This is a genomic window from Nonomuraea sp. NPDC049028 (assembly GCF_043197735.1).
In the GTDB taxonomy this organism is placed as follows: Bacteria; Actinomycetota; Actinomycetes; order Streptosporangiales; family Streptosporangiaceae; genus Nonomuraea.
This window is the reverse complement of the sequence record NZ_JBICTR010000008.1, coordinates 498,430-553,437: the sequence shown is the minus strand read 5'-3', so window position 1 is coordinate 553,437 and position 55,008 is coordinate 498,430. Positions and strand designations below refer to the sequence as shown.

The 55,008-nt window shown below is 69.2% G+C and carries 54 protein-coding genes, 1 tRNA gene and 2 pseudogenes (1 of these 57 only partly in view); 24 read left to right on the top strand and 33 right to left on the bottom strand.

Translation table 11 applies throughout. From position 1 onward, the window contains the following. Nucleotides 1–59: 59 nt before the first annotated feature. The gene (locus ACGFJ2_RS33180) at nt 60–1,019 is read left to right on the top strand and encodes a hypothetical protein (protein ID WP_358185413.1); all 960 of its coding nucleotides are present in this window, start codon (nt 60–62) and stop codon (nt 1,017–1,019) included. 5 nt (nt 1,020–1,024) lie between these two features. Here the strand turns inward: ACGFJ2_RS33180 and ACGFJ2_RS33175 are convergent, their stop codons facing one another. Further along, entirely contained in the window at nt 1,025–1,855 is an 831-nt protein-coding gene (locus ACGFJ2_RS33175) for an undecaprenyl-diphosphate phosphatase (RefSeq protein WP_357959147.1), read from the bottom strand. Nucleotides 1,856–1,896: 41 nt separating this feature from the next. Then, a complete protein-coding gene (locus ACGFJ2_RS33170; protein WP_357959143.1) occupies nt 1,897–2,778 on the bottom strand; it encodes a MurR/RpiR family transcriptional regulator in 882 nt (293 codons plus the stop codon). Nucleotides 2,779–2,892: 114 nt separating this feature from the next. Here ACGFJ2_RS33170 and ACGFJ2_RS33165 point away from each other — a divergent pair, with 114 nt between their 5' ends. From ACGFJ2_RS33165 to ACGFJ2_RS33140, 6 genes are read left to right on the top strand one after another with little or no spacing between them, the layout of a single operon-like run. Then, complete coding sequence (locus tag ACGFJ2_RS33165; RefSeq protein ID WP_358185417.1) at nt 2,893–4,026, top strand: C45 family peptidase; 1,134 nt, start codon at nt 2,893–2,895, stop codon at nt 4,024–4,026. Continuing rightward, a complete protein-coding gene (locus ACGFJ2_RS33160) occupies nt 4,023–5,630 on the top strand; it encodes an ABC transporter substrate-binding protein (protein WP_357959137.1) in 1,608 nt (535 codons plus the stop codon). Before ACGFJ2_RS33165 ends, ACGFJ2_RS33160 begins: the two co-directional genes overlap by 4 nt. A 2-nt stretch (nt 5,631–5,632) precedes the next feature. Then, nucleotides 5,633–6,547, top strand: coding sequence for an ABC transporter permease (locus tag ACGFJ2_RS33155; protein WP_357959134.1), 915 nt, complete (start codon nt 5,633–5,635; stop codon nt 6,545–6,547). Further along, entirely contained in the window at nt 6,544–7,383 is an 840-nt protein-coding gene (locus ACGFJ2_RS33150; RefSeq protein ID WP_357959131.1) for an ABC transporter permease, read from the top strand. Before ACGFJ2_RS33155 ends, ACGFJ2_RS33150 begins: the two co-directional genes overlap by 4 nt. Beyond that, nucleotides 7,383–8,324 (top strand): ABC transporter ATP-binding protein, encoded by a 942-nt coding sequence (locus ACGFJ2_RS33145; RefSeq protein WP_393474958.1) that lies wholly within the window; start codon nt 7,383–7,385, stop codon nt 8,322–8,324. The genes ACGFJ2_RS33150 and ACGFJ2_RS33145 overlap by 1 nt, the downstream gene beginning before the upstream one ends. Then, the gene (locus ACGFJ2_RS33140; RefSeq protein WP_393474955.1) at nt 8,324–9,085 is read left to right on the top strand and encodes an ABC transporter ATP-binding protein; all 762 of its coding nucleotides are present in this window, start codon (nt 8,324–8,326) and stop codon (nt 9,083–9,085) included. The genes ACGFJ2_RS33145 and ACGFJ2_RS33140 overlap by 1 nt, the downstream gene beginning before the upstream one ends. 42 nt (nt 9,086–9,127) lie before the next feature. Here the strand turns inward: ACGFJ2_RS33140 and ACGFJ2_RS33135 are convergent, their stop codons facing one another. Continuing rightward, nucleotides 9,128–9,940, bottom strand: a complete 813-nt coding sequence (locus ACGFJ2_RS33135; protein WP_393474952.1) for an NAD(P)H-binding protein — start codon at nt 9,938–9,940, stop codon at nt 9,128–9,130. A gap of 74 nt (nt 9,941–10,014) precedes the next feature. On the opposite strand from ACGFJ2_RS33135, the gene ACGFJ2_RS33130 reads away from it, so the two are divergent. The 3 genes from ACGFJ2_RS33130 to ACGFJ2_RS33120 are packed head-to-tail and all read left to right on the top strand — an operon-like array spanning nt 10,015 to nt 11,714. Beyond that, nucleotides 10,015–10,932, top strand: a complete 918-nt coding sequence (locus ACGFJ2_RS33130) for an AraC family transcriptional regulator (RefSeq protein ID WP_393474949.1) — start codon at nt 10,015–10,017, stop codon at nt 10,930–10,932. Between the two features lie 32 nt (nt 10,933–10,964). Beyond that, nucleotides 10,965–11,471, top strand: coding sequence for an HAD domain-containing protein (locus tag ACGFJ2_RS33125; protein WP_357959116.1), 507 nt, complete (start codon nt 10,965–10,967; stop codon nt 11,469–11,471). Nucleotides 11,472–11,531: 60 nt separating this feature from the next. After that, the gene (locus ACGFJ2_RS33120; protein WP_357959113.1) at nt 11,532–11,714 is read left to right on the top strand and encodes a PspC domain-containing protein; all 183 of its coding nucleotides are present in this window, start codon (nt 11,532–11,534) and stop codon (nt 11,712–11,714) included. Between the two features lie 71 nt (nt 11,715–11,785). Here the strand turns inward: ACGFJ2_RS33120 and ACGFJ2_RS33115 are convergent. The 5 genes and pseudogenes from ACGFJ2_RS33115 to ACGFJ2_RS33095 all read right to left on the bottom strand — a co-directional run. After that, nucleotides 11,786–11,907: pseudogene (locus ACGFJ2_RS33115) on the bottom strand (IS5/IS1182 family transposase); the annotation flags it as partial. Beyond that, nucleotides 11,894–12,148 carry a hypothetical protein gene (locus ACGFJ2_RS33110; protein ID WP_358185433.1) on the bottom strand — a complete coding sequence of 85 codons (255 nt, stop codon included), beginning with the start codon at nt 12,146–12,148 and terminating at the stop codon, nt 11,894–11,896. The pseudogene ACGFJ2_RS33115 and the gene ACGFJ2_RS33110, both read right to left, overlap by 14 nt. Nucleotides 12,149–12,204: 56 nt before the next feature. Continuing rightward, on the bottom strand, nt 12,205–12,906 hold the full coding sequence (locus tag ACGFJ2_RS33105; protein ID WP_357959107.1) for a M15 family metallopeptidase: 702 nt from the start codon (nt 12,904–12,906) through the stop codon (nt 12,205–12,207). Continuing rightward, on the bottom strand, nt 12,903–13,925 hold the full coding sequence (locus ACGFJ2_RS33100; protein WP_357959105.1) for a D-alanine--D-alanine ligase: 1,023 nt from the start codon (nt 13,923–13,925) through the stop codon (nt 12,903–12,905). The genes ACGFJ2_RS33105 and ACGFJ2_RS33100 overlap by 4 nt, the downstream gene beginning before the upstream one ends. Beyond that, a complete protein-coding gene (locus ACGFJ2_RS33095) occupies nt 13,925–14,290 on the bottom strand; it encodes a hypothetical protein (protein WP_357959102.1) in 366 nt (121 codons plus the stop codon). The genes ACGFJ2_RS33100 and ACGFJ2_RS33095 overlap by 1 nt, the downstream gene beginning before the upstream one ends. An 835-nt stretch (nt 14,291–15,125) precedes the next feature. On the opposite strand from ACGFJ2_RS33095, the gene lipB reads away from it, so the two are divergent. Further along, complete coding sequence (lipB, locus tag ACGFJ2_RS33090) at nt 15,126–15,761, top strand: lipoyl(octanoyl) transferase LipB (protein ID WP_357959099.1); 636 nt, start codon at nt 15,126–15,128, stop codon at nt 15,759–15,761. A gap of 5 nt (nt 15,762–15,766) precedes the next feature. Here the strand turns inward: lipB and ACGFJ2_RS33085 are convergent, their stop codons facing one another. Both ACGFJ2_RS33085 and ACGFJ2_RS33080 read right to left on the bottom strand, forming a co-directional pair. After that, complete coding sequence (locus tag ACGFJ2_RS33085) at nt 15,767–17,296, bottom strand: amino acid permease (RefSeq protein ID WP_357959096.1); 1,530 nt, start codon at nt 17,294–17,296, stop codon at nt 15,767–15,769. Nucleotides 17,297–17,416: 120 nt separating this feature from the next. Next, nucleotides 17,417–17,764: a DUF2809 domain-containing protein gene (locus ACGFJ2_RS33080; RefSeq protein ID WP_393474942.1), complete on the bottom strand. Its 348-nt coding sequence runs from the start codon at nt 17,762–17,764 to the stop codon at nt 17,417–17,419. 28 nt (nt 17,765–17,792) lie between these two features. Between ACGFJ2_RS33080 and ACGFJ2_RS33075 the strand changes: the two genes are divergently transcribed. From ACGFJ2_RS33075 to ACGFJ2_RS33050, 6 genes are all read left to right on the top strand, one after another. Continuing rightward, nucleotides 17,793–19,421, top strand: coding sequence for an ABC-F family ATP-binding cassette domain-containing protein (locus tag ACGFJ2_RS33075; protein ID WP_357959090.1), 1,629 nt, complete (start codon nt 17,793–17,795; stop codon nt 19,419–19,421). A 118-nt stretch (nt 19,422–19,539) separates the two neighbouring features. Further along, nucleotides 19,540–21,354 carry an ABC transporter substrate-binding protein gene (locus ACGFJ2_RS33070; RefSeq protein WP_393474939.1) on the top strand — a complete coding sequence of 605 codons (1,815 nt, stop codon included), beginning with the start codon at nt 19,540–19,542 and terminating at the stop codon, nt 21,352–21,354. Continuing rightward, on the top strand, nt 21,351–22,403 hold the full coding sequence (locus tag ACGFJ2_RS33065; protein ID WP_358185452.1) for an ABC transporter permease: 1,053 nt from the start codon (nt 21,351–21,353) through the stop codon (nt 22,401–22,403). Before ACGFJ2_RS33070 ends, ACGFJ2_RS33065 begins: the two co-directional genes overlap by 4 nt. Beyond that, on the top strand, nt 22,400–23,284 hold the full coding sequence (locus ACGFJ2_RS33060; protein ID WP_393474936.1) for an ABC transporter permease: 885 nt from the start codon (nt 22,400–22,402) through the stop codon (nt 23,282–23,284). The genes ACGFJ2_RS33065 and ACGFJ2_RS33060 overlap by 4 nt, the downstream gene beginning before the upstream one ends. Continuing rightward, nucleotides 23,281–24,255 carry an ABC transporter ATP-binding protein gene (locus ACGFJ2_RS33055; RefSeq protein WP_393474933.1) on the top strand — a complete coding sequence of 325 codons (975 nt, stop codon included), beginning with the start codon at nt 23,281–23,283 and terminating at the stop codon, nt 24,253–24,255. Before ACGFJ2_RS33060 ends, ACGFJ2_RS33055 begins: the two co-directional genes overlap by 4 nt. Further along, complete coding sequence (locus ACGFJ2_RS33050) at nt 24,252–25,256, top strand: ABC transporter ATP-binding protein (protein WP_357959075.1); 1,005 nt, start codon at nt 24,252–24,254, stop codon at nt 25,254–25,256. Before ACGFJ2_RS33055 ends, ACGFJ2_RS33050 begins: the two co-directional genes overlap by 4 nt. On the opposite strand, the gene ACGFJ2_RS33045 is transcribed toward ACGFJ2_RS33050, so the two are convergent. Together ACGFJ2_RS33045 and ACGFJ2_RS33040 are read right to left on the bottom strand one after the other, a co-directional pair. Continuing rightward, on the bottom strand, nt 25,246–26,070 hold the full coding sequence (locus tag ACGFJ2_RS33045; RefSeq protein ID WP_393474930.1) for an NAD(P)H-binding protein: 825 nt from the start codon (nt 26,068–26,070) through the stop codon (nt 25,246–25,248). The two genes, ACGFJ2_RS33050 and ACGFJ2_RS33045, sit on opposite strands and share 11 nt — an antisense overlap. Before the next feature lie 67 nt (nt 26,071–26,137). Next, nucleotides 26,138–27,313, bottom strand: coding sequence for an FAD-dependent monooxygenase (locus ACGFJ2_RS33040; RefSeq protein WP_358185467.1), 1,176 nt, complete (start codon nt 27,311–27,313; stop codon nt 26,138–26,140). 73 nt (nt 27,314–27,386) lie between these two features. Here ACGFJ2_RS33040 and ACGFJ2_RS33035 point away from each other — a divergent pair, with 73 nt between their 5' ends. After that, nucleotides 27,387–27,968 carry a helix-turn-helix domain-containing protein gene (locus ACGFJ2_RS33035; RefSeq protein ID WP_358185469.1) on the top strand — a complete coding sequence of 194 codons (582 nt, stop codon included), beginning with the start codon at nt 27,387–27,389 and terminating at the stop codon, nt 27,966–27,968. Nucleotides 27,969–27,981: 13 nt separating this feature from the next. Here ACGFJ2_RS33035 and ACGFJ2_RS33030 read toward each other — a convergent pair whose 3' ends face one another. Further along, on the bottom strand, nt 27,982–28,620 hold the full coding sequence (locus ACGFJ2_RS33030; RefSeq protein ID WP_357959063.1) for a maleylpyruvate isomerase N-terminal domain-containing protein: 639 nt from the start codon (nt 28,618–28,620) through the stop codon (nt 27,982–27,984). Nucleotides 28,621–28,685: 65 nt separating this feature from the next. After that, nucleotides 28,686–29,414 carry a nucleotidyltransferase domain-containing protein gene (locus tag ACGFJ2_RS33025; RefSeq protein ID WP_393474925.1) on the bottom strand — a complete coding sequence of 243 codons (729 nt, stop codon included), beginning with the start codon at nt 29,412–29,414 and terminating at the stop codon, nt 28,686–28,688. Between the two features lie 10 nt (nt 29,415–29,424). Here ACGFJ2_RS33025 and ACGFJ2_RS33020 point away from each other — a divergent pair, with 10 nt between their 5' ends. Beyond that, nucleotides 29,425–30,183, top strand: a complete 759-nt coding sequence (locus ACGFJ2_RS33020) for an SDR family oxidoreductase (RefSeq protein WP_393474922.1) — start codon at nt 29,425–29,427, stop codon at nt 30,181–30,183. Nucleotides 30,184–30,273: 90 nt separating this feature from the next. Here ACGFJ2_RS33020 and ACGFJ2_RS33015 read toward each other — a convergent pair whose 3' ends face one another. From ACGFJ2_RS33015 to ACGFJ2_RS32995, 5 genes and pseudogenes are all read right to left on the bottom strand, one after another. Beyond that, nucleotides 30,274–30,504: an SDR family oxidoreductase gene (locus ACGFJ2_RS33015; protein ID WP_393474919.1), complete on the bottom strand. Its 231-nt coding sequence runs from the start codon at nt 30,502–30,504 to the stop codon at nt 30,274–30,276. Next, a pseudogene (locus tag ACGFJ2_RS33010) lies at nt 30,452–30,661 on the bottom strand (SDR family NAD(P)-dependent oxidoreductase); the annotation flags it as partial. The gene ACGFJ2_RS33015 and the pseudogene ACGFJ2_RS33010, both read right to left, overlap by 53 nt. Before the next feature lie 61 nt (nt 30,662–30,722). Further along, nucleotides 30,723–31,661 carry a ribose-phosphate pyrophosphokinase gene (locus ACGFJ2_RS33005; RefSeq protein ID WP_357959050.1) on the bottom strand — a complete coding sequence of 313 codons (939 nt, stop codon included), beginning with the start codon at nt 31,659–31,661 and terminating at the stop codon, nt 30,723–30,725. 18 nt (nt 31,662–31,679) lie between these two features. After that, entirely contained in the window at nt 31,680–32,153 is a 474-nt protein-coding gene (locus tag ACGFJ2_RS33000) for a GNAT family N-acetyltransferase (protein ID WP_393474916.1), read from the bottom strand. Nucleotides 32,154–32,181: 28 nt separating this feature from the next. Beyond that, nucleotides 32,182–32,823, bottom strand: a complete 642-nt coding sequence (locus ACGFJ2_RS32995) for an HAD family hydrolase (protein ID WP_393474913.1) — start codon at nt 32,821–32,823, stop codon at nt 32,182–32,184. Nucleotides 32,824–32,902: 79 nt separating this feature from the next. Here ACGFJ2_RS32995 and ACGFJ2_RS32990 point away from each other — a divergent pair, with 79 nt between their 5' ends. Next, complete coding sequence (locus ACGFJ2_RS32990; protein ID WP_393474910.1) at nt 32,903–34,672, top strand: alkyl/aryl-sulfatase; 1,770 nt, start codon at nt 32,903–32,905, stop codon at nt 34,670–34,672. A 121-nt stretch (nt 34,673–34,793) separates the two neighbouring features. On the opposite strand, the gene ACGFJ2_RS32985 is transcribed toward ACGFJ2_RS32990, so the two are convergent. After that, complete coding sequence (locus ACGFJ2_RS32985; protein ID WP_393474907.1) at nt 34,794–36,200, bottom strand: purine-cytosine permease family protein; 1,407 nt, start codon at nt 36,198–36,200, stop codon at nt 34,794–34,796. 147 nt (nt 36,201–36,347) lie between these two features. Then, on the bottom strand, nt 36,348–37,337 hold the full coding sequence (locus tag ACGFJ2_RS32980; RefSeq protein ID WP_358185481.1) for an NAD-dependent epimerase/dehydratase family protein: 990 nt from the start codon (nt 37,335–37,337) through the stop codon (nt 36,348–36,350). Between the two features lie 253 nt (nt 37,338–37,590). Here ACGFJ2_RS32980 and ACGFJ2_RS32975 point away from each other — a divergent pair, with 253 nt between their 5' ends. Beyond that, complete coding sequence (locus tag ACGFJ2_RS32975; RefSeq protein ID WP_393474904.1) at nt 37,591–38,982, top strand: sensor histidine kinase; 1,392 nt, start codon at nt 37,591–37,593, stop codon at nt 38,980–38,982. On the opposite strand, the gene ACGFJ2_RS32970 is transcribed toward ACGFJ2_RS32975, so the two are convergent. Genes ACGFJ2_RS32970 through ACGFJ2_RS32950 form a run of 5 tightly spaced genes read right to left on the bottom strand, consistent with a single transcriptional unit; the run spans nt 38,939 to nt 44,114 of the window. Next, nucleotides 38,939–39,919, bottom strand: a complete 981-nt coding sequence (locus ACGFJ2_RS32970) for a D-glycerate dehydrogenase (protein ID WP_357959029.1) — start codon at nt 39,917–39,919, stop codon at nt 38,939–38,941. The two genes, ACGFJ2_RS32975 and ACGFJ2_RS32970, sit on opposite strands and share 44 nt — an antisense overlap. Then, nucleotides 39,916–41,355, bottom strand: coding sequence for an FGGY-family carbohydrate kinase (locus ACGFJ2_RS32965; protein WP_393474901.1), 1,440 nt, complete (start codon nt 41,353–41,355; stop codon nt 39,916–39,918). Before ACGFJ2_RS32965 ends, ACGFJ2_RS32970 begins: the two co-directional genes overlap by 4 nt. 7 nt (nt 41,356–41,362) lie before the next feature. Continuing rightward, a complete protein-coding gene (locus ACGFJ2_RS32960; RefSeq protein WP_357959023.1) occupies nt 41,363–42,199 on the bottom strand; it encodes a hypothetical protein in 837 nt (278 codons plus the stop codon). A 1-nt stretch (nt 42,200) separates the two neighbouring features. Then, on the bottom strand, nt 42,201–43,250 hold the full coding sequence (locus tag ACGFJ2_RS32955; RefSeq protein WP_393474898.1) for an alcohol dehydrogenase catalytic domain-containing protein: 1,050 nt from the start codon (nt 43,248–43,250) through the stop codon (nt 42,201–42,203). 48 nt (nt 43,251–43,298) lie between these two features. Further along, a complete protein-coding gene (locus ACGFJ2_RS32950) occupies nt 43,299–44,114 on the bottom strand; it encodes a DeoR/GlpR family DNA-binding transcription regulator (protein ID WP_357959017.1) in 816 nt (271 codons plus the stop codon). 256 nt (nt 44,115–44,370) lie between these two features. On the opposite strand from ACGFJ2_RS32950, the gene ACGFJ2_RS32945 reads away from it, so the two are divergent. Next, nucleotides 44,371–45,786 carry an MFS transporter gene (locus tag ACGFJ2_RS32945; protein WP_393474895.1) on the top strand — a complete coding sequence of 472 codons (1,416 nt, stop codon included), beginning with the start codon at nt 44,371–44,373 and terminating at the stop codon, nt 45,784–45,786. 175 nt (nt 45,787–45,961) lie between these two features. On the opposite strand, the gene ACGFJ2_RS32940 is transcribed toward ACGFJ2_RS32945, so the two are convergent. Next, nucleotides 45,962–47,746 carry a bifunctional metallophosphatase/5'-nucleotidase gene (locus ACGFJ2_RS32940; RefSeq protein ID WP_393474892.1) on the bottom strand — a complete coding sequence of 595 codons (1,785 nt, stop codon included), beginning with the start codon at nt 47,744–47,746 and terminating at the stop codon, nt 45,962–45,964. 108 nt (nt 47,747–47,854) lie between these two features. On the opposite strand from ACGFJ2_RS32940, the gene mshD reads away from it, so the two are divergent. Next, nucleotides 47,855–48,823: a mycothiol synthase gene (gene mshD, locus ACGFJ2_RS32935; RefSeq protein WP_358185499.1), complete on the top strand. Its 969-nt coding sequence runs from the start codon at nt 47,855–47,857 to the stop codon at nt 48,821–48,823. Here the strand turns inward: mshD and ACGFJ2_RS32930 are convergent. The 3 genes from ACGFJ2_RS32930 to dcd form a co-directional block, all read right to left on the bottom strand. Further along, nucleotides 48,756–49,760, bottom strand: coding sequence for an inorganic phosphate transporter (locus ACGFJ2_RS32930; RefSeq protein WP_357959007.1), 1,005 nt, complete (start codon nt 49,758–49,760; stop codon nt 48,756–48,758). The genes mshD and ACGFJ2_RS32930 overlap by 68 nt on opposite strands. A 5-nt stretch (nt 49,761–49,765) precedes the next feature. Then, a complete protein-coding gene (locus tag ACGFJ2_RS32925) occupies nt 49,766–50,383 on the bottom strand; it encodes a DUF47 domain-containing protein (RefSeq protein ID WP_225294450.1) in 618 nt (205 codons plus the stop codon). Nucleotides 50,384–51,120: 737 nt separating this feature from the next. Further along, nucleotides 51,121–51,696, bottom strand: a complete 576-nt coding sequence (gene dcd / locus ACGFJ2_RS32920) for a dCTP deaminase (protein ID WP_357959004.1) — start codon at nt 51,694–51,696, stop codon at nt 51,121–51,123. Nucleotides 51,697–51,795: 99 nt separating this feature from the next. Between dcd and ACGFJ2_RS32915 the strand changes: the two genes are divergently transcribed. Next, nucleotides 51,796–51,869, top strand: a tRNA-Gly gene (locus ACGFJ2_RS32915). 102 nt (nt 51,870–51,971) lie between these two features. Here ACGFJ2_RS32915 and ACGFJ2_RS32910 read toward each other — a convergent pair. The 3 genes in view from ACGFJ2_RS32910 to ACGFJ2_RS32900 are tightly spaced (at most 31 nt apart) and all read right to left on the bottom strand, a layout consistent with a single transcriptional unit that may run on beyond the window. Beyond that, entirely contained in the window at nt 51,972–53,303 is a 1,332-nt protein-coding gene (locus ACGFJ2_RS32910; protein ID WP_393474887.1) for a tyrosine-type recombinase/integrase, read from the bottom strand. Between the two features lie 31 nt (nt 53,304–53,334). After that, nucleotides 53,335–53,508, bottom strand: a complete 174-nt coding sequence (locus ACGFJ2_RS32905; protein ID WP_393474884.1) for a helix-turn-helix domain-containing protein — start codon at nt 53,506–53,508, stop codon at nt 53,335–53,337. 11 nt (nt 53,509–53,519) lie between these two features. Next, nucleotides 53,520–55,008 carry the 3' portion of a replication initiator gene (locus ACGFJ2_RS32900; protein ID WP_393475108.1) on the bottom strand. The gene runs 53 nt beyond the window's last position, so only the last 1,489 of its 1,542 coding nucleotides appear in the window; the start codon falls outside the window, past its right edge; it ends in the stop codon at nt 53,520–53,522.

Sequence of the window (55,008 nt, the reverse complement as noted above, 5' to 3'; positions counted from 1 at the left end):
ATGTAGAATTCGACGGCCATGAATTCAACAGTGATGAAGTCAACAGACAGTGAATCTCTATGAGGAAGATCATCGGCGTGCTCGTCGGGGTCTCCTTGCTCGGCATGCTCTTCTCCGGGTCGTTCCTCGGGACGTTCTTCGAGCCGGAGCCGCACGGCGTGCCGGTCGCGGTGGTCGGGCCGGACACGCTGGTGAACCAGCTGTCGGGCGCCATGGAAGACAAGCAGCCCGGCGGCTTCGACCTGCGGGAATACACCTCCGTCGACGTCGCCCACGAGGCCCTGCTCGGCCGGGAGGTGGACGCGATCCTGGTCCCGCGGGAGGGCAGGCTCGTGGTGGCCAGCGCGGGCGGGCGCGCGGGCGCCGCCGCGATCACCGGGGCCTTCCAAGCCGCAGAGCAGGCGCGGGGCCGGGCGTTGCGGGTGGAGGACGCGGTGCCGCTCGCCGCTGGTGACGTGGGCGGCACGTCCGGCATGTTCTACGTGCTCAGCCTGGTGCTGCCCGGCCTCGCGATGGCCCTGCTGCTCACGAAGGTCGCGCCAGGACACGGCGTGGCTCTGCGGGTCGGGGTGATGGTGGCGGGCGCCCTGGTGGCGGCCTCGGTCAATGCCTGGCTCGCGGACGTGGTGCTCGGCGCCCTGCCCGGCAGATACGGCTGGCTGGTCGTGGTGTCGGCGGGGATCGTGCTGACCATCGGGCTGGTCGTCTCGGGCCTGCTCAAGACCGTCGGCATCGGGGGGATGGTGCTGGCGGCGCTGCTGTTCATCCCGATCGGGCTGCCGGCCAGCGGCGGCCCGATCGGGGCGCGGTTCATTCCCGAGTGGTACGCCGCGATCGGCCGCTTCCTGCCGGTGGAACCGGGGAGCGAGGTGGTGCGCAACACCGTCTACTTCGACGGGGCCGCGCTGGGGACGCCACTAGGGGTGCTGGCGGCCTGGGCGCTGCTCGGGGTGGTCCTCCTGGCGCTGCCCCGCCGCCGTACGAGCTCCCACCAGGCGGCTCATCGCATACGCCGGTGAGTGGCTCAGCCCTGGGCGGGGATCCAGCCGATGGTGACCGCGAGGATGACGAACAGCCCGAGCAGGATGCGATAGATGACGAACCCGGTGAAGCGGTGCTGGCTGATGTACTTCAGGAACCAGGCCACCGCCGCATAGCCGACGACGAACGAGATGACCGTCGCCAGGATGGTCGGCCCCCAGTCGGGTGCCTGGCCCCCGCCGATCTGGGCGACCTCCAGCAGGCCCGACGACAGGACCGCGGGGATGGCCAGCAGGAAGGAGTATTTGGCGGCGTCCTCGCGCCGATAGTCGAGCAGCAGACCCGCCGTGATCGTGCCACCGGAGCGGGAGACGCCCGGGATCAGCGCCAGGGCCTGCGCGAAGCCGTAGACGATGGCGTGCGTGAAGCTCAGGTGCTTCTCCAGCGTGAGCCTGTTGCGGGCGGTGTAGTCGGCGAACCAGAGGATGATGCCGAAGACGATCAGCGTGGTGCCCACCAGGCGCAGGTCGCGGAAGACCGTCTCGATCTGGTCTTTGAACACCAGGCCCAGGATGCCGATGGGCAGGGATCCGACGATCACGTACCAGCCCATCCGGGCGGCGTAGTGGCTGCGCAGCTCGGGCGTCCACAGGGCGCGGGTCCAGGTGGAGATGATCTCCCAGATCTCTTTCCTGAAGTAGATCAGCACCGCCGTCTCGGTGCCGAGCTGGATCACCGCCGTGAACGCGGCGCCGGGATCCTGCCAGCCGAAGAACGCGGACACCACGCGAATATGGGCACTTGAGGAGATCGGCAGGAACTCCGTGAGGCCCTGAATCAGCCCCAGCACCACCGCTTCGAGCCAGCCGATCACGACTACACCTTCCCCATACCCGCGTAAGTGACGAGGCGAGGCTAGCGGATACGGGGGCCCAGCAGTTGCTCGCGGAGTGCGGTCAGCTGGTGGGAATGCTCGACGGAACGGCTCTCGTCGAGCGAATCGAGCGCCAGCAGCAGCGCGTCGGCCACGATGATGCCGGTCAGCGGCTCGGCGCTGATGCCGGTGGGCGTGTGGGGGGCGGCCAGTACGGCGTCGACCCGGTCGGCGAAAGTGCCGCCCAACTCGTCCGAGATGAGGATCACGCCGGCGCCCACCGCGTGGGCCCGGTCGATCAGCACCGTGAGCTCCCTGAGCTTGCGGCCGGGCTGGAAGATGACCACGGCCTCGCCGTGCTGGAGTGAGAGCAGGTCGTCGGCCAGCGCGAAGCCGGTGGCCGAGACCGCGCGGGCCCGGTGACCACGGCGCCCCAGCTTGAGCGCGAAGTAACGGGCAGACGGCTCGGAGGCGCCCGCGCCGTAGACAAGCACCGAGCTCGCGTGGGCCATCACCTCGATCGCGCGCTGGAACGCCTCCGCGTCATAGAGCCGGCGGCCGTGGTCGAGGCGCTCGCGGGCCTCGTCGAAGACCCGGTCCCAGATCGCCGACAGGTCGTGGCCGACATGGCTGATGCGCTGCCGCATGCGTACGTCGGGCGCCACGGCCGAGGTGAACTCACCGGCGAGCGCCCGCTTGAGCCCCGGCAGCCCGCCGAAGCCGAGCCGCTGCATGGTGCGGATCACGGTGGCGTTGCTCGTGCCGGAGGCCGTGCCCAGCTCCTGCGCGCTGGAGAAGAGGATCTGCTCGGGCGCGGCGGAGATCAAGAACTGGCACACGGCGCGCTCGGCGGGAGACAGCTCGTCCCAGAGCTGCTTCACCGTGCTCCTGAGCTGCTCGATCGGACTGTGTGAATTTTCCATTACGAACCTTGACTCCTGTGTAGCGCTCATTACTCTTTCCTGGAAACGACCGCTACGGACTCGTTGCCTCACTGAAATGAACGTTACAGGCAGCGGCCGGTCCAAGGAGCACCATTGAGCCTCACATCCCTGCCCGTCGTCGAGATCGCCGGGGGTCCGCGAGAACGCGGGCGCCAGTACGGCGAGCAGGCCCGCGAGCGGATCCACCGGGCGCTGGCCTACTACGCCGAGGCGTTCGCCCACTCCAGCGGCCTGGACTGGCCACAGGTGACGCAGCGGGCGGCGCGCTGGGTGGAGCCGAGCAAGGCGTTCGCCCCCGACCTGGTGGAGGAGATGGAGGGCATCGCGGAGGGCGCCGGCGTCGAGTTCCTCGACATCGTCGCGCTGAACGCGCGTGGGGAGATCATCTACGACACCACGTTCAACTCCATGGAGCCGGACGGGTGCACCTCCTTCGCCCTGATGGAGCAGGCGTCCGGCGACGGCCACGTCTACGCGGGCCAGAACTGGGACTGGCGGGCCGGCGTGGCCGACACGGTCATGGTGCTCAGGGTGGTCCAGCCGGGCAAGCCCACCGTGATCATGCACGTCGAGGCGGGCCAGGTCGGGCGGCAGGGGGCCAACTCGGCGGGCATCGCGCTCAACGCCAACGGGCTCGGCGGGCGCTTCGACGACGCGATCGGCGTGCCGCAGACGCTGATCAGGCGCCGGGTCCTCGACAGCGCCGACCTCAACTCGGCGCTGGAGGCGCTGACCAAGTCGCGGGCGCACATCGCCAGCAACGCGCTGGTCACCCACCGCGCCGGCTTCGCGATCGACCTGGAGACCACGCCCGGCGCCGTCGGCTGGATGTATCCCACCGACGGACTGCTCGTGCACGGCAACCACTACCAGGCGTTCATGCCGCCCCAGCTGGCCGCCACCTACCGCCCCGGCTCGGCCGACTCGCTGTTCCGGGTGCCGCGCGCGGAGGGCGGGCTGCGCGCCGTACGCCACGCGTCCGGCAGTGACGAGGCGCGCAAGCTGATCCGGCACGCCATGTCCGACCACCTCGGCTACCCCGAGTCGCTCTGCACCCACCCGGACGAGAGCCAGCCCCCTGTCAAGCAGTGGGCCACCCTGCTGTCGAGCTGTGTCGACCTCACCACGGGCGACTACTTGATCGCCGCCGGCACGCCCTGCGACCACGAGTACGAGCGCGTGCCCTGGAACCTCTACGACGGACCGCACGGAGAAGAGACGTTGTGAAGAAGACACTCGCTGTGGCCGGGCTGATCGGTCTCACCGCCGCGTGCGGTGGCCCGGCCGCCACCACCAAGGCGCCCGACCCGGCCAAGCTCACGCTGGTGAACCAGACGGCCAAGGCGACCGGCGCGCTCGACTCGGCCACCTGGCTGCTCGACGAGGAGCCGGGCACGCTGGACATGGACATCGACGGCAACACCGACAACCGCACGGTCCTGGCCAACGTCTGCGAGCGGCTCATGCAGACGCAGCCCGACATGACGGTCAAGCCGTGGCTGGCCGAGAAGATCGACCAGCCCGACCCCAAGACCATGGTCATGACCCTGCGCAAGGACGCCACCTTCCACGACGGCTCGCCGGTCACCGCCGACGACGTCGTGTGGAGCCTGAAGCGGCACTCGGGCGAGGGCATGGACGAGTCCGACGAGTTCGAGGACGTCGAGTCGATCAGCAAGTCCGGCGAGGGCCGGGTCACGATCGCGTTCAAGAAGCCGAACGCGCTGTTCGTCCAGGCCATGGCGGGCGGCGCGGGCATCGTGCTGAACCAGAAGGTCGTGGACAAGCTCGGCAAGGAGTACGGAACGCCGGGCCACGAGGACGCCTGCAGCGGGCCGTACCAGGTTAAGGACTGGAAGTCGGGCACCGAGCTGTCCATCGAGCGCTATGACGCCTATTGGAACAAGGACGTCAAGCCGCTCACCAAGACGGTAACCTTCAAATGGGCCGGCGACACCGCGCTGGTCAACAGCCTGACGACGGGCGCGGCCGACGGCGCGTACCTCTCCAGCACCGGCCCGGCGGTCGCGCTGCAGGGCAACCAGGCGGTCAACGTCGCCTACGGGCCCACCACGCGGGTGTTCGTGCTGCTGCCCACCGACCGCGGCGTGCTGAAGGACCCGAAGATCCGCCGGGCGTTGTCGCTGGCGGTCGACCGGGCGGGCATCGCCAAGTCCGGGTTCGCCGGGCTGGCCAGACCGTGGAAGGTGCCGGTGGGCGCGGGCGCCTGGTCGTACGAGAAGCAGGCCTTCCAGACGGCCTACGACCAGCTGTCCGGCGCGCCGGAGACGCCGTCACTCGACGAGGCCAAGAAGCTGGTCCAGGAGGCCGGTACGCCCAAGGAGCCGATCGTGGTGGCCACCAACGGGGACGAGACCCGTACGGTGATCGCCAACGCGGTGGTCGACGCGGCCAAGAAGATCGGGCTCACCGCGCAGATCAAGACCGTGCCGCCGTCGGAGTTCGGTAGCTTCTACACCGACAAGTCGCTGCGCGCCCAGGTCGACCTGGTGCCCGACGACTGGTACATCACCAAGTCCGACCCGATCGGCTTCTACGACAACGGCCTGACGGGCTCGGCCAACAACTGGGTCGGCTTCAGCTCGCCCGAATACGACGCTCTTGTCGCGAAGGCGCTGGCCGGCACCGACGACGCCCAGCGCGCCAAGGACGTCATCGAGCTGCAGCGGCGCTTCACCGCCGACATGGTGTGGATCTCGCTCGTCGAGGTGCCGTCCGCGGTCGTGCTCGGCGGCAAGGTGACCGGGCCGCCCGCCTCCCAGGTCTACATGGGCTACCCGTGGGCCGCCGACCTCGGGGCCAAGGGCTGAGCATGGTCCGCAAGCTGACCGGGGTGGTCGCGACGCTGCTGGTCACCTCGTTCGTCATCTTCGGGGCGTCGTACGCGGCGCCCGGCGACCCGGTGACGTTCCTGGCGGGCGGCAAGGAGAACCTGACGCCTGAATACCTGGCGGCCGTCCGCGCGCAGTACCACCTGGACGACCCGTTCCTCGTCCAGTTCGGGCGCTGGCTCGGCGACGCCGTGACGGGCGACCTGGGCCGGTCCACGCAGTACAACGACCAGGTGGGCGACCTGCTGGCGGCGCGGTTGCCGAGCACGCTCGGGCTGGTCGCCTACGCGGCCGTGCTGTTCGTGGTGTTCGGCATCGCGCTGGGCGTGCTGGCGGCGGTACGCGGCGGGCGGACCGACGCGGCGGTGGTGGCGGGCACGACGTTCGCCACCTCCGTGCCGCCGTTCGTGGTGGCCACCGTGCTGATCTCGCTGTTCGGCGTCCGGCTCGGCTGGTTCCCCGTCATGGGCGGCGGCTCGCTCTGGCACCTGACCCTGCCGGCCGTGACGCTGGCGCTCGGCGCGCTGGCGATCATCAGCCGGGTCACCAGGCAGGCCATGGTCGAGCAGCGCGAGCTCGACCACGTGACCGTCGCCCGCGCCTCCGGGCTGTCCGAGCGGCTGATCGTGGTCAGGCACGTCTTCCGCGGCGCGCTGGGCCCGATCGTGACCATGTGCGGGCTGGTGACCGCCGGGATGCTGGCCGGGACGGTGACTGTGGAGACCGCGTTCGGCCTCAGCGGCATCGGCTCGCTGCTGGTCAACGCGATCAACACGCACGACTTCCCCGTGACGCAGGCGGTGCTGCTGCTCATGGTCACCGCCTACATCGTGGTGACCACGCTGGTGGAGCTGGTCCAGCCGCTGATCGACCCCCGAGCAAGGAGGCGGACATGACCGCCGTTGCCACGCTGTCGCCGCGACCGGCCCGGCCGCTCGGCTACCTGCTCGCCGCCGCCTTCCTCGGCCTGGTCGTGGTCGGCGCGGTGTGCGCGCCGCTGGTCACGCCGTTCGAGCCGGACGCGGTCGACTTCGGCGCCTCGCTCGCGCCGGTCTCGCCCGAGCACCTGCTCGGCGCCGACCAGTCGGGCCGCGACCTGCTCACCCGCATCCTGTACGGCGCCCGCACCTCGCTGGTCGGCCCGCTGCTGCTACTCGCCATCGCCTCGGCCCTCGGCGTCGCCCTGGGCACGCTGGCCGCCTGGCACCGGGGCTGGGTCGACGCGGTGGTGTCCAGGGTGACCGACGTGATGTACGCCTTCCCCGGCCTGCTGTTCGTGGTGCTCATCGTGGCCGTCTTCGGCAACGGCATGACCACGGCGGTCATCGCGCTGGGCCTGGCCTACGCGCCGACGATCGCCAAGTACACCAGGAGCGTCGCGCTGGCCGAATGCGGCAAGCCGTACATCGACGCCTATCGGGTGCAGGGCATGGGCGGGCTGGCGATCTGCGTGCGCCACCTGGTGCCGAACATGGGGCGCTCGATCGTCGGCTACCTCGTGGTGCTGTTCGGCGAGGGGCTGATGAGCCTGGCCACGCTGAGCTTCCTGGGGTTCGGCGCGCAGCCGCCGTCGTCCGACTGGGGCCTCATGGTCAAGGAGGGGCAGCCGGCGATCGTGCAGGGCGCCTTCCTGCCCGTGCTGGTGCCCGGCGCGGCCATCGCCCTGGTGGTCGTGTCGTTCAACGTGATCGGCGTACGGCTCGCCGACCGCATGGGCGTGAGGGGAATCTGATGCTGCTCTCCGTGGAGGACCTCACGATCGAGGCGGGCGGCCGGCGGCCGATCCTGCGCGAGGTGTCGCTGAGCGTCGGCAAGGGCGAGGTCGTCGGTCTGGTCGGCGAGTCCGGCTCGGGCAAGTCCACGATCGCCCGCGCGGTGCTGCGCCTCCTGCCGCAGGGGGCGCGAGTGTCGGGCCGGGTGCTGGTCTCCGGCGACGACGTGCTCTCGATGAGCCCGGCGGCGCTCAGGGACCTGCGGGCCGCCCAGGTGTCGATGATCTACCAGGATCCGCGCTCGTCGCTCAACCCGGTACGCCGGATCGGCGACTTCCTCACCGAACGCATGGTGCTCACCCTGGGCCGGTCCAAGGCGGAGGCCCGTACGCGGGCGCTGGAGCTGCTGGCCGCCGTCGGCCTGCGCGACCCCGAGCGGTGCGTGCGGCAGTACCCGCACGAGCTGTCCGGCGGCATGCTCCAGCGCGTGGTCATCGCCGCCGCGCTGGCCGCCGACCCCGCCCTGCTCCTGGCCGACGAGGCGACCAGCGCGCTCGACGTCACCACCCAGGCCGAAACGCTCGCGCTGCTGCGCCGGATCCAGGCCGAACGGGAGCTCGGCATGCTGTTCATCACGCACGACCTGCACCTGGCCGCCGCCTACTGCGACCGGGTGCACGTGCTGTACGCCGGTGCGGTGGTGGAGTCGCGGTCGGCCAAGGAGTTGTTCGCGGACCCGCGGCACCCGTACACGGCCGGGCTGCTCGCCTGCACGCCCGAGCTCGGCGACCCGCGCCCGATCCGCCCCATTCCCGGCCGGCCGCCGTCGCTCGACGACGCGTTCACCGGCTGCCCGTTCGCGCCGCGCTGCCCGCACGCCACCGGCGACTGCGACGCCTGGCAGCCGCGGCCCCTGACCGTCGCGGGCGGCTCGGCCGCCTGCCGCCTCGTGGAGGCCTGATGCTGGCCGTAGAGAAGCTCAGCAAGTCCTTCCAGGGCACCGTGGCCGCCGACGAGGTCTCCTTCGAGCTGGCGCCGGGCGGCTCGCTCGGGCTGGTCGGCGAGTCCGGCTCCGGCAAGACCACGATCGCCCGCATGCTCGTCGGCCTGGTCACTCCCGACTCCGGCACGATCACCGTGGCCGGCCGCCCCCGCGGCCCGAAGGAGCGCGGCAAGGCGGCCAGGCTCCGAAGAGCACGCGAGATCCAGATGGTCTTCCAGGACCCCTACCTCTCCCTGGACCCCCGGCTGACCGCGACCGAATGCCTGCACACCTCGCTCCGCCTGCACGGCAAGCCGCCCGCCCGCGCCGCCGAACTGCTCGACCAGGTGGGCCTGGGCAGCCGCGAGGCCGGCGCGCGCCCGCACCAGCTGAGCGGCGGCCAACGCCAGCGCCTCGCCATCGCCAGAGCGCTCGCGGTCGAGCCGTCGGTGCTGGTGCTCGACGAGGCCGTGGCCGCACTCGACGTCTCCATCCAGGCCCAGATCCTGGAGCTGCTGGCCCAGGTACGTCGCGACGCGGGCGTGGCCCTGCTGTTCGTCAGCCACGACCTGGCCGTGGTCCGGCACCTGTGCGAGGAGACGCTGGTGCTGCATCGGGGGGTGGTCGTGGAGCGGGGCCCGGTCGAGCGGGTGCTGGCCGAGCCGGAGCACCCCTACACGCGCCTGCTGCTGGCCTCGGTGCCCGGCCCCGGCTGGGATCCGGCCAAAGTGGTGCGTTGAGCGCACGGTCCAGGTGGTGCGTGGCGCGCGGTCCAGGGGGCGTCAACGCACGGTCCAGATCGCCTTGTTCGCGGTGGCGTAGTCGGTGAAGTCTCGGGCGGGCCGGCCGAGCGCCTGGTGGACGCCGTCGGCGAGGTGCGCGTTGCGGCCGTCCAGGACCTCGGCGAACAGCCCGTTCAGCCCTTCGATCTCGTTCTCGGGCACGCCTTGCTCGCGGGCCCCGGCCGCGAACTCCTCGGCCGTCACCGGCACGTAGACGATGTCCCGGCCCGTCGCCTTGGACAGCTCGGCGCCCACGTCCGTGAACGTGAGCAGCCTCGGCCCGGTCAGCTCGTACAGCTTGCCGCCGTGGCCCTCCTGGGTCAGCGCCGCCACCACGACGTCCGCGATGTCGTCCACGTCCACGAACGGCTCGGGCACGTCCGCGATCGGCAGCGCGATGACCCCTTCGAGCACGGGATCCAGCAGGTAGCCCTCGCTGAAGTTCTGCATGAACCAGCTGCACCGCACGATCGTCCAGTCGGCCCCGGACGACTGGACGACCTGCTCGGCCGCCTCGGCCATCGGCTCGCCCCGGCCGGAGAGCAGGACCAGCCGGCCGACGCCGCCGGCCACGGCGAGCGAGGTGAAGGCCTGGATGTCTGCCAGGGCGCCGGGGAAGGCGAGGTCGGGATAGTAGGTCACGTACACGGAGTCGACCCCGTCCAACGCGGGCGCCCACGTGGATCGGTCTGTCCAGTCGAAGGACGGTCGCGCGGAGCGGGAGCCGATCCGCCACGGGTGGTCGAGAACGGTGAGCCTGTTCGCCACGCGGCGGCCGGTCTTGCCCGTGCCGCCCAGCACCAAAGTTGTCATGGCTCAAGTAAGCCGCCGAAGTCTGAGACTCTCCATGGTTGAGAAGCGCAATCCCATATGCGATCGTCTAACCCATGGACCAGCTAGCCGCCCTGCTCGACGGTCCGCGGGCGAGGGGCGCCTTCATGCTCCGCTGCCTGCTCGATCCGCCCTGGTCGCTGCGCATCCAGGACGAGGCCCCGCTCACGGTGGTGGTGATGGTGCGTGGCGAGGCGTGGATGGTGCCCGATGAGGGGGATGTCGTCCGGCTGTGTCCTGGAGAGGTGGCGATCATCCGCGGGCCCAAGCCGTACACGGTGGCCGACAACCCGGCCACGCCGCCGCAGATCGTCATCCACCCCGGCCAGCACTGCACCACGGTCGACGGGGAGTCGCTCGCCCAGGCCATGGACCTGGGCGTACGCACCTGGGGCAACGCCGCGGACGGCGAGACCGTGATGATCACCGGCGCCTACCTCATGGAGGGAGAGGTGAGCAGGCGGCTGCTGGAGGCGCTGCCCACGCTGCTGGTCCAGCGGGGCGACCCGCTCGTCCCGCTGCTGGGCGCCGAGATCGTCAAGGACCAGCCGGGGCAGGAGGCGGTCCTCGACCGGCTGCTCGACCTGCTGCTCATCTCCGTGCTGCGGTCGTGGTTCGCCACCCACGAGGCGCCGGCCTGGTATCGGGCGCAGAGCGATCCGGTGGTGGGCCGGGCCATGCGGATGCTGCACAACAACCCGGCACACCCGTGGACGGTCGCCGCGCTGGCCGCGCAGGTGGGCGTCTCGCGGGCCTCGCTGGCCAGGCGCTTCACCGAGCTGGTCGGCGAGCCGCCCATGGCGTTCCTGACCGGCTGGCGGCTGGCTCTTGCCGCCGATCTGCTGCGCGAGCCCGACGCGACGGTCGGCTCGGTGGCCAGGCAGGTCGGCTACGGCAGCCCGTTCGCGCTCAGCGCGGCCTTCAAGCGAGTACGCGGCGTCAGCCCGCAGGAGCATCGGGGGGCGGTTCGGTGAGACCGCAGCCCGCAGGGGCACCGGGCGGTCCGGTGAGACCGCTGCTGCTGATCGACGTCGACGGGGTGCTCAACCCGTTCAGCCGGCCCACGCCCGACTTCCGCCGCTACCAGTGCACGGTCGGCGACCAGGTCTACACCGTGCAGCTCAACGCCAGGCACGGCACCAGGCTGCTGGAGCTGGCCCTGGTCACCGGGGCCGAGCTGGTCTGGGCGACGACCTGGGAGCAGCACGCCAACGAGTGGATCGGTCCCCGGCTCGGCCTGCCCGAGCTGCCCGTCATTCCCATGGGACCGGACCAGGGGGGTTTGTACGGGGAAATGTTTAAAACCCCGCACGTAGCCGCTTATGTCGGCCGCAGACCGTTCGTATGGTTCGACGACCAGGTATGGCTGGAGGACGAGGAATACCTCAGGGGCACTCAGGGTCTCGATGATTTCCTGCTCATTCATGTTGATCCGAGACAGGGCCTGACCAGCCAACACCTCGCCCAGGCACACGAGTGGCTGACCCTCTCAGGGTTTTCTCAGGGTGCCTAGTGGGATATCTCCAGCCTGGACATCCGTTTTCCAGATAGGTGCAACCACACGGAGGAAACGATGTACCGCTCACGAGAGCATAGAATCCTGGCCGGCGTCTGCGGCGGTCTCGCCGACAAGATGGGCCTGCCCCCCACCCTCGTCCGGATCCTCTGGCTGCTGCTGTCGCTCATCCCCGGACCGCTCTGGGTGGTCTACGTGGCCATGTGGATCCTCGTCCCCGAGGAGCCGCAGCGCTACTAAGGGCTGTTTCTTAGATCAGGTACGGAGCCAGATGACCAGGGCGGCCAGGGTGACGGTGCCGAGGAAGACGTAGGCGCGTTTGTCATAACGCGCGTCGTACGGTGATCGTTCCATCGCCCGCCTCGTTGGCCGGCTTGGGGCCAGCAGCGGGTGGAGCCGCTCCCACTCGGCGTTTTAAGTCACCACGTCCCACGCTGGTAGGCCGCCTGGTCGGCCACGACGGCGCGGTAGGCGTCGCGTCCGCCGTAACGGGCGATCTGGCGAGGGTTCGCCGAAGAAGCCCGGTTCAGCCGCCGGGCCGGCGCCGGACTTCCGGCCGCCGGCCCTCGCGAGATCACCTCCCGCTCGGCCGCCGAAAGGTGTGCCTTGGCGCGTCGCTGTGGCCGATGGCGGATGCCTCCGGTCTGCGCCAAGAAGCTCCGGACATGGTGCATGGGCACGCCCCATCGAATTGAACGACTCCCCCGCACGCCATCGCTGCCAGTGGACGTCACCCCGGCTCCTGGTCGCCCAGTTCGTCGCTTGTGGGCGTGCAAGGCCTCAACCCGCGCCAGCCGATCTCGCCGTAGAAGGCTTCCGGCTCCTTGTAATGCGCCGCCCAGATCTGGTTGCCGAAGTCGAAATGCCACCACTCGTCGGCATCGCAGCGGAAGCCGGCACCGATCATGGCGTCCCGCAGTCTCCGCCGGTTGTCCCTGACCAGGGAGTTCCCAGGGCGGTCTTCAAAGTAGAGCGCCGCCGACTCGGGACCGAAGTGATCGAAGGCCGTCCCCATGTCGAGCTCTTGTCCAGCCCAGTCCAGCAGTGTCAGATCCACCGCCCCGCCGGTGGCATGGGGAGGGACGCGTCGCGGATCTCCTGGTTCGGTGACGAAGACCTCCGCCTGCTTGCGCAGTTCGGCCTCGTCCATCTCCGGGTGCGTGACTCGAAGGTTCGCGAGGTAGCGCAGGTAGATGTTGCTCTGCACGGACCGCGGCCGACAGCCGTCCCAGATCCTGAAGGTGAGCGGAGCCAGGCTGCGCTGGATGCTGACCAGCATGCGGGCGACCGCATGACGTACGTACATCGCGCTGGTCGGTGACAGGCCCCGCCGAAAATAGGAGGGGGACAGATCGAAGGGGTAGGAACGGAGATCCACCAAGGGATCTCCGTTCTCCCTGATGGCGACGTGCTCGAACTCGACGGCCGTCATCCGTCTGCCGCCGATCGGCAGATGCGCTCGCAGAGCTCGGGAAACGAGACCCCCGACGCCTGCGCGGCCTGAGGGAAGAGGCTGGTCGCGGTCAGGCCGGGCAATGTGTTCACCTCCAGGCACCACAGGTGTCCCGCCTCGTCCTGCCGGAAATCCACGCGGCTGTAGGAGCCCGCCTTGAGGATCTCGTGCGCCCGGCCCGCGAGATTTTGCAGTTCGGCCGTCAATTCCGGGGAAATGCCGGCAGGGAAGATCTCCAGCGCGACACCCGGCTGGTATTTGGCCTCGTAGTCGAAGATCTCCTTGACGCCCAGCTTGATCTCTCCCACAGCCAGCGGCCGTCCGTCGAGGACGCCGACGACGAATTCCCGTCCGGGCACGAAGCGCTCGACGAGCACACCGGCGTCGTGCATTCGGGCGGTCCTGACGGCGTCGTGCAAATCCTGCGGCCTCTTCACCAGGGTCAGGCCGACGGTGGACCCCTGCGCGTTCGGTTTGACGATTACCGGGCTGCTGGGGGTGATCTCGAACGGGATGCCGCCGGGATCGTCATCCGGCTCCAGGAGCACCCAGTCAGGAGTGGGTATGGCCTCCGCACGGAAGAGCCGCTTGCTCAGGTCCTTGTCCATGGCAATGGCGCTGGCGAGGTGGCCGCTGCCGGTGTAGCGCAGCCCCGCCGAGTCCAGGATCGCCTGGATGACACCGTTCTCCCCCGCTCCTCCGTGCAGGGCGAGGAAGACGAGGTCCGCGCCCAGCAGTTCTTCCACCAGCCGGGGCGCCATGCCCACGACGGGCCGCAGGGCCAGGTCAGGCGGCGCGTGTCCCACCGTCGCCGCCAGCACGCGCTCCTCCTCGGCGGAGCTGAGCCGGCCCTTGACGGTGTCGAAGACCTCCACGCTGTGGCCGCGCCCGCGTAGGGCCGGGATGACCTCCGCGGCGGAGGCGATCGAAACGTCACGCTCGGCGCTGGCGCCACCGAGGAGCAGCGCCACGCGCAGCGGCTTGGAGGGCAGGCCCATCAGATCATCTGCCTTTCGAAGGCTTTTACGATTCGGTGGATGTCGTACAACGGCGTCGCGTCCTCCATGAGGAGGACCTCTGTCTGGACAGGTGTCGCGGTGGACCTGCAGGCCGCCATGTAGGCATGGATCGGCTCGAGGAGGTCGCCGGGAACGAGTTCGGGATTGCCCACCACCGCGGTCTTTCCGGCGTTGCGGAGATGGAGCGCGGAAAAGATGTCGTCGTCGCTGGGCGTCAGGCCTGGATCCACGATGGCGAGGTGAACCCCATCGGCCAGCGCGCCTTTCCGCTGAATCACCTGCGCCGCCGTGACGACCTCGACAACGCGGAAGGGCGTTTCTCGTAACGAGGCGATTCCGCTCACCAGAAGGACAGGAACGGAAAATGTCATGCTGCGGCCCGGCGCATGCCCATCAGATCATCTGGCGTCACATCGGTGGTCCACCGCATTGTCAAGGTCTTCATCTCCCCCTGGTCGTACGGCGCGGCCGAATGCCGGGCCCGAGCGTGTGCAGCGATCTTCGAGACCTGAACCTGTATGGCCGGTTCGAACTCGACATGAGCCATCACCTCGGCGTCGGTCTGCCCGGCCCGGGCGGAAGGCCGCGGCGACTCGCTCGCTTGAGCGCACGCTCACGTCGGGACTATTGGGGCCAGCCGTCTACGTCACCGTTGGGCTGCGCCGTTCGACCGGTACATGCATCGTCCATGCGAGCGACCTCTCGACGACCAGCGCCGGGGCATCGATCTCCATCGTCTCGACAAAGTCCATCTGGTCTCCATCAGGCGTGGACCGCGGATACTCCCAGATCAGCGTGCGGCCGTCTGTGAAGTAGTTGGTGCGGAACCGCTTGCGCTGCGGCGGATCAGTGGACTCTCAAAGGACCGCACCGGGTGCGTAGAGGGCGATGTCGTGGCTCGATGTCATGGTTCTGGGGCTCCTCATTCGGGTCGCGCCTCGTGATCAACGAGGAATCAGTCTGGCCGCGAATTAGTTCGACGCGCGCCGAAGTGTCGCCGCACCGCCACGAGTGATGCGTCCGACGCAACGCATCACGGTGTACAAGCGACACCGCCGCTGGTCGGCCGACGGCACATCACCTCCGCCGCCTCCCGCACTGGGCCGGCAAAGGGGGAACGCCTCCGGGGCAAACCGGGGCGATCCGGTGCTGGCCGCGCTGCGTCCTATCCTGGAACGCATGAAGGCAAGGCCGCTGACACTCGTCCAGGATGAGCTCGTCGATTACGACAAGGCGATGGAGCGCATGACCGACCTCGTCGGTGAGCGCCAACGAGACGAGCGGCCGGACACGCTCTGGCTGCTGAGCCACCCGTCGGTCTACACGGTCGGGCGCCGCACGCCGGTGACCCACCTGCCGGACCCGTCGCGCGGCATCCCCGTGGTCGAGACCGGCCGCGGGGGCCAGCTCACCTACCACGGTCCCGGCCAGCTCGTCGGCTACCTCATCGTCAAGCTGGGCGAGGAGGAGGGCATCGTCGACTACGTACGGGAAGTGGAGCTCCGGCTGGTCGAGGCCCTGGGCGCGCTGGGGCTGCCCGCGGAGCGCCGCGACACCCCGCCCGGCTCCGAGCTGCTGACCGGCGTCTGGACATCCGAGACGGGGCGCAAGGTCGCGTCCATCGGGATGCGGCAGAGCCGTGGCGTCACCAGCCACGGCTTCGCGCTCAACGTCGACGGCGACCTGGAGCCGTGGCACTGGGCTGTCGCCTGCGGCATGCCCGACGTGGACATGACCTCGCTCAAGAGAGAGCTGGAGGCCACGTCCATGGACACCGTCCGCGCGGCCGTGGCCACGGCCTTTGAAGCGTCGTAAGCGTCTTAAGGCATGGGCAGTTCGTCGATGGTCCGGCGGGGCCCGGTGAACCAGTGTTTGGCCGACAGCTTCCACCACAGGGCGATGCCGAGTAGCACGACCCCGACCAGGACCGGCGCGTAGTTCACGTCTGTCCAGGTGAAGTTCTCGTTGCCGGGGATCGCTGAGGGCTTGATCGGCATGATGAAGTAGATCGAGATGATCACGATCTCAACGCAGGCGATCCAGCACATGGCCCGATATTTCCGCCCAAGGGTCCACGGGCCGGGCCGGAAGTTGTCGCCCATGCGCAGCCGCAGCCAGATCGGGATGAGGAACGCCAGGTAGAGCCCGATGACCGCGATCGACACGACGGCGAGAAAGGCCACCGGAGTGGTCGAGCCGGCCGGCGCCCAGAGCGCGGGCAGGGTAATCAGCGCGGCCACCACGCAGCCCGCGAGGATCGCGTTGACCGGCGTCCGGTTGCGGTCGACCTTCGACCACAGCCGCCAGCCCGGCACGGCGCCGTCGCGCGAGAACGCGTAGGTCATCCGCGACATCGAGGTCACGCAGCTCATCCCGCAGAAGAACTGACCGATCGTGGAGATCGCGAAGATCGCGGTGGCCAGCGGCGAGGAGAGGGCGGTCTCGAAGATGGCGCCCACGAAGCCGCCCTGCTTGTTGATCTCGTCCACGTTCGTCGCGGCGAACAGGAACGCCAGCAGCAGGATCCAGCCGCCGATCGCCGAGTAGAAGATCGACTGCCAGAGTCCGCGGGCGGCCGCCGTGGAGGCGCCCTGCGTCTCCTCCGACACGTGCGCGCAGGCGTCGAAGCCGGTGATCGTGTACTGCGTGAGCAGGAAGCCCAGGGGCAGCACGTAGAACCAGAACGGTATGCCGCCGTCGCCGTCACCGAAGCCGGAGTTGTTGATGGTGTCGGTGAAGACGAAGCCGACCGTCTGGTGGTGGCTCGGCGCGAAGATCAGAATCGCCACCACGATCGCGGCACCCGCCACGTGCCACCAGACCGAGATGTTCTGCAGCATTGAGATGAGCCGGTGGCTGTAGATGTTGATCAGCGCGTGCAGCACCAGAATGATCACGAACAGCAGGAACGCGTTCCCGAGCGAGGCGTCCCAGCCGCCGCCGGTGAGCCGGTTGATGGTGATGTTCAGGAATGTCGCGCAGCCGTAGTCGACCGACGCGGTGACCGCGATGAGACCGATCAGGTTGAGCCAGCCGGTGAACCAGCCGTGGATCGGCTTGCCCATCGTGGCGGCCCACCAGTAGATGCCGCCCGCCGTCGGGTACGCGGAGACCAGCTCCGACATGCAGAGACCGATGATCAGGATGAAGACGGAGATCAGCGGCCAGCCCCAGGAGATGGCGATGGGACCGCCGTTGTTCCAGGCCTGACCGAAGGTGGTGAAGCAGCCGGCGAGGATCGAGATGATGGAGAAGGAGATGGCGAAGTTGGAGAAACCGCTCCAGGTCCTTGACAGCTCCTGCTTGTAACCGAGCTCGGCGAGGCGCCTGGAATCCTCTTCTGTGGTCATTGAGGTCTCCTTGGGGGGATGCGCGGCGGAGGACTCTCTAGGATTTGGTCTATCTCTAGACCATTTCCATGTCACAGGCAAGGCGTTACAGCGGAGTTTCGAGCTGGTAAGGACCGTTCTTTACCTAAATGTGGACCTCGTCGCTAAATGCGCAGCACAAGCCACGACAGCGCCCACGGCGTACCAGAACAGGTCGGGCGGGTTGAACGTGCTGCCCAGCAGCGGCCGCAGCAGCGGCGGGATCTCCCAGAGCTGGGCGAACTCGATCGCCCAGCTCAGCGCGGCCGACCCCAGCGCGGCCCACACCGGCCGGACGCGCGGCAGGACGAGCACGACCAGCAGGTAGATCAGGACCGTGTAGAGCGCGTCGCCCGCGTACTTGGCGAACGGTCCGTCCCACAGCAGCCGCACCCCCAGCCCGGCCACGACGGTGACGACAGCGGCGGCGAGCACGGGCCAGCGAGACATTTGGCTCACGTTAGTAGCATCGGCCTACATGAGCGCGACGATGGTGGTCAAGGACCTTGCGGCGGGGCACGGCGAGCGGATCCTGTTCTCGAACCTGGATCTGGTGGTGGCCCCCGGCGACGTCATCGGGCTCGTCGGGGCCAACGGCGCCGGGAAGTCCACACTGCTGCGCCTGCTGGCCGGGATCGATCGGCCCGAGCAGGGCTCCATACGCCTCAGCCCGGCCACGGCCACGGTCGGCCACCTGCCGCAGGAGCCGGAGCGCCGCCCCGGTGAGACGGTCGGACAATTCCTGGCCAGGCGCACCGGCGTCGAGCAGGCGCAGCGGGAGCTCGACGACGCCACCCAGGGTCTGGTCGAGGCGCGGCCGGGCGCCGACGACGCCTACAGCGTCGCGCTGGAGCGCTGGCTCGCGCTCGGCGGCGCCGACCTGGAGGATCGTGCGGCGGAGATCGGGCTGCCGGTGAGCATGGAACAGCCCATGACCTCGTTGTCGGGTGGCCAGGCGGCCCGCGCGGGGCTGGCCTCGCTGCTGCTCAGCCGCTACGACCTCTTCCTGCTCGACGAGCCGACCAACGACCTCGACCTCGACGGGCTCGACCGGCTGGAGGGCTTCGTCCAGGGCCTGCGGGCCGGCACGGTGGTGGTCAGCCACGACCGGGAGTTCCTGGCCAGGACCGTCACCAAGGTGCTGGAGCTGGACCTGGCCCAGCAGCAGATCCACCTGTACGGCGGCGGCTACCAGGCCTACCTGGACGAGCGCGAGGTGGCCAGGAGGCACGCCCGCGAGCGCTTCGAGGAGTACGCCGACACCCGCGCCCAGCTGGAGTCCCGTGCCAGGACGCAGCGGGCCTGGATGGAGAAGGGCGTCAGGAACGCCCGGCGCAAGGCGACCGACAACGACAAGATCGGCCGCAACACGCGCATCGAGACGACCGAGAAGCAGGCCGCCAAGGCCCGCCAGTCGGAGAAGCTCATCGAACGCCTCGAGGTGGTCGAGGAGCCGCGCAAGGAGTGGGAGCTGCGGATGGAGATCGCCGCCGCGCCGCGTTCCGGCGCGGTGGTGGCCACGCTGCGCGGCGCGGTGGTCAGGCGGGGCGCGTTCACACTCGGCCCGGTCGACCTGGAGATCGGCTGGGCCGAGCGGGTGGCGATCACCGGGTCCAACGGCTCGGGCAAGACGACGCTGCTGGCCGCGCTGCTCGGCCGCACCCCGCTCGACGAGGGGCACGCCACGCTCGGGCCCGGCGTTGTGGTCGGCGAGGTGGATCAGGTCAGAGGGCTGTTCGAGGGCGGGGAGCCGCTGCTCGACGCGTTCGGCGCGCAGACGCCGGAGCTGCCGCCCGCCGAGGTGCGGACGCTGCTGGCGAAGTTCGGGCTGCGGGCCGCGCACGTGCTGCGGCCCGCCGACACGCTGTCGCCCGGCGAGCGCACCCGCGCGGCTCTGGCGTTGCTGCAGGCTAGAGGCGTTAATCTACTCGTGCTGGACGAGCCGACGAACCATCTCGATCTCCCGGCGATCGAGCAGTTGGAGTCGGCCCTGTCGAGCTACCCAGGCACGCTGCTGCTCGTCACCCACGACCGGCGGATGCTCGACGCCGTACACGTCGATCGTCGCCTGAGGGTGAGCGACGGGACCGTTCTTGAGTCGGTCTGAAAATTTACACCGCTCAAGGAAACGAAGGTGAAACAATTTTCCGGCACTCGTTGACACGCAGTGTTCGTATGGTGTGCCTTTCTCTACACAGGACACCCCCGCCTGAAGGTGAGGCACAATGAGGAAATGGTTCGCACGCCTGGCTCTGTTGGGCGTAGCGGTATTAGTCGCAGGTCAGGGCCAGGCGGCCCAAGCCGCGGAACCGGCAGCGGGGAAGAAGATCGTCCGCATCGGCGCCACGCAGGCGATGGACTCGATGAACCCGTTCCTGGCGGTCAGGCTGGTCTCGTCGGCGGTCCAGCGCGAGATGTACAGCTTCCTGACCACGCCCGACCCCAAGACGCTGAAGCCCAGCCCGGATCTGGCCGAGTCGTGGACGACCTCGCCCGACGGGCTCACGTGGACGTTCAAGATCCGCAGCACCAAGTGGTCTGACGGTCAGCCGGTCACCGCCGAGGACGCGGCCTGGACCTTCAACAAGGTCATGACGGACGACGCGGCCAAGACCGCCAACGGCCCGGCCGTCGAGAACTTCGAGAGCGTCACCGCCAACGGCCAGGACCTGGTCATCAAGACCAAGGCGCCGCAGGCGTCCATGCTGGAGAACCCGATCCCGATCATGCCCAAGCATGTCTGGGAGAAGGTCACCGACATGGCCAAGTACGAGGCCGACGTCTATCCGGCCGTGGGCAGCGGGCCGTACATCGCGGTCGAGCACAAGAAGGACCAGTTCGTCAAGCTCAAGGCCAACCCCGACTACTGGCGGGGCAGGCCCAAGGTCGACGAACTGCAGTTCATCTTCTATGACAACCCGCAGGCCGCCATCGCCGGTCTGAAGAAGGGTGACATCGACCTGATCGGCCGCATGACGCCGCCGGACTTCGAGTCGATCAAGGGCGACCCCAACATCGAGCAGTGGAACACCCAGGGCCGCCGCGCGGCGTACCTGGAGGTCAACCCCGGCGCCACCACCACGGACAACAAGCCCGTCGGCGACGGTCACCCCGCGCTGAAGGACCCGAAGGTGCGCACCGCGCTGCACTACGCGATCGACAAGCAGAAGCTGGCCGACGAGGTGCAGGGCGGTCTGGCCAAGCCCGCCGACGGCTCGATCATCCCGCCGCTGTACAAGGAGTTCTTCTGGGAGGCCACGGGCGACCAGAAGGTCACCTACGACGTCGCCAAGGCCAACAAGATCCTCGACGACGCCGGTTACAAGAAGGGCGCCGACGGCGTCCGTACGATGCCCGACGGCAAGAGGAAGCTGGAGTTCCGCTTCAGCATCCACACTGACACCCCGATCGAGGACAAGCTCGCCGAATACCTGACGGGCTTCTTCAAGGAGATCGGCGTCACGCTGACCACGGTGAAGCTCGACTCCAGCAAGTTCGCCGAGGAGACGGGCGTCACGGGGCTGTACGACATCGCGATCAGCGGCTGGTCGGTCAACCCCGACCCCGAGGAGGTCCTGGCCACGCACCTGTGCAGCCGCCGGCCCACCCCGTCGGGCGAGGGTGGCGGCACCGAGTCGTTCTACTGCGACCCGACCTTCGAGAAGCTCTACCAGGAGCAGCTCAAGGAGCTCGACCGGGCCAAGCGCGTCGAGATCATCAAGAAGATGCAGGAGCGCCTCTACACCGACGCTCCGGTGATCGCGATCTACTACCCGAACGACCTTGAGGGCTACCGCAAGGACCGCATCACCAGTATCACCCCGGTCCCCGAGGACAAGGGCCTGATCTACGGCGGCAGCAGCGGCTACCCGTTCTACGCCATGGACGTCAAGGCCACGGGCGGCACCAGTGCGGCCGGCAGCGACGGCGGCTCCAACACCGGCCTCATCGCCGGTGTGGTCGGCGGCGTGGTGGTCATCGGACTCGTGGCCTTCCTCTTGACCCGGCGTCGCAAGAGCGTCGCCGACGAGCGCGAATGACCACACCGCTCGAAGCAGCGGAGCCCGCCGTCCAGGCGGCGGGCTCCGGTGATGACCGCCCCGCCTACCGCGGCACGCTGAAGTACGCGCTGTCGAAGGTCGGCGGGGCGTTGTTCAGCATCGCGATGGTGATCGTCGGCACGTTCTTCGTGTTCCGGCTGCTGCCCGGCGACCCCGTGCGCAACCTGGCGCAGGGTCGCAACATGACCCCGACGCAGCTCGCCCTGGAACGGCACCGGCTCGGCCTGGACAAGTCGCTGATCGACCAGTTCTTCGACTTCGTCGGCAAGACGCTCCACCTCGACCTCGGCACCTCCTACGAGTACAACCGGCCGGTCCTCAGCCTCATCGGCGAGCGGTTCCCCGCGACGCTGCTGCTCGCGGGCGGCGGCCTGGTCATCGCGGTCGGTCTCGGGATCTGGCAGGGCCAGCGGGCCGGATGGCAGCGCGGCAGCCGCTTCGACCAGGTCTCCACGGGTGTCTCGCTGGTGTTGTGGTCCATGCCGACGTTCTGGCTGGGGCTGCTCCTGCTCATGGTGTTCGGCGTCGGGATCGGGCCGATCCCCGGCATCTTCCCGACCCGGGGCATCGAGAGCGTGGACGCGCCCGACGGCTTCGCCTACGTGCTCGACGTGGGCATGCACATGGTGCTGCCGTGCCTGACCCTCGTGGCCGTGGTCTACGCCCAATACCTGCTGGTCATGCGCTCGTCGCTGCTGGAGGAGGTCAGCCAGGACTACGTGAACGTGGCCCGCGCCAAGGGCCTGCGCGACGACCAGGTGCGCCGCCGCCACGCGGTCCCCAACGCGCTGCTGCCCACGGTGACGCTGGTCTTCATGCGCATCGGCTTCGTGGTCGGCGGCGCTGTCACCGTCGAGACGATCTACAGCTGGCCGGGGCTCGGGCAGCTGTTCTACGAGGCGGTCAGGGTGCCTGACTTCACACTCATGCAGGGCACGTTCATGCTGATCACGGTGGCCGTGATCCTCATGAACACGCTGGCCGACGTGGTCTACCACATCATCGACCCGAGGGTGAGGTCGGCATGACCGCCGTGGCCACGTCTCGCAGGCGTCTGGCGCTCGGCCGCTTCTGGCGCAGTTTCCGTCAGGAGCGGGCCGGGATGGCCGGGCTGGTGGTGCTCGTCACCGCAGTCCTGCTGGCGCTGGTCGCGCCGCTGTTCATCGATGACGGCGTGACCAGCGTGGTGAGCGGCACGGGCGCCAAGTTCGCGGCGCCCAGCCTCGCGGAGCCGTTCGGCACCGACGAGTCCGGCCGGTCCATCCTGCTGATGGTCTGGTGGGGCTCGCGTACGTCGCTGCTCATCGGCTTCCTCGCTGCCCTGCTGAGCATCGTGATCGGCACGGTCATCGGCATCGCCGCCGGGCACTTCCGCGGTTGGATCGGGGCCGTGCTCATGCGGGCCACCGACTGGTTCCTGGTGCTGCCCTCGCTGCTCACAGCGCTGGTGCTGGCGGCCATCCTGGGCGGCAGCACGGCCACGATCATCGTGGCCATCGGCATCACCACCTGGCCGTCCACCGCCCGGCTGATCAGGTCTCAGACGCTGTCCGTGGAGGCCAGGCCGTACATCGAGCGGTCGAAGGCGCTCGGCGGCGGGCACTGGCACATCACCACGCGGCACGTGCTGCCGAACGTGGCGCCGCTGCTGCTGGCCAGCACCACGCTGGAGGTGGCCAGCGCGATCGTCACCGAGTCCACGCTGGCCTTCCTCGGCGTCAGCTCGAACAAGACCTCCTGGGGCACGATGCTGCGCGCGTCCTACGACTTCAACGCTCCCGCCAACGCGGCCTGGTGGTACATCCTCATTCCCGGCCTCTGCATCCTGGCCGTCGTCATGGCGTTCACGCTGGTGGGACGCGCGCTGGAGGCCGTGCTCAACCCGCGACTCAGGAAGGCGGGCGCATGACTCTCCTCGAACTCGACGACCTCACGGTGACCTACCGGATCGCCTCCGGCGAGGTGCCCGCCGTACGGGGAGTGTCGCTGAAACTGGAGTCGGGCGCGGCGCTCGGGGTAGCCGGTGAGTCGGGATCCGGCAAGTCGACGCTGGCCATGGCGCTGCTGCGGCTGCTGCCGCGTGACGCCCGCGTCGGCGGCCGGATCCTGCTCGACGGCGAGGACATCCTGGCCATGAACTGGGGCCGCATGCGCGCGGTCCGCTGGGCCGAGGCGTCCATCGTCTTCCAAGGCGCCCAGCACGGTCTCAACCCGGTCCGCAAGATCGGCGACCAGATCGCCGAGCCGCTGCTGGTGCACAACCTGGCCAAACCCGACCAGGCCGGCAAGCGGGTGGCCGAGCTGCTCGAACAGGTCGGCCTGCCCGCCTGGCGGGCCCGCAGCTACCCGCACGAGCTGTCCGGCGGCCAGCGGCAGCGCGTGATGATCGCGATGGCCCTGGCCTGCTCGCCCCGGCTGATCATCGCCGACGAGCCGACGACCGCGCTCGACGTGATGGTCCAGGCCCAGGTCCTGACGCTGATCAAGGAGCTGATCGCCGAGCGGAACATCTCACTGATCATGATCTCGCACGACCTGTCGGTGCTCGCCGACGTCTGCGGGCAGCTCGCGGTCATGTACGCGGGCCGCGTCGTGGAGCACGGCCCGTCGCGCGAGGTGTTCCACGAGGCCAAGCACCCCTACACGCGGGCACTGGCGGCGGCGTTCCCCACGGTCGGCGACCCGGTGTCGCGGCTGGCGCCCAAGGGCCTCGGCGGCGATCCGCCGGACCCGATGGACCTGCCCACCGGCTGCGCCTTCCATCCGCGCTGCCCGGTGGCGCTGGAGGAGTGCGCGACCCTCGATGTCGAGCTCTGGCCCGCGGGCGACAGCCGTACCGCTGCCTGCGTGCACGTACGGGCGAAGGAGGAGGCCTCATGACCGAGACGGAGACGTCCTCGGAGACCGTCGCCACGGGGCACAAGACCCTGCTGGAGGCCCGTGACCTGCACGTGGAGTTCCCGTCGCGCGGGCGGCGGGCCCGCGCGGTCGACGGGGTGAACCTGGCGATCGGCGCCGGCGAGATCGTGGCCCTCGTCGGTGAGTCCGGCTGCGGCAAGACCACGCTGGCGCGCACGCTGATGGGCCTGGAACGGCCCACTTCGGGGACGGTCGTCTATGACGGTACGCCGCTGGACTACCACTCCAAGGCGCTCAAGGCGTACCGGAAGGCCGTGCAGCTGGTCCTGCAGGACCCGATGGGCTCGCTGAACCCGCGGCACACCGTCTACGAGGCGGTCGCCGAAGGACCGCGCATCCACGGCCTGTCCGGCGAGCGGGAGATCGTGGCCGAGGCGCTGTCCAGGGCCGGGCTGCGGCCTCCTGAGCGGTTCTTCCTGCGCTACCCGCACGAGCTGTCGGGCGGTCAGCGTCAGCGCGTGGTCATCGCCGGCGCGCTGGCCCTCAACCCGAAGGTGCTGGTCGCCGACGAGCCGGTGGCCTCGCTCGACGCCTCGGTGCGGGGCGAGATCCTCGCGCTGCTGCTCCGGCTCCGCGCGGACCTGGGCCTGTCGGCCTTGGTCGTCACCCACGACCTCGGGCTGGCCTGGAACATCGCCGACCGGGTGGCGGTCATGTACCTCGGCCGGATCGTCGAGGCGGGGCCGGTCGAGCAGGTGCTGACCGCGCCGCGCCATCCGTACACGCAGGCCCTGATGTCGGTGCTGCCGGAGTCGCCCGAGCGGATCGTGCTGACCGGCGAGCCGCCGGACCCGACGCGGATCCCGGGTGGCTGCCGCTTCCACGCCCGCTGCCAGGTGCTCGCTTCCGGCAAGGCAGCCGAGGCGGGGGTGGACGCCAAGTGCAGGTCGCAGCGGCTCGACATCCTGCCCGCCACGCCGGCCGCGCGGGCGGCCTGCCATTACGCGGAGCTCAGCGCTTGAATGCCGTGGCGTGCTCGGCGGCCCACTGGGCGAAGGAACGCGGTGCCCGGCCGGTGACCTGCTCGACGGTCGGGACCACCGTGTAGCCGATCTCGGGGGTATTGCCGAGCGCGCCGATGAGGAACTCGATCGTCTCCGCGCCCATGCCGTCGGCGCGCCACTTCGCGCGGGCCTCGGCCTCGGAGAGTTCGACGAAGCGGATCTCCTGGCCGACGGCGTCGCTGAGGATGCGCACCTTCTCCGTGGTGGTGATGGCCTGCGGCCCGGTCAGCGTGTACGTCTTGCCCGCGTGGCCGTCGCCCGTCAGCACGGTGGCCGCCACGGCGGCGATGTCACGCTCGTGCACCATGGCGCTGAGCCGGCCGCCGAACGGCTCCCTGATGGCGCCCTCGGCCTTGATCGTCTGGGCCCACCACTGGAGCGTGTTGGACATGAACTCGACCGGCGTCAGCAGCGTCCACTCCAGCTCACTGGCGGCCAAGGCCTGCTCCAGCGGGCCGTCGGCGCGCCCGCCCAGGACGGTGACCTTGCGCACGCCCGACTTGACGGCCAGCTCCACGATCTGCTCGCCGGTCTTCAGCGGCGCGTAGTCGTCGCCGGCGAAGTTGATGAGGTGAACGGCCGTTACACCCTCGAAGGCGGTCGTGAGGCTGCCCGGCTCGGCCAGGTCCCCGGCGACGACCTCCACGCCCTCGGGCAGGTCGGCCTTGGCCGGGTCGCGGGTCAGGGCACGCACCTGGTGGCCGTTCCGGGCGAGCTCGTCGACGATGAGGCGGCCGACGGTTCCGGTGGCACCGGTGACGAGGATCGTCATGACAGGCTCCTTCTGGCATTTATGCGGAACGGAACGTTCGATTCCCAATCTACCAGAACGGAACGCTTTATTCCATATAGTTCTTCAGTGTGATGGCCGTCGCGGCCCGGGCCATGGGCCCGGCGATGCGGTCGATCATCCGGTCACGGCCGGGCAGGTGGGGGAGCAGCCTGATCATCCTGGTCTGGAACCAGATGACCGCGCGTGAGGGCAGCACCATGCCCTTGACGTTGGCCGGGCCCAGCTTCTGGTTGGCGTCCACGAAGGCGCGCATCTCCCGCTCGTAGCCGTCCACGCCGCCGCCGGAGGCCAGCTCACCGGCCAGCACGTACGCCCCCACCAGGGCGAGGCTGGTGCCCTGGCCCGACGCCGGCGAGGCGCAGTAGGCGGCGTCGCCGACCAGCACGACCCGGCCCTTGGACCAGCGGTCCATGTGGATCTGGCTGACGGAGTCGAAGTAGAAGTCCGTCGACTCGCGCACGGCCTCCAGTAGCGCGGGCACCTCCCACTCGACCCCGGCCATGGCCTGGGTCAGCAGCTCCTTCTGCTGGTCCGGGTCGCGGCGGTCGTAGGTGAGCGGCTGCGACGACCACATGAACAGCGCCTTGGCGTTGCCGTCCTGCTTGGTGCTGTAGACGTTCGCGGTCCGGCCGGGGGCGGCGTGGACCGCCTCCTCGCGGTCGAGGCCCAGACGGTTGGGGACCGTACAGATCGAGATGTAGTAGCCGAGATCGCGCACGAACGCCGACTCCGCGCCGAAGACCAGCCCGCGCGTGTTGGAGTGCATCCCGTCGGCTCCGACGACCAGGTCGAACCGCCGCGGCGCCGACCGCTCGAACGTCACCGTCCCGTCCTCGGCGATGCCGGTGATCGAGTCGTCGAAGATGTACTCCACGTCGTCGCGGGTCAGGTCGTAGAGGAGCTCGTTGAGGTCGCCGCGCATGATCTCGGCGTCGGCGCCCTCGCGCCCGCCGAACAGGTCGGCGTCCATCTCCGCGATCCGCCGGCCCTTGCCGTCGTAGTGTGTCGCGATCCGCATGTCGGTGCTCCTGGCGCGGACCGCGTCGAGCAGGCCCATGCGCTCGACCACGTCGAGCGCCACGCCGCGGATGTCGACCTTGTAGCCGCCCTCGCGGATCGAGGGCGCCCGCTCCACCACGGTGGGGGTGAAGCCGTGCCGCCGCAGCCAGTAAGCCGTCGCGGTGCCGGCGATGCTCGCGCCGGAGATCAGGATGTTCGTCATGTCCTGAAAGGTACAGTCGTCTCAGACGCTTGTCTAGTACGGCTTTCTGAGACGCCCGTGTTAGACTCTGGGTATGGGAAATCGTGAAGACCTGCTGGCCGGGGCCAAGCGCTGCCTGATCGAGAAGGGCTACTCGCGCACGACGGCGCGCGACATCGCCACGGCCTCCGGAGTGAGCCTGGCGGGCATCGGCTATCACTTCAGGTCGAAGGACGCGCTGATGAACGAGGTGCTGTTCGAGGTGATGCGGGAGTGGGGCGACGATCTGGCGGCGACGCTGGCCGCCGACGTCAAGCACGCCGACGTCAAGGCCAACACGGAGCCGCTCGAACGCTTCGAGGCGGCATGGGACCGGGTGATCGAGTCATTCGACCGGCTGCGGCCGCTCTGGGTCACCCAGTTCGAGCTGCTGGGCCAGATCGACCACCTGCCCGATATTCGGGAGCAGCTCGTGGCCGGCATCCAGGAGGGGCGTCAGGGGCTCGCGGAGTTGTTCGAGGGCATCGACCCGGCGGCGGAGCCGGAGCGGGCGCGGCTGGTCGGCACGTTCTATCAGGCCATGCTGACGGGATTCCTGTCGCAGTGGCTGATCGATCCCGACAGCGCGCTGTCGGGCCGCGAGGTGGTCGCGGCCCTGCGCATGGTCCAGAGGTAGCTTCTCGTGTGGCTTAGAAGGCGCTGATCGTGGCGGGCGCCCGCTCGGCCCTGCTCAGCGTGCGGATCACCGCCGTCGCGCCATGACGGTGTACGGCAAGCCGCGCCAGCAGCTCGACGACCGGCTCGACGACCGAGGCCGGCAGCTCGGGAGTCTCCACGCCCACACTGGCGGCCAGGTCGTCGGAATGCACGACCAGCTCCATCAGGCGGGTGAGCAGGAGGTCGTCGAACCGGAGCGACCAGCCCGACCACGGCAGGTACACCACCTTGTCGCTGGGCTGCGCGGGCAGGGCGACCCGCTGCCGGTCGAACAGCTCGCCCGCCCTGGCGGCCAGCGCCACCGGGCCATCGGCGGCGGCCACCTCACCGGCCCGCCGGATGCCCACGTTGCTCTCGTGGTCGAGACCCGCCTGCACCCACGGCGACCTGGTGAAGTGCTCGATCAGCGGGATCGGCTCACCGGGCGGCCCGCCGTCCTCGAGCAGGTTGTCGACCCGGACGATCTGGTGGGCCAGGTGCGCGGCCAGTCCGGCCACACTGAACTCGGTCAACGCGCTCGGCTTCTCCCACGCGGCGGCCACGGCCGGCTCACGCAGCAGCGCCACCGCGGACGACGCGGCGACCAGATAGGACTCCCTGATCTCCCCCATGTCCCGCCTTTCCCCGTTTTCTGGTGGTGACCCGGCAAAGACTATCCGGGGTGCTGTCCTGATCGTCAGCCGAGGGCGCGCCTGATCGCCGACCTGATGAAGACCCTGGCCAGCGTCGCGCGCCTGAAGCGGCTCAGGAACGGCCGCGGCAGGCCGTACCTGCGGGCTCGGATGTCCGCCACCACGTTCATCGGCGCGCCGAGCTCGGCCAGCACGTCCAGGGCCTCCCGCTTGGTGATCAGCCGCCCGTCCCGCAACGTGACCGTCGCCCTCGCCACGGTGATCATCCCGAGATCCACCCAGATGTCCCGCAGCCACAGCTTGCGCGTGCGCGTCTTGACCAGCCAGAAGTCCCGGAGATCCGCCCGGATGAACTCGCTCAGCTCCTCGTCCGTCACCGGCGGCAGCAGGCCCGCGGGCGGCTCGCCGTGCAGCTCGAGAGCGCCCGAGTGCAGCTCACGACGGGTCACCGGGGTGACCGGCCGCTCGGACAGCTCCTGGTGCGCCCAGGTCACATGCTCGGTCGCGAAGTCGCCCAGCCGGTGTTTGGGCATGTAGGAGCAGTGCAGATGCTCAGCGAGCGGCAGAACGATCTCCTCGTGCAGCTTGGCCAGCCGTTGCCGCTGCTCCTCGGTGAGGTCCGTCTCGACCACCGCGATGAGATCGAGATCGCTCTTGCCCGGCTGGTAGTCACCCGCCGCGAGCGACCCGTGCGCCCACAGGGCGACCAGGGGTACGGCCGGCCTGATGTCGTGGAGGAAACGGGTTAGCAGAAGATCGGTGGCCGCATGCATGATGGCCACTATGGTCGACACGAGACGCGACGGAAAAGTGGCCCTGGTCACCGGTGTGGGCCGCACTGTCGGCATCGGCGCCGGCATCGCCCGCCGGCTGGCGGCCGCGGGCTGGGACATCGCCTACACGTACTGGACCCCGTACGACGAGCGCATGTCCTGGGGTGCCGAGCCGGGGGCGGCCGACGCGATCGGCGAAAGCCTCGCCGGGCGCGGCGCGGCGATCGAGGCCGACCTGACGGACGCCGACGCCCCCGCACGGATCTTCGACGAGGCCGAACGCCGGCTGGGCAACGTCACCGCCCTGGTGATGTGCCACTGCGAATCGGTCGCCTCCGGCCTGCTCGACACCACCCTCGCGAGCTTCGACCGCCACTTCGCCGTCAACGCGCGGGCCACCTGGCTGCTGATTCGCGAGTACGGCCGCCGCTTCTCGGGCGCCCACGGGACCGGCCGGATCATCGGCCTCACCAGCGACCACACGGTCGGCAACCTGCCCTACGGCGCGAGCAAGGGCGCCCTGGACCGCATCGTCCTGGCCGCCGCCCGCGAGCTGGCCCACCTCGGGGTCAGCGCCAACGTCATCAACCCCGGACCGGTGGACACCGGCTGGATGTCGGACGAGGCCCGGGAGACCTTCCTCCGCCAGACCCCACTCAACCGCCTCGGCACGCCCACGGAGACCGCCAACTTGGTCGACTTCCTGTGCTCCCCACAGGGCCAGTGGATCAACGGCCAACTGCTGATGAGCAACGGCGGCTTCGCCTAGAGCGGTGTCCACGACGGACCGTTTGCCTCTTCTGCCCCAAAGGACCTCAGCTCACGACGGACCGTTACAGGGATTGAGGCGGTCACCGCACTAAAGCGCGTGACCACCCGCCACCTGGAGGACCTGACCGGTGATCCACCGAGCCTGGTGCGAGGCGAGGAACACGACGGCGTCGGCGATGTCGGCGGGCTCGCCCACCCGCCCCAGCGGCACGATATAGCTGTCGCGCCGCCTGCGGCTCACGTAGGTCGGCGGGTACGGCCACCGCGTCGCGGAGCCCGGCGGCCAGCGCCTCGGCGACGTCCCTGGTGGGGGTGACATGCTCCCAGGTGACGCCCGGGGGAGCGGGCCTCTCGCTGAAGTAGTGCACCGCCACCCGCGCCCCCTCAGCCGAGAAGGCCCGCGCGACCGCCGCCCCGATGCCTCCACTGGCGCCGGTGACGAGAACGGTCCGACCGGCGAGTTTCGTATCGACCATCCGAGGAGCATGTCGTGATAAATCGCCCATGGCGAGCCAGGGGACCGGAACCGGCCTTTTGTCAGGGCGCGCTGAACAGCGCGCTCACCGACTCCCCGTCGTGGATCCGCCGCATCGCCTCGGCCAGCGCCGGGGCGATCGACAGGACCGTGAGCTTGTCCGTGGGCTTGGGCACGGGCACGGTGTTGGTGCAGACGATCTCCTCGACCTCGGGCAGCGCGGTCAGCCGCTCGATCGACCCGGCCGCGAACAGCCCATGCGTGCACGCCACGCGTACGGAGTTGACGCCACGCTCGCGCAGCCGGTCGAGCAGCTCGATGACGGTCGTGCCCTTGGCGATCTCGTCGTCCAGGATGATCACGTCCTTGCCCTCGACCTCGCCGATCACCGAGCTGATCACCACCCGGTCGTCGCTGAAGCGCTGCTTGGCCCCCATCGCCACGTCGGTGCCGAGCAGCCGGGCGAAGTGCGCGGCCTCCTTGGCGTTGCCCAGGTCGGGGGAGACGACGACGGTGTTGGACAGGTCGTACTGGCGGAAATGGGCGGCCAGCTCGCGCAGCGCGTGCAGGTGGTCGACGGGCACGCTGAAGAAGCCGTGCACCTGCGGCGAGTGCAGCGTCATCGTCAGCACCCGCCCGGCGCCCGCCGTCACCAGCAGATCCGCCACCAGCCTGGCCCCCATGGAGATGCGCGGCGCGTCCTTTTTGTCACTCCGGGCAAATGCGTAATGCGGCATCACCACGGTCGTCCTTGCGGCGGACGCGCCACGGGCGGCGTCGAGCATCAGCAGCAGCTCGACCAGGTTCTCCTGTACGGGCGGAACAAGCGGCTGGATGATGAAGACGTCGCGTTCTCTGCAGTTGGCCTGGAGCTGGACCTCCAGCACGTCGTTGGCGAAGCGGCTGACCTTGACCGGGTGGAGCGGGGTGCCCAGGTGGGAGCAGATCTCCTCAGCCAGGTCGGGGTGGGCGCTGCCGCTGAATACCGTGATGTCTCGCACGATTCCGAAAGGATAGCTTCACGGGCTCAGGTAATGGTGCACCAGGGCAGGTTCACCGGCCGCGTTGCGCCATCGGGCCCGGGAGGTGGCGACACGCTGCCAGCCGTACCTCTCGTAGGCGGCGATGGCCGCCCGGCCCTCGTCGGAGACCTCCAGGGTGAGACGTCCGTCCGCGTCGGCGAGGGCGGTGTCCAGCAGACGGGCGGCGAGCCCGCCACGCCGGGCGGAGGGCGTGACGAACAGACGGGTCACGGACGCGCGGACGGGCGCGCCGACCAGCTCGGCCACCCGCGACTCGACCTGAGCGAGCCCGACATGACCGACTATGACGCCCTGCTCGTCCAGGGCGATCCAGGCGCGGAGCAGGTCGCCAGGCGTGAGCCAGCTCTGCGGATCGTCGGGCCAGTCCACGGGGTAGCGGTCGGCGGCCTGAACCTCGGCCAGCGCCTGCACACACGCGTCGAGATCGTCGGGAGTTCTGAGTCGGATCATCGCTGGAGCGCCGCCATTGTGAGTCGGGTCATCGTTCGAGTGCCGCGATCGTGAGGGAGTCGAGGTCGGGGACGACCTTCCAGGCGAGTGCCAGCGCGTCGGGGGCGGGCGGATAGCGGGGATGGGGCACGGCGATCACCCGCATCCCGGCCGCATGCGCCGAGCGCAGGCCGTTGCTCGAATCCTCCACCGCCACGCTCTCGCGTGGGTCGACCCCCAGCTTGGCGGTCGCCTCCAGGTAGCCGTCCGGGGCGGGCTTGCCGCGCGGTACCTCCTCGGTGGAGACGGTGACGGCGAAGCAGTCACGGAAGTCGGCCGCGTCCAGCACCACCTCGATCAACGCACGCGGCGAGGAGCTGGCCAGGCCCAGCGTGAGGTCCGCCGCCAGGCGCCGTACCGCCTCGGGCGCCCCCTTCATCAGCGGTACGCCGTGCCGGTAGCGCTCGGCCATCTGGTCCACCACGCCGCGCGCGATCTCGTCCGGAGGCAGCGCAACACCGAGTTCGTGCAGGTAGGCGGCCCATTCCTGGGTGCTCATCCCCATGAGCCTGGACTGGGTGTCCTCCTGCCAGGTGCCGCCGTGTTCGGCGACATACGCCCGCCGTACCTCCTCCCAGACCGGCTCGGAGTCGACGAGCACGCCGTCGAGGTCGAACACGCACGCTTCCACGGAACCCCCTAGCGGGCTTTGTCGGGATTGCCCATTAACGAGGATATGCGTTGACCGGTTCTCGGGAATGGGCCTGGGCATGGCCGACCTTCCACTCCACGATTCCAACGACTTCGAGGCGGCGGCGGATCGCGGCTTCATCGCGAAGTTCAGCCCGGCGGTGGTCAGCGCCGTCGACAGCAAGGTCATCTGGGACGGCGAGTCGGCCGCCTTCCTGGAGCAGGAGTGCCCCGGCAGCGCGCATCCCAGCCTGTGGCGGCAGGCGCGGCTCTCCGCCAGGCAGGGGCTGTACGAGGTGACGGACGGCGTCTACCAGGTGCGCGGGTTCGACCTGTCGAACATGTCGATCGTCGAGGGCGACTCCGGCGTGATCATCATCGACCCGCTCATCTCCACCGAATGCGCCGCCGCCGCGCTGCGCCTCTACCGAACCCATCGCGGCGCCCGGCCCGTGACCGGGGTGATCTACACGCATCCGCACGTCGACCACTTCGGCGGCGTGCGCGGCGTCACCGGCGGCGGCGTGCCGATCCTGGCGCCCGCGGGCTTCCTGCGGAACGTCGCCCGCGAGCACCTGCACGCCTGGTCCGCCACGGCCCGCCGATCCGTCTACCTGTACGGCCAGGCCCTCGAACGATCACCCGACGGCCAGATCGGTACGGGCCTGGGCAAGACCCGCTCCATCTCGCTCATCGCCCCCACGATCGACGTCGAACGTACGGGACAGGAGGAGACGGTCGACGGGGTACGCATCGTCTTCCAGCTCGCCCAGTCGCCACCGGAGCTGGCCCTGTACCTGCCCGGCAGCCGGGCCCTGTGCCTGGGCGAGAACGCCACCCGCAACCCGCACAACCTCCTGCCCCTGCGGGACGCCAAGGCCCTGGCCCGGCAGCTGGACGAGACGGTCGCTATGTTCGCGGCCGAGCTCGATGTCGCCTTCGCCTCGCACCACTGGCCCACCTGGGGCGGACCGGAGATCACCCGGTTCCTGACGCAGCAGCGCGACCTGTACTCCTACCTGCATGACCAGACCCTGCGGCTGATGAACAAGGGCCTGACCGGAGCCGAGATCGCCGAGGCCATGCGGGTGCCGCCCGAGCTGGAGCAGGTCTGGCACACGCACGGCTACCACGGGCCGGTCGGCCACAGCGTCAAGGCCATCTACCAGCGCTACCTGGGCTGGTTCGACGGCAACCCCGCGCACCTGTGGGAGCACCCGCCGAGGGAGAGCGCGATCCGCTACGTGGAGTGCCTCGGCGGCGGGGCGGCCGTCGTCGCGTTCGCCAGGCGCTACCTCAAGGAGAACGACCTGCGCTTCGCCGCCCAGCTGCTCAACCACGCGGTCTTCGCCGACGAGGGCAACAAGGAGGCGCGTGACCTGCTCGCCGAGGTGTACACCCGGCTCGGGCACGGCGCGGAGAACCCCACCTGGCGCAACCTCTACCTGACGGGCGCGCTGGAGCTGAGCGACGGCGTCGTGCCGGCCGCCACGGAGCGGGCCGCGCCCGGCCTGGTCGCGGCGCTCGGCGTCGACCAGATCCTCGAATCGATCGCCATCCGGATCGACGGCCCGCGGGCCTGGAACGAGAGCCTGTCCATCGACTGGCACCTGACCGACCTGGGCGAGAGGTACCGGACCACGCTGTCGAACGGCGCCCTCATCCAGCACGCCGACCCGCCCGAGGGGCCGGTCGACCTGACCTTGCGACTGACCAAGGCGCAACTGCTCGGCCTGCTGGCCGGCCGGGGGGTCGAGCGGGTCGAACGAGAAGGCGACATCGGCGTACTGCGGCGCCTGGTGGCCGTACTCGACCACCCGATACCCGACTTCGCCATCGTGACCGCCTAACACAGCGCGGGTGCCCGTCCTTGGGCCTTGTACGACGACGGACCGGCTTCCTCTTCTCCCCGGAGGGGGTATCTCCCAAAGGACCCCAGCCACCACGACCGTCACAGGCCGTCCGGGGCCCTCAGCCGCTACGGCGGGGCGCCAGACTCGAAATCGCGAAGTAGAGAACTCCCGCCAGCACCAGCGCGACCACCACGCCGATGTTGGCCGCCCCGAACGTCCCCGCCCTCAGCTGGTCACTCATCAGGAAGCCGACAACCCGGGCGATGTTCGGGTCGGTGGAGGTGATGAGCCCGACGCCCACGACAGACGCCACGACCAGCGAGATCACCCCGGACCAGTTCAGAGCGGGCGCCCCGGGCCGAAGCAGCCGCTCGTCGTAAGACCGCCCGCCCGCCCGCCGGAGCCACATGTCGACGAGGAAGACGGCCACCCAGGCGGCCATCACCACCCCGATGATCGCCAGGAACGCCTGGAAGGTCGCCAGGAAGCTGGTGGAGACGAACAGCAGGTAGTAGCCGCCGAGCACCATCAGCGCGCCGTCGATGAGCACCGCGTAGTGCCGCTTGATCGGCACCCCCAGCGCCAGCATGGACAGTCCCGACGAGTAGATGTCCATGATCGCCCCGGCCAGGAAACCACCGATGGCGGTCAGCAGGTACGGCAGCAGGAACCAGGTCGGCAGCGCCGCCGCCAGCGCCCCGACCGGATCCGCGCCCGCGGCCTGGGCCAGCTTGGGGTCGCCGCCGGCCAGCAGCACGCCGAAGACGAGCAGCACCATGGGCGGCACCGCCCCGCCCACCGTCGTCCACAGCGCCACCGACGAGGGCTTGGACGCGGTGGGCAGGTAGCGCGAGTAGTCGGCGCCGCAGTTGACCCAGCCCAGGCCGAGCAGCGTCATCGCGAAGATGATCGCGCCCACCCAGCCGCCGGGGCCCGCAGCGGTGTCCAGCGAGGTGCCGAGCTTCGGGGCCATGAGGATCATGTACACGACGGTCAGCACGATGAACGCGTACGTCAGATACCGCTGCACCGCCATGATCAACGCGTGGCCGTACACCCCGATCACGATCGTGAGCAACGCGGCGACCGCGAAGCAGGCCGCCATGGCGGTCGTGCCGGGAATGCCGGGCGCGACCCGCTTCAGGATCGCCGCGCCGCCCTGCGCCGACAGCGTCACGAGCACGATCTCCCAGCCGACGTTCGAGACGTAGGAGAGTACGGCCGGCAGTTTGTTGCCCTGGTAGCCGAAGGGGGCGCGGCCGAGCGTCATCGTCGGCACCCCCGACCGGGTGCCCGCGATGGCGACCAGCCCGACCAGCCCGAACGAGAGCGCGTAACCGATCGCTCCCGTGATGATCGCCGGGACGACGCCCAGACCGAGCCCGACGATGTAGACACCGAAGGCGACGCCGAACAGGGAGAGGTTGGCGCCGGCCCATGGCCATAACAGGTCCCGAGGCGCGCCCCGCCGCTCGGCTGCCGGAACGGCGTTGATGCCGTTCTGCTCAACGGTCATCATGTCCATGATCGGACGGTACACCCGGCAACCGCGCCGCCCCAGAGCAGGTGACCGGACGGCGCGCCTGGTAACCGCGCCGCCCCAGAGCACCGGCAGCCGCGGCTGCCCCACCAGCAGCCGGGATCAGCCGTCGAGCCCCAGCAGCAGCTGAGATCAGCCGTCGAGCCCCAGCAGCGCGGCCTCCACCTTCGGGTCCAGGCCGACCGGCGGCCGGTCGGGACGCATGGGCGCCCGCCCGCCGATGCTCCGCAGCCACGCCCACGTGTCGGCCACCGTCTCGGCCACCGGCCGGAATCGCAGCCCGGCCGCCACCGCCTTGGACACGTCGGTTCGGTGGATGGAGTCGTGGTCGTCGCCCTGCAGCCAGATCGGCAGATCGGTCCACGGCTCCACGCCGGCAGCCAGGATCGGCTCCGGCTCCACCCACCGCAGCTCGGCCTCGGACTCGGTCACCTGTACGCAGGTCCGCAGTAACCCCTCCATGGTGACGAATCCCGACGGGCTCACCACGTTGTAGGCGCCACCCAGTCCGTCCTTGGCCACCTCAAGGCACCACCGGGCCATGTCGCGCGCGTCCACGTACTGCAGGGGCAGCTCGGCGGGCCCCGGCGCGAGCACTGGCCCGCCACGCGCGATCCTGTTCAACCACCATGGCAACCGCCCGATGTTCTCGTACGGTCCCAGGACCAACCCCGCCCGCGCCAGCAGCGCCCGCTCCCCGAAGGCCGCCACCGCCGCCAGCTCCCCACCGGCCTTGAACCGCGCGTAACCCACGTCATCGCCGTCATCGGCCGAGGCCGCCACCACCGGAGCGTCCTCTCCGGCACCGGCCGCAGTCGGGTAGGTGTAGACGGACCGGCTGGACACGTAGACGTAGTGTCCCGCCCGCTCGGCCAGCAGCGTCGCCGCGTCGCGTACGGCGGACGGCGCCCACGACCAGGTGTCGACCACGACGTCCCACTCACCACGGTCGAGTGCCGCCAGCCCACCCGGCTTCGCCCGGTCGCCCCGCAGCCCCGTCACCGTGGGTGGCGGGGCATGCGTGCCCCGGTTGAACACGGTCACGTCCCAGCCGGACGCGACAGCCTCCTCGACGAAGGCCCGCCCCACGAACTCCGTCCCGCCCAGCACCAGAAGCCTCATGCCACCACCCTGCCGATCCCGGCCACCGCCCGGTAGCGGTGCACGCCGACAGCGGAATCGCCAGCAGCGAAACCACCGACCGCAGAATCGCCGACAGCGAAACCACCGACCGCGGAATCGCCGACAGTGGAGCCCCTTACTCTCCGCGACGATTTAGCGCTGTAAAGGTAGATATATCAGCAGGTCAGTATCAATGCTGTTCCTCGCGGCATAATAGGGAAGTGTCACAGATAGTGATGCTAGGGACCATGGAATGGTGAAAAGGATCTTCCCCTGCTCGATCCGGGCTCGCCTGACCATGATCGCGACGCTGGTCGCGGCCGTGGTCTTCGCCGCCACGGTCGGCCTCACCCTGAGCACGTTGCCGGGCAGCCTCCGCGGCGCCGTGCAGAACCGGGTGGAGCTGGCCGTACGACGAGTGGCAAACGACGCCCGCACAAAGGAGCTGCGCAGTGTGCTCCCGACGCCGGCCCGCGTACCCCTCCTGCAGGTCGTCTCGTCCGAGGGCACCGTCCTCGCCTCCAGCCACAACCTGAGGGGCCAGCCCCCCGTCGCGAACCTGCGGCTGCCCCAGCCGGAGACGATCTACGCCACCGAGATCGAGCTCACCAGCGACAGCGAGAGCGTGGAGCACGGCGCCAAGTACCTGGTCATGGCCATGCAGTCGCGGACGCCGTACGGCCTGATCACCGTGTACGGCGCGTCCTCACTGAGCGACGTCAACCGGGCACTGGCGTGGCTCTATGCCCTGATCTTCCTCGGCACCCCACTGATGCTGCTCGGCGTCGCGGGCATCACCTGGGCCGTGGTCGGCCACACCCTGCGCCCGGTCGAGCGCATCCGGGCCGAGCTGGCCGAGATCACCGGGCACGACCTGAGCCGCCGGGTCCCCGTGCCCGGCGCCGGGGACGAGATCTCCAACCTCGCCGTGACCACCAACGACACCCTCGACCGGCTGGAACGCTCCGCCGAGACGCAACGCCGCTTCGTGGCCGACGCCTCGCACGAGCTCCGCAGCCCCATCACCGCGCTGCGCACCCAGCTGGAGGTGGCCAGCGCCTACCCGGACGACACGGACTGGGCGTCGACGGGCGCCCGGGCCCTGAAGTCAGCCGACCGTCTGACGGACATCATCGAGGAGCTCCTGATGCTGGCCCGGCTCGACGCGGGCGCCGTCATCGACTGGCACGTCGTCGACGCCTGCCAGCTGGCGGAGGAGCAGGGGCGGCGCCGTGCGGGAGGCGACATCAGCGTCGTCACCCACGTGATGGGCACGGCCCCTGTCATGGGCTCGCGCATCCAGCTGGACCGGCTGCTGACCAACCTGCTCGACAATGCCACCCGGCACGCCACCAACAGGATCGACCTCCAGGTGGCGGTCAACCATCGAGACAAGACCGTCGACATCACGGTCACCGACGACGGGGCGGGCATCGCGGCCGACGAGCGCGAGCACGTCTTCGAGCGCTTCACCCGCCTGGCCGAGGCCCGGGCCAGGGACAAGGAGGGCAGCGGACTCGGCCTGGCCCTGTCGAGGGAGATCGCTCAGGCGCACCGGGGGACCCTGACGATCACCGACCACTATCCAGGCGCCCAGTTCGTCACCCGTCTGCCGCTGTACCTGGATGGAGATTCACCGGTGTGAGCGGTTCGCGCCCGTCCAGCACGGCCGCGACGTTCGACACCGACAGGTGACACATCCGCTCGCGGGTCGCCGTGCCAGCGCTGCCGATGTGCGGGGTCAGCACGGTGTTGCCGAGCTCGACCAGCGCCGGGTTCACCGCCGGCTCGCCCTCGAACACGTCGAGGGCCGCCCCCGCGATCGTCCCCGCCCGCAGCGCTTTCACCAGCGCGTCCTCGTCGACGATGCCGCCACGAGCAGTGTTGACCAGGATCGCGGTGCGCTTCATGCGGCCCAGGGCGTCGGCGTCGATGAGGTGGCGGGTGGCCGGGGTGAGCGGGCAGTGCAGGCTGACCACATCGGCGCGCTCCAGCAGCTCGGGCAGCTCGACGAACTCGACGCCCCGCTCATCCTCCTCCGCCAGCGGCGAGGAGGTGGGCGTGGCCAGGATCTCCATGTCGAACGCGCGGGCGCGCCGCGCCACGGCCCGCCCGATGCGGCCGTAGCCGACCACGCCGAGCGACGCCCCGGCGCTGAGATCGAGCCCGAGCAGCATGCGCGGCCCCCAGACCCACGGGGTACGCTCCCGCAGCAGCCGGTCGCCGTCCAGCACGCGGCGCGCGGCGGCCAGGATCAGCGCCATCGTCAAATCGGCGGTGGCGCCGTCGAGCACCCCGGGGGTGTTGGTGACCTGGATCCCGCGCTCGGTGGCCGCGGCCACGTCGATGTTGTCGTAGCCGACCGCGGTGTTGGCGACGACCCGCAGCGACGGGCCCGCCGCGTCGAGGAACTCGGCGTCGATGCGCTCGGTGAGCGTACACACGACCCCCTCCGCGCCCGCGGCCAGGCGCAGCAGCGTGGCGCGGTCGGGTGGGTCCTCCTCGCCGCACACCACGGGACGGCCGAGCGAGCGCACGAGCGCCATGGCGGCGTCGGTCAAGGTGCGGGTCACGTAGATCATCGACTCTCCTCGCTCATCGGGGGTGCCGTGGGGGCGGGGCGGCCCACGATCCTGCCCCAGGTCTCGCCGTACGACTCCCACCGCGCGGCGACGACGTGCGCCCACTCGGGACGCGGGTCGATGCGCCGATACGGCGGCGCGGGGAGTATGACCCCGTCCGTCCCCTCGGCGGCCATCGCCGCGGCTCCCATCGCGGGCAGGTACGTCTCCTCCACGAGATGGACCGGCCGTCCGAACAGGTCCGCCACGATCCCGGCGTAATCCAGCGAGCCCACCATAACGACATGATCGGAGTCGCCCAGCATCAGGCGGACCGCGAAGGCCACCCCCTCGACCGCGCCCCACGCCGCCGACCAGGCGTCGGTATCGGGCAGGTAGCCGAGCAGGGCGGTGCGCGGCCGTTCCAGCCACAGCGGGCCGCGCTCGGGCGTCACATGCGGGATGAACACGGGCGCCGCCTCGGCCTGCGCGATCGTGGCCGCTCCGGCTCTGGCGATCAGCTCCTCCACCGCGTCGCCGTAGCCGAGCAGCCGCGCCGCGACCGACAGAGCCACGCCGCCGTTCGTCGCGGAATGCCACAGCCATCTGCCCGGCCGTACGTCCGCGCGCTGCAACACCCGCGGCGCCCGATCAGGTACGGCGGAGCTCCGCGTGACCACATGCGTTGTGCCCACCGTGTACAGCGGCGCGCGAGACCCGTGGATGTCGAGCAGGCAGGCGGCGGCCGCCGTGTCGGCCGCCCCGGTGACGACCGGGATGCCAGGGCGCAGCCCCAGCTCGGCGGCGGCCTCGGGCAGGAGGGTGCCGAGGGGCGACAGCGACGGGACCACCGGCGGCAGGACGTGCCTGGGCACCCCCACCAGGGCGGCGAGGTCGTCGATCCAGTCACAGCCGTCGGTGCAGGCGAACAGGCCGCTGTAGGAGGCCTGCGTGGGGTCGATCGCGTCGCGGCCGGTCAGCCGGTGCCCCAGCCAGGTGCCGACGAACCCCATCGTGCGCGTACGCGCCAAGGTCTCCGGCTCGTGCTCGGCGAAGAACCGCCAGGCCAGCCCCATAGCGGTGGCCGGAAAGGCGGCATTGCCCACCAGGGCGGCCGCCTCGTCGCCGCGTGCCTTGGCGTACGCCTCCACGAGGTCGGGGAGCGCGGGATGATCCCAGCACAGGCCGGGCGCGACGGCCTCGCCGGCGTCGTCGAGGGGGATCGCGACCGGGCAGTGCACGGCCAGGCCCACGGCGTCGGCGCGGGTGGCGTCGCCGAGATCGTGGCAGGCCAGCCGCACGCTGCGCGCCCATTCCGCCGTGTCCACCCGGCCCCGCGCCTGCCGGTGAGCGGGACGGTGGTCGGCGCGGCCGCGGGCGAGCACCCGGCCGGCGCCGTCGACCAGGACGGTCTTGGTCGCCGACGTGCCGAGGTCGATCCCCAGATAGGTGGCCATGTGGTCCCTACTTCAGCAGCTCCGCGGCCTTCTCCGGCTCGACGTCCTCATGGACGACCGCGCGGAGGGCTCGCACCATCTTGCCGGGATCCTCCGCGCCCCACACGTTCCGGCCGAAGGTGACACCGCGCCCGCCCGCCTCGATCACCGAGGCCGCCTGCCGGAGCACCTGCAACGGGCTGTCGGCCTTGGCGCCGCCGGCGGCCACGACGATCGCGGGCGTGCCCTCGACGATCTCGCGGAAGGACTCCGTCGAGCCGGAGTACCAGGTCTTGACCACGTCGACGCCCAGCTCGGCGGCGGCCCTGGCGGCGTACAGGATCGCCTCGACGCTGCCCTTCCTGTCCTCCCACAGCTCCCCGCTGGGGTAGGCGTGGCAGACCACGGGCAGTCCGACCGCGCCGGCGCTCTCCACGACGCCCGACAGCAGTTCGAGGTCGCGCGCCTGGTTGGAGGACCCCGCGCTGATGCCCACCGCGACCGCCTCGGCACCCAGGCGGATCGCGTCGGACACGCTGGCCACGACCGCGTCGTAGTGGGCGTGGAAGTCCACGGAGAACGTCGACGCCTTCAGGATCCACGGGACGCGCGTGGGATTGTGGGCGATCACGTGTCCGGCGATGCCCTTGAACATCGTCACGGCGTCGGGACCCGCCGCCGCGATGCCGTCGTACGTGGGTGCGATCCCCGCCAGGCGAGGGGCGACACCGCGCGGCACCGCCTGGTCGAGGGCCACGGTGACCGTCCGGCCCGTGGCGCCGAACAGCCGGCGCAGCCGGATCGTCCGGCCCAGAGCGCTGGTCGTGCCCGTCGGGTTGATATCGAGTGTGGCGTAAGCCGTCATGTCAGTCCTTCCAAGGAGATATGCCGACGCGGAGGTCGCGGCCTGAAGCGGCCAGGTCGATGGCCTTGGCCATGTCGTCTATCGGGAACTGGGTGCCGACCAGGTCGTCCACCCTGAGCTCGCCCGCGGAGATCATTTCGGCGATCTTCGTGAAGCCGTCGAGCCGGCACGAGGAGGCGCCCACGACGGACCACTCGTTGTAGTGGATGTCGTTGGCCGGGATCTCCAGCACGCTGCCCTCGCCACCGAACCCCGCGAACATGCTGACCCTGGCACCGGGTGCCAGGCAGGCCAGGTAGGGATGCACGGCGTCGAGCCGTCCCACGGCGGCGATGAGCACGTCGACGCCCGCCCCGCCGGTCCACTCCAGCACGTCGGCCGCGGTGCCCTCGCCGGGGGACAGGGCGAGCTCGGCGCCGGACGCCAGCGCGGCTTCGCGCCGCTCAGGGATCGGATCGACCGCCACGACCCGCGGGACGCCCAACTCCCTGGCCAGCCGTACGTGCATGAGCCCCAGCGGCCCGCACCCGCTGACCAGCATGGTCTCCGCGCCCGGCGCGCCGGCCAGCAGCTGGCCGTTGTAGGCGCAGGCCAGGGGCTCCACGATGGCGGCCTCCGCGGCGGACACGCCGGGCACGGGCACCAGGTTGCCCGCTTCGACCGCCTGTGCGGGCACTCGGACGTACTGGGAGAAACCGCCGGGCAGTTGATAGCCGAAGGCGGCCCGGTTGCGGCAGATGTTGCCGCGGTCCTTGGCGCACGCCACGCAGGCGCCGCACGGCACCAGCGGATAGACCGCCACCTGGTCCCCGATGGACAGCCCGGCCGGCAGGGCACCGGCCACCTCGGCGATCGTCCCGGCGAACTCGTGACCCATCACGGTGGGATAGGTGACGTTCCGCTTCTTGGTGCCCTGGTAGATGCGGATGTCGGTGCCGCACACGAGGGAGCTCTCCACGCGGACCAGGACGTCGCCCGGCTCCAGCGCGGGCCGCTCGACCTGGGACACGTCCAGGCGCTCTGGGGCGCGCAACACTGCCTGTTTCATCATGGCCTCTCGCTCGGTGGGGGTCGGTCGTCGCTGTCTGTAGATCAGCGGTCATTGCCTGTCGGTCGGTGGGAGGTCCGTCGTCGGGCAGACCACGATCCGCAGGTCGCCGCCGCTCGCCGCGCGCAGGGCGGCCAGCGCCTCGGGGTCGGCCCCGTCGTCGGTGAGGAGCGTCCAGGGGCGATCGATCGGCGACCAGTAGGAGCTGGCGTCGTCCAGGAGCTTGGCGGAGTCGGCCACCACGACCAGCCGGCGCGTGTGCTGGCTCATCAGCGTCTTCAGCGAGCTCTGCTCGAAGGTGCGCGAGGCGATGCCCCGGGTGGGATGCACGGCGTCGGCGCCCAGGAAGGCGATGTCCGCGTACAGCCCCCTGACCATCTCCTCGGCCCCCGGACCCGTCATGGTCTGGTTGATGCGGCGCAGCCGCCCGCCCATCACCACGACGTCGACGCCCTCCTCCTCCACCAGCGTGTTGACCGCCCCGAGGCCGTTGGTGAAGACGGTGAGCCCGGACTTGCCCAGCAGGTAGCGGGCCAGCCGCTCGGTGGTCGTGCCGGCGTCCAGCAGGACCACCTGGTCGTCCTCGACGTACTCGGCGGCCTGGCGGGCGATCGCGTCCTTCTGCCGTACGTGCTTCATGCGGCGCTGGCGTACGGAGATCTCGGTGGTGCCGCCGCCGAGCACCGCCCCGCCGTACGTCCTGGTGATGCGGCCTTCCTCGCGCAGCTGGGCGAGGTCGCGGCGGACCGTGGCGAGGGAGACGTCGAGCGTCTCGCTCAGCCGTTCCACCTCTACGGTGCCGTCCGTGTGGGCGGCGAGGAGCTCCATGATGCGCTCGCGGCGCGCCCTGCTGGGCAAACGGCTCACCGTGCACCACCTTCTAGATGATTGAATCGGTCATTTTGATGATTGTATCGAGCAGAGTTGATTGTCAAGTCTCTGCGCGAACCGCTCATCGATATGAGCGTTTAACTCGGAACGACGCCCTGATTGCGCGTTTGTTTCCAGGTCTTGACAGCGAGGTTGCGTGTAACGAGCATCCTGTTAACCACACCACAGCACGGCAGGCTCTGAGCGAAACGATCAAATTGGTGCCGTGCCGTAATCTCGCGAGGAGGTCAGCATGGTGAAGCACGAGACCGCCGCAGCGCCACGATCACCGGCTCCCGACAGGGGCCGGGCGACCCGTGTGCGGTGGGTGGTGGCGGCCTTCTGCTTCGGCGGACTCGCCATCAACTACGTCGACCGGGCCGCGCTCTCCGTCGCCCTGCCCTTCATGACGCAGGACCTGAGTCTCACCCCGACCGAGCAGGGGCTGATCCTCAGCGCGTTCTCCTGGACGTACGCGGTGATGCAGCTGCCCGCGGGCTGGCTCATCGACCGGTTCGGCGCCCGGATCATGTACGGGGCGTGCGTGCTGTGGTGGTCGGTGTTCACCGGGCTCACCGCGCTGGCCAGCAGCTTCGGCGTGCTGCTGGGCTTCAGACTCGGCCTCGGCATCGGCGAGAGCGGCGCCTATCCGGCCAGCGCCAAGGCGGTGTCGCTGTGGTTCCCGCCCAGTGAGCGGGGGAGGGCGACCGCCTTCTATGACAGTGGCGCCCGCATCGGGTCCGCGCTGGCGGTGCCGATCATCACGGCGATCATCGCGGGGTTCGGGTGGCATGCGGCGTTCGTGGTGATGGCCGCTCTGGGGGTGCTGTGGACGATCGGGTGGTGGTCGTACTACCGCTCACCGAAGTCCCACCCCGGCCCGAACGCCGCCGAACGCGCCCACATCACCGGCACGTCTGCCGTTACCTCGACCGGCACGTCTGTCGACACCTCGTCCGCTACCTCGCCCGGTGCCTCCGGTGGCGCCCCGACCGGCGCGTCCGTCGGTGCCACGGCCCGTGCTTCGGCCGGTGCCTCCGCCGCGCCGGAGCGGCGTGGGAGCGTGGCGTGGTTGCTGCGGCACCGCGTGGTCTGGGGCATGATCGGCGGCTTCTCCTGCCTGAACTTCGTGGTCACCTTCTTCCTCACCTGGTTCCCGAGCTACCTCGTCCAGGATCGCGGCTTCGACCTGCTCAAGCTGGGCTTCTTCGGCATGATCCCCGGCCTGACGGCCGTGGCGGGCGGCTGGGCGGGCGGGATCGCCGGTGACTGGCTGCTCAAGCGCGGCTGGAGCCTCACCAGGACCAGGAAGACCTGCCTGGTGGCGGGCATGCTGCTGAGCTCCACTGTCGCGGCCGCCGTCCTGGTGGAGAGCGCCGCGCTGGCACTGGCCCTGCTGAGCATCAGCTACGCCGCGATCGCGTTCGCCATCGTGTCGCTCTGGTGCCTGCCCGCCGACGTCGCGCCCGCGCACCAGGTGGCCACGCTCGGCGGGCTGCAGAACTTCGCGGCCAACATCGCCAGCGCGCTCAGCCCGATCGTCATCGGCGCCCTCGCCCAGGCCACGGGCTCGTTCGTGGTCCCGCTACTGGTGACCGGTGTGGTGGCGGTGCTCGGCGCACTCTGCTTCGGCCTGCTGATCCGCAAGGTGGAGCCGATCGCCGGCTGACCATCAGGCGAAGAAGAGCGTCGGGCGAAGAAGAGCGTCGGGCGGAAGAAAGCGTCGGGCGAAGGAGGAGGAAGGGCCCGCTTCTCGTTTCCGAAGCGGGCCCTTCACATGAGGAGGGGCCCGCTTCTGCGTTAGAAGCGGGCCCTTCGCTAGTTCGCTAGGTTCGCTAGGTTCGCTAGGGGGTTACGGTGATGCGGGTCGTGGCGGGCGGGGCGATCGGGTTGTCGCGGCCCAGCTGGTCGACGAAGGCGTCGATGTCCAGCGGCCCGCTCCAGAGGTCCGTACCGTCCTTGAAGCCCAGGAAGGCGTCACCGCCGCCGACCAGGAAGTTGTTGGCCGCGACCCGGATCGTCTGCGCGTCCGTCACCGCGACGCCGTCGATCTTCATGTTCGACACCTTGGACCCCCACGCCGCACCGCTGCTGTAGGTGTAGGTGAAGTTCGCCGACGGCTGGAGGATCTTGGTGAACGGCTGGGCGTTCGGCCCGCCGGTGAACTGCTGCTCCAGGACCGTCTTGAGCTGCGCACCGGTCAGCGTCACGACCTGCATCAGGTTGTTGAACGGCTGCACGGTGAACGCCTCGCCATAGGTGACCACGCCGTCGCCCTCGCCCGCCGCGGAGCCGGCGAAGGTGAGCGAGGCCCGAACGCCACCCGGGTTCATCAGGGCGATCTGCGCGTTGCCGCCCGTCTTGGTGGCGGCCAGCTGGCCGTCGGCGATGAGGTCGCCGAGCGGGGACTCGCCGCTGGGGGCCGCGGTGTTGGTGATGTCCGCGGTGATCCGGCCGACGGGCTTATTGGCGACCGGGGCGACCCGGTCCTTCCAGGTCTGCACGAAGGCGGAAATTTCGGGATCCGGGGTGACCGTACGAGTCACGACCTGGTTGTCCGCTACCACCGAGGCGCGGTCGATGTCCCGCGTCTTGACGTTCACGTTGAGATCGACCTTCGTGATGACGCGGCCGAACGAGCCACCCTGCGAGTACAGGCGGTCCTGACCGGCGGGGTCCTTGACCTTGCACAGGTACGCCTGGTGCGAGTGGCCGCTGAGGATCACGTCGATCTCGGGGTCGACCTGCGTGGCGATGCGGTTGCCCGCGCCCGGGACGGCGCTGCAGGCGTCCGGCGACTGGCCCGCGGTCACCTGGTCACCCTCGTGCACGAGTACGACCTGGGCCTTGACGCCCACCAGCTTGAGCAGCTTGGACGCCAGGTTCGCGGCCTTGACCTCATCCACGAACTTGAGGTTCTTGATGCCCTCGGCGGTGACGATGTTCGGGGTGGTCTGGGTGACCAGGCCGATGAAGCCGATCGGCACGCCGTTCATCCACTTGACGCTGACCGGCGGCAGGGCGGGCACGCCCCAGTCGCTCATCAGCTTCTTGACCTGGCTCTGCGGCGCGCCCAGCGCCGCGAGCGCGTCGGTCTTCTCGTTCGGGTTCTTGAACAGCACGTTGGCGCCGACGTAGTCGTACTGGGCGCCCTTCCACGTGCCGGCGGGCGAGCACCCGTCCACCGGGTGGCAGCCGCCCTTCATGATCCGGCGCAGCTCCGTGTATCCCTCGTCGAACTCGTGGTTGCCGACCGCGGCCACCTTGAGCCCGATCTTGCCCATGAACTCGACGGACGGCTCGTCGTGATAGGCCGCCGAGATCAGCGGGCTCGCGCCGATCAGGTCGCCCTGGGCCACCGCGATCGTGTTCTTGTCGCTGAGGACCTTCATGTGCGTGGCGACGTACGCGGCGCCGCCCGCCTCGACGGTGGCGCCGTTCTCGTCGACCATCCGGCCGGAGGATCCGGTCGGGGGTTCGAGGTTGCCGTGGAAGTCGTTGAGCGCGAGCAGCCGTACCGGAACGGTCTTGGGTGCCTTGCTCGCGTTCGCGGGGGCGGTCGCCGCGGCGAACCCGCCCGCGGCGACGGCTCCGGCCAGCACAAGCCGGAGGAGGGAACGTGGGGTCATGGCCTAAGACGTTACGGCCGGAACCTATGCAGCCAATGTCGCAAAGGTAACGATTCATCGGCCCGCCACATGGCGTTATTTGCCAGCAGTACCCCTAGAGTTCGGACTGTGACAGCGCACGTGGAGATCAGACAACGACTTGATGACCGCGAAATCACTCAGGTGCTCGGCGTGGTGGACGCGGCGACGGAGGCCGACGGCGTCCGCCCGCTCAACGAGCATGTCATGCTCCACCTGCGCTATGGCGGTGATCCGCAGGCCCGTTCCCTGCTCTTGTACGACGACGATGAGGCTTTGGTGGGCTATGCCCACATAGATCCCACCGATGAGGTCGAGGGTCCCAGCGGCGAACTGGCCATCCACCCCGCCCGCCGCCGGAAGGGGCACGGTACGCGGCTGCTGCGGGCCGTACTCGAGGTATCGGGTGGCAGCCTGCGCCTGTGGGCGCACGGCGATCATGAGGGCGCGGGCGTCCTGGCGGCGTCGGCGGGGTTCGAGCGCGTGCGCTCGCTCTGGCAGATGCGCCGGTCCCTGTCCACGCCGCTACCCGCTTTCGAGATGCCTGAGGGAGTACGGCTGCGCACCTTCGTACCAGGTCAGGACGAGGAGGCGTGGCTCAAGGTCAACGCCGCGGCCTTCGCCCACCACCCCGAACAGGGCGCCTGGACCGCGAGCGACCTGCGCCAGCGCGAGCAGGAGCCCTGGTTCGACCCGGAGGGCTTCTTCCTGGCCTTCCGTGATGAGCGGCTGGCCGGCTTCCACTGGACCAAGATCCACGGCTCGTCCGAGCACGGCCACGAGCCGATCGGCGAGGTGTACGTCGTCGGCGTCGACCCCTCCCAGCAGGGCACCGGGCTGGGCAAGGCGCTCACGCTGGCGGGTCTGGACCATCTACGCGCGCGTGGCCTCGCCCAGGCGATGCTCTACGTGGACGAGGCCAACACGGCGGCGATCCGCCTGTACGAGTCCCTGGGCTTCGACCGCTGGGACGTCGACGTGATGTATGCCGTTATTCCACCACCCAGTGCAGGGCAAAGTAGGACACCGCTGCCACCAGAGCCGCAGCCGGAATCGTAAGGATCCAGCCGGTCACGATGTTGCCCGCGACGCCCCAGCGCACGGCCGAGAGCCGCTTGGTGGCGCCGACGCCCATGATCGCCGAGGTGATCGTGTGCGTGGTGGAGATGGGCGCCCCGAACCCGATCGCCGCCGTGTACAGAACCACTGCCGCCGCGGACTCGGCGGCGAAGCCCTGTGGCGGGTCGAGCGCGATGATCCGGCGGCCCAGCGTACGCATGATGCGCCAGCCGCCGGAGTACGTGCCGAGCGAGATCGCCCCCGCCGACGCGAGGATGACCCACTGCGGGATCTCCGACCCCGGGCTGATGTAGCCGCCGACGACGAGGGACAGGAAGATGACGCCCATCGTCTTCTGCGCGTCCTGCAGGCCGTGGCCGAGCGCCATCGCCGCGGCCGAGACGGTCTGCGCGTAGCGGAAGCCGCGGTTGGTCTTGCCGGGCTGGCTGTTGCGGAAGATCCAATATATTGCGATCATGATCGCGCCGGCCAGCGTGAACCCGAGCAGCGGCGAGAGCACCATCGGGACCACCACCTTTTCCAGCACGCCGTCCCAGTGGACGGCGCTGGCCGACGCGAGGGCCGCGCCGACCAGGCCGCCGATGAGGGCGTGGCTGGAGGAGGAGGGCAGGCCGAAGTACCAGGTGATCAGGTTCCAGCAGATGGCGCCGATGAGCGCCGAAGCCACGATGACCAGGCCATGCGAGCCGTCCGGCGCGTCGATGATGCCCTTGCCGACGGTCGCGGCGACCTGGGTGCCCAGGTGGGCACCGATGAAGTTCATCGCGGCGGCCATGAACAACGCGGCCCTGGGAGTGAGCGCGCGAGTCGAGACCGAGGTCGCGATGGCGTTCGCCGCGTCGTGGAACCCGTTGGTGTAGTCAAAGGCCAGTGCGATGACGACCACGCCGATGACGAGGGCGAGCGAAAGGTCCACAGAGGTTAGCTTTCCTTGACCGCGATCGACTCGACCGTGTTGGCGACGTGCTCGAAGGCGTCGGCCGCCTCCTCAAGGGCGTCGACGACCTCCTTCATCTTCATGACCGTCAACGCGTCGTACTCACCGCTGAACAGCTTGGCCAGCAGCCTTCTGTAGACCTGGTCACCCTGGTTCTCCAGCCGGTTGACCTCGATCCAGTACTCGTTGAGGTTCTTCATTGACCGGAGGCGCGGCATGGCCTCGGCGGTCAGCTCGGCGGCCCGCTCCAGCACCTCCACCTGGCGGACGACGTCCTTGGGGAGGTGGTCGATCTGGTAGAGCACGATGAGGTCGGATGCCGCCTCCATGGCGTCCATCACGTCATCGAGGTTCGAGGCGAGGCGGTAGATGTCCTCACGGTCGAACGGAGTGATGAAGCTCTCATTGAGGCGGTTCATGATCGCATGGGTGCGTTCGTCCCCGGCGTGCTCGCAGGCGCGCATCTTTTCGGCCAGGGTTTCCCTGTCCGATCCCTCACTAATGATCTCGACCAATAGACGGGATGCCGTGACCAGGTTGTTCGCGGAGTCGGCGAACAGGTCGTAGTAGCTGTCCTCACGTGGCGTGAGACGCAGGCGCACGTCGTTCTCCAGATGTGCGGGGATGGTCCGTGGTAGAGAGTACGGGTTACCAGGAGAAATGCGAACTTCATGTCCCCTTCTCCTACTGGCTACCCTTCGTATGGTGTGCGACACCGGGCCGGTTGGTAGTTTGGTTGCCCTTTTTCCACGGCGGGGTGGGGGAGACTTGGCCGTGGGTTTCGGTCACCGCTTGTCCAGTCCATCTTGGTGACATTTCCGGACCACCGCTAGTCCGGTCGTGGGTCGTTGGGGCGTGTCTTCGGACGTCTTGCGGCCTCGGACGTCTTGTGTCTACTGGCAGGCACATCGCCGCTGCGCATGGGTTGGACGCTGGAGACGCGCTGCTCTCCGCAAGCCGCCCGTCGGTTTTCAGAGGCGCCCCGCCGGCTACCCGAGGCCCGCCAGTACTCCGGGGGACGCCCGCCGACCACCTGAGACACGCCCGCCAGTTTTCCGAGGGCCCACCCGCCCGAGAGGGCCATCTGAGGGATCACCCGCCCAAGGGAGGCCAGGTGGTCCGTCCAGGAGACGCCCGCCAGCTACCCCGAGACCACCGCCAGCTACCCCGAGGCGCCCGCCAAGCTAGCCGAGGGGCCCTTGTCAGTTTGCCTGGGGGCCGCCCGCCAGTACTGCGGGGGACGCCCGCACCCCAGGCAAGCCCCAAACAGCACAGAACAGCTCGCCCTCAAACACCCCAGAGCATCCGACCTTCGTCAGAGACCTTCATCGGATCATCATCAGATCTTCGTCCGATGGAAGTTCCGGAACGACCGGGAGGGCGTCGGCCCGCGCTGCCCCTGGTACCGCGACCCGTACTTCGACGACCCGTACGGATGCTCAGCCGGCGAACTCAACCGAAACACACACAGCTGCCCGATCTTCATCCCCGGCCACAGCTTGATCGGCAACGTGGCCACATTGGACAGCTCCAACGTGACATGCCCACTGAACCCCGGATCGATGAACCCGGCAGTCGAGTGAGTCAACAGCCCGAGCCGCCCCAGCGAACTCTTCCCCTCCAGCCGCGACGCCAGATGATCAGGCAGGCTGATCACCTCGTACGACGAGGCCAGCACGAACTCCCCGGGATGCAGAATAAACGGATCATCCCCTTCAGGCTCCACCATCCGCGTCAGATCCGGCTGCTCCACGGACGGATCGATATGCGGATACCGATGATTCTCAAACACCCGGAAGAACCGATCGAGCCGGACGTCGATACTGGACGGTTGAATCATGTCCCGATCGAACGGATCGAGGGCAAGCCGTCCCGAGTCGATCTCGGCCATGATGTCGCGGTCAGATAGCAGCACGCAGAGCAACCTACCGCGTGCCGGTGGGAAACTCGGGGGGCACGGCTGGCTGATGTGGGCCGAGTTTCCGCTAGAGTGGTGGTCGCGGCTACGGCCGATGCGGGTGTAGTTCAATGGCAGAACATCAGCTTCCCAAGCTGACAGCGCGGGTTCGATTCCCGTCACCCGCTCCACGTACGAAAGCCCAGGTAGACCGATCGACTCGGTGCCTGGGCTTTGATCTTGTCTAGGGTTGTTGATCTCTGCGTGCCATTAACGTGCCATTAGGTCTGCGATCAGCCGACCGGGGCGAGCACATCAGGCGGGTCGTCGTCGCCGTCTTCGCGTGCCCGTTCATGCCCGATCAAATGCTTGTCGATCGCGTCCGTGATCACCTTGTCGGCACCTCTGGCGGCGTGCTGGTAGATCATCGCGGCCCTGACGTTGTCGTGACCCATCCTGGCCATCAGGTCCTTGAGCCCCGCCCCGGACTCTGCGGCGATCATGTTTCCGGTGTGGCGGAGATCATGGAAGTGCAGGCAAGGAAGGCCGAGCGCGCGTACGGCCTCCGTCCAGCCGGACAGCTTGTTGAAGCCGCTCCGCCGCATCGGACCGCCCTTGATGCCCGCGAACACGAGAGCGCTGTGTTCCGGCTGGACGAAGATCTGCAGGTGCTCCCGGAGTGCCGGGATGATCGCCTGTGGGATGCCGACCACGCGCCGGCCAGCTTTGGATTTCGGCGGCCCGATCACCAACTCGCCTGTGGAGCGCTCGACGTATGCGGCCTTGATCCGTACCGTTCCGGCGTCGAGGTCGATGTCACTGCGGGTCAGCGCGGTGATTTCACCCCATCGCAGGCTCGCGAAGGTGGCCAGCAGGACGAAGGCCCGGAAGCGCCGGTTGTGGGTGCCGTCGGCCTGCCCCTTGTCGAGCATCTTCCAAAGAGCCTGCTCGGCCGCAGCTCGTGTGGCGAAGACCTCGGGATGAGTTCGCATCTCGCCATGCCGCTGGAACCGGAGCCGGTACGCCTTACCGGACTTCCGGATGTTGCCGATAGGGCGACGCCCGATCGCATCGGCCAGGGCGAAGACCTGAGACACGGTAAGCCGTTCCTCCGCCTTCTCGTCACCGGCCCCGCGGATCCTGCACGGGTTGCGGGAGATGAGCCGGTCGTCTTCGGCCGCGGTCATCAGGACGGCGCGAAGCAGCCGGTAAGCCTTGGCCGCCATGCTGACCGAGACACCCTTGCTCAGAAGATCAGCACGCCACTGCCGAATCATCGCCGTCGAGAGCTTCCCGAGCGGAACCGCGCCGAGATACGGGGTGATGTGCTTCTTGAGCAGCCAGCGGTACAGGTCCACCGTCCTGGGCCGGAGGCCGGGGCGCTGGTCGATCCAGATTGCCGAATACTCAGCGAGCTTGATCTTGCTTCGCTCCGGATCCGTCCACTCACCTGAGAGGATCTGTCCTTCGATCAGAGTGAGTGCCCGATCCGCGTCGCCCTTGCGCTCGTAGGTGTCCTCTCCGGTCCTGATGCGGCCGTCCGGACCGGGGTAACGGATCTGGAACCGGCCAGAGGGCAGCTTCCGGATGTTGCCGAAACGGCGGTGGTTCTCCTTGTTCGCCATCAGGCGGCCCTCCCGGTTGCGTCGAAGGTCGTCATGGGCGCGACGGTGCCCGCGACGACAAGTCGATCAGTGCTGACTCACGGATGCGGACATGCCGCCCGACCTTCACGAACTCGATGCGACGTTCGGCGATGAGTCGGCGTACGAAGCGAACCGAGGTGTGCAGCAGCCTGGCCGCCTCTGGCACGGTGAACAGTTGGTCCAAGGCCGCCTCCTTCAGGCCGCTTGTCGAGTTGCCGAAAGATTCTGTTCTTCGAGTCGTTGCAGGTGAGCGCGCCAGCGTTGGCGCTCTGCGACGGATCGGAGTAGCCGGACACCGATCGGGGCGAGATCGGGGTCACCGGCCTTGATGGGGCGCCAGACGTACCGGTGCGGGTCGGGTGTCTCGTCCGGTTGCCCGAGAGCTTCAAGCACCCAAGTGCGGCGATCCTGCTTGTGTTCTGCCAGCGTCTTGTTCGACCACTTCCGGCTGACCAGGACGCGACGGCCCGCGTAGCCGAGGTGTTCCGGCTTGTGCGCCTTGGACCGGCAGTGGCCGGGCACCATCCCGGCTTTGGCGCTCTTGGGCTGCACGCCGTACCGCAGCCAGTTAGGGCAGGTGGGCGAGCACGGCTCGTAGCGCAGGGCATCGACGAATCGGGCTGCGTGCTCCCGCTGTGCCTGACGGTCCAAGGTCTCCCCGAGACTCTTGGTGAGGTACTTGGACAGGTACCGAATGCACTGGTCCGCGTCCGGCGACCCGGCGAGCACACCCTTGACGTCCACTTGATCGCCGAAGCGGATCACATGCATGGGCTCGTCCCCGAGCTGGTCGAGAGCTTCGTCCCAGGTGGGCAGGACCTCGCCCGTGCCAGGGTCGAGATAGCCGATGCCGTCGTTCCAGACGGGCAGGTGCTCGCCCTCGAAGCGTGCTTCGTCGGCCTGGGGCCACCAGACCTGGTGATAGGTGGCCGCCGCTATCTGCTTGATCTCCGCGCGCGGGAGGGTGCCCCGGATGGCCATGTGCAGGTGCGGCGCGAGCCGCTTCTGAGGCTCCACAGTGGCGAAGTACTGCACGTCATAGCCCGCCACACGGCGAAGATTCTGCACGAACCGGTCCACGAGCTTGGAGAAGTGCAGCGCATCGCGGGCCGCCCGTACGTAGTCGTAGCCGTCAGGATCGACGGGCGCGCCATTCATGACCTTGCCATAGCCGGGCAGGGTGAGCGTGACGAACAGCGAGGGCCGGTAGGTCTTGCCGTCCGCAGCCTCGAAGGTCCGCCCCAGCGTGGTGCTGGCCATCTTCTGCTTGGGCAGGTCCGGTGCGTCCTGGCGGCGCTTGGTCGAGCGGACCCGCTGGGAGGCCGTACGACCCAGCACGTTCCCCCGCATCCCAGCCTCGTTGATCTCGATGTCGAGCCCGGTGAGCACGGCGTCCAAGTCGGTGGTGTCGCCGCCGGCCATTTCCTCGTTGTCCCGCTTCGCCTGCATGTCAGCCCGGAACTCGACGAGCCAGCGCTGTCCGTCGGTCGGCTCGTTGGGCGTGATGATGGGTTCCTCGTCGAGGTGCCAGCCCTCACGGCACTGGGCCATGCGAAGCTGCCGGTTGCGCTTCGCGCAGGGAGGGCACTTGCTCTCCAGCGGTGAGCCGCATGGGACATCGACGACCTCTGTCTTGCCGGTTGTCATGTCGAGCCGCTTGAGCGCCACAGGCCGGATGCAGACG

Coding starts and splice junctions, on each gene's coding strand:
- ACGFJ2_RS33100 (WP_357959105.1), bottom strand. CDS start 13,925: ATGGGCCTGCCCTCCAAGCCGCTGCGCGTGGCGCTGCTCCTCGGTGGC.
- ACGFJ2_RS33045 (WP_393474930.1), bottom strand. CDS start 26,070: ATGACGATCCTCGTCACCGGTGCCACCGGAACCGTCGGCCGCCTCATC.
- ACGFJ2_RS33170 (WP_357959143.1), bottom strand. CDS start 2,778: ATGGAAAATTCACACAGTCCGATCGAGCAGCTCAGGAGCACGGTGAAG.
- ACGFJ2_RS33050 (WP_357959075.1), top strand. CDS start 24,252: ATGACCGAGACGGAGACGTCCTCGGAGACCGTCGCCACGGGGCACAAG.
- ACGFJ2_RS33110 (WP_358185433.1), bottom strand. CDS start 12,148: ATGCACCATGTCCGGAGCTTCTTGGCGCAGACCGGAGGCATCCGCCAT.
- ACGFJ2_RS32960 (WP_357959023.1), bottom strand. CDS start 42,199: ATGACGGCTTACGCCACACTCGATATCAACCCGACGGGCACGACCAGC.
- ACGFJ2_RS32970 (WP_357959029.1), bottom strand. CDS start 39,919: ATGATCTACGTGACCCGCACCTTGACCGACGCCGCCATGGCGCTCGTG.
- ACGFJ2_RS32980 (WP_358185481.1), bottom strand. CDS start 37,337: ATGAGGCTTCTGGTGCTGGGCGGGACGGAGTTCGTGGGGCGGGCCTTC.
- ACGFJ2_RS33070 (WP_393474939.1), top strand. CDS start 19,540: ATGAGGAAATGGTTCGCACGCCTGGCTCTGTTGGGCGTAGCGGTATTA.
- ACGFJ2_RS32985 (WP_393474907.1), bottom strand. CDS start 36,200: ATGGACATGATGACCGTTGAGCAGAACGGCATCAACGCCGTTCCGGCA.
- ACGFJ2_RS32945 (WP_393474895.1), top strand. CDS start 44,371: ATGGTGAAGCACGAGACCGCCGCAGCGCCACGATCACCGGCTCCCGAC.
- ACGFJ2_RS32940 (WP_393474892.1), bottom strand. CDS start 47,746: ATGACCCCACGTTCCCTCCTCCGGCTTGTGCTGGCCGGAGCCGTCGCC.
- ACGFJ2_RS33080 (WP_393474942.1), bottom strand. CDS start 17,764: ATGTCTCGCTGGCCCGTGCTCGCCGCCGCTGTCGTCACCGTCGTGGCC.
- ACGFJ2_RS32910 (WP_393474887.1), bottom strand. CDS start 53,303: ATGGCGAACAAGGAGAACCACCGCCGTTTCGGCAACATCCGGAAGCTG.
- ACGFJ2_RS33015 (WP_393474919.1), bottom strand. CDS start 30,504: ATGTCACCCCCACCAGGGACGTCGCCGAGGCGCTGGCCGCCGGGCTCC.
- ACGFJ2_RS32990 (WP_393474910.1), top strand. CDS start 32,903: ATGGCCGACCTTCCACTCCACGATTCCAACGACTTCGAGGCGGCGGCG.
- ACGFJ2_RS33075 (WP_357959090.1), top strand. CDS start 17,793: ATGAGCGCGACGATGGTGGTCAAGGACCTTGCGGCGGGGCACGGCGAG.
- ACGFJ2_RS33140 (WP_393474955.1), top strand. CDS start 8,324: ATGCTGGCCGTAGAGAAGCTCAGCAAGTCCTTCCAGGGCACCGTGGCC.
- ACGFJ2_RS33135 (WP_393474952.1), bottom strand. CDS start 9,940: ATGACAACTTTGGTGCTGGGCGGCACGGGCAAGACCGGCCGCCGCGTG.
- ACGFJ2_RS33085 (WP_357959096.1), bottom strand. CDS start 17,296: ATGACCACAGAAGAGGATTCCAGGCGCCTCGCCGAGCTCGGTTACAAG.
- ACGFJ2_RS32975 (WP_393474904.1), top strand. CDS start 37,591: ATGGTGAAAAGGATCTTCCCCTGCTCGATCCGGGCTCGCCTGACCATG.
- ACGFJ2_RS33060 (WP_393474936.1), top strand. CDS start 22,400: ATGACCGCCGTGGCCACGTCTCGCAGGCGTCTGGCGCTCGGCCGCTTC.
- ACGFJ2_RS33180 (WP_358185413.1), top strand. CDS start 60: ATGAGGAAGATCATCGGCGTGCTCGTCGGGGTCTCCTTGCTCGGCATG.
- lipB (WP_357959099.1), top strand. CDS start 15,126: ATGAAGGCAAGGCCGCTGACACTCGTCCAGGATGAGCTCGTCGATTAC.
- ACGFJ2_RS33030 (WP_357959063.1), bottom strand. CDS start 28,620: ATGGGGGAGATCAGGGAGTCCTATCTGGTCGCCGCGTCGTCCGCGGTG.
- ACGFJ2_RS33065 (WP_358185452.1), top strand. CDS start 21,351: ATGACCACACCGCTCGAAGCAGCGGAGCCCGCCGTCCAGGCGGCGGGC.
- ACGFJ2_RS32955 (WP_393474898.1), bottom strand. CDS start 43,250: ATGATGAAACAGGCAGTGTTGCGCGCCCCAGAGCGCCTGGACGTGTCC.
- ACGFJ2_RS33040 (WP_358185467.1), bottom strand. CDS start 27,313: ATGACGAACATCCTGATCTCCGGCGCGAGCATCGCCGGCACCGCGACG.
- ACGFJ2_RS33120 (WP_357959113.1), top strand. CDS start 11,532: ATGTACCGCTCACGAGAGCATAGAATCCTGGCCGGCGTCTGCGGCGGT.
- ACGFJ2_RS32965 (WP_393474901.1), bottom strand. CDS start 41,355: ATGGCCACCTATCTGGGGATCGACCTCGGCACGTCGGCGACCAAGACC.
- ACGFJ2_RS33025 (WP_393474925.1), bottom strand. CDS start 29,414: ATGCATGCGGCCACCGATCTTCTGCTAACCCGTTTCCTCCACGACATC.
- ACGFJ2_RS33150 (WP_357959131.1), top strand. CDS start 6,544: ATGACCGCCGTTGCCACGCTGTCGCCGCGACCGGCCCGGCCGCTCGGC.
- ACGFJ2_RS33145 (WP_393474958.1), top strand. CDS start 7,383: ATGCTGCTCTCCGTGGAGGACCTCACGATCGAGGCGGGCGGCCGGCGG.
- ACGFJ2_RS33000 (WP_393474916.1), bottom strand. CDS start 32,153: ATGATCCGACTCAGAACTCCCGACGATCTCGACGCGTGTGTGCAGGCG.
- ACGFJ2_RS33055 (WP_393474933.1), top strand. CDS start 23,281: ATGACTCTCCTCGAACTCGACGACCTCACGGTGACCTACCGGATCGCC.
- ACGFJ2_RS33035 (WP_358185469.1), top strand. CDS start 27,387: ATGGGAAATCGTGAAGACCTGCTGGCCGGGGCCAAGCGCTGCCTGATC.
- ACGFJ2_RS33130 (WP_393474949.1), top strand. CDS start 10,015: ATGGACCAGCTAGCCGCCCTGCTCGACGGTCCGCGGGCGAGGGGCGCC.
- ACGFJ2_RS33155 (WP_357959134.1), top strand. CDS start 5,633: ATGGTCCGCAAGCTGACCGGGGTGGTCGCGACGCTGCTGGTCACCTCG.
- ACGFJ2_RS33105 (WP_357959107.1), bottom strand. CDS start 12,906: ATGACGGCCGTCGAGTTCGAGCACGTCGCCATCAGGGAGAACGGAGAT.
- ACGFJ2_RS33020 (WP_393474922.1), top strand. CDS start 29,425: ATGGTCGACACGAGACGCGACGGAAAAGTGGCCCTGGTCACCGGTGTG.